At 73.9% G+C, this 57,109-nt stretch carries 48 protein-coding genes and 1 pseudogene; 27 read left to right on the top strand and 22 right to left on the bottom strand.

Features of this window, described 5'->3' with window-relative positions; all coding sequences use genetic code 11:
* Positions 1-119 precede the first annotated feature (119 nt).
* From IEZ12_RS13325 to IEZ12_RS13315, 3 genes are all read left to right on the top strand, one after another.
* Entirely contained in the window at positions 120-386 is a 267-nt protein-coding gene (locus IEZ12_RS13325) for a WhiB family transcriptional regulator (protein WP_189272229.1), read from the top strand.
* Positions 387-423: 37 nt separating this feature from the next.
* Positions 424-846 carry a universal stress protein gene (locus tag IEZ12_RS13320; RefSeq protein WP_189272228.1) on the top strand — a complete coding sequence of 141 codons (423 nt, stop codon included), beginning with the start codon at positions 424-426 and terminating at the stop codon, positions 844-846.
* A gap of 211 nt (positions 847-1,057) precedes the next feature.
* Positions 1,058-2,287 (top strand): MFS transporter, encoded by a 1,230-nt coding sequence (locus tag IEZ12_RS13315; RefSeq protein WP_189272227.1) that lies wholly within the window; start codon positions 1,058-1,060, stop codon positions 2,285-2,287.
* 11 nt (positions 2,288-2,298) lie between these two features.
* Here the strand turns inward: IEZ12_RS13315 and IEZ12_RS13310 are convergent, their stop codons facing one another.
* Positions 2,299-3,159 carry a LysR substrate-binding domain-containing protein gene (locus IEZ12_RS13310; RefSeq protein ID WP_189272226.1) on the bottom strand — a complete coding sequence of 287 codons (861 nt, stop codon included), beginning with the start codon at positions 3,157-3,159 and terminating at the stop codon, positions 2,299-2,301.
* A gap of 565 nt (positions 3,160-3,724) precedes the next feature.
* Between IEZ12_RS13310 and IEZ12_RS13305 the strand changes: the two genes are divergently transcribed.
* Together IEZ12_RS13305 and IEZ12_RS13300 are read left to right on the top strand one after the other, a co-directional pair.
* Positions 3,725-6,415: an SdrD B-like domain-containing protein gene (locus IEZ12_RS13305; RefSeq protein ID WP_189272225.1), complete on the top strand. Its 2,691-nt coding sequence runs from the start codon at positions 3,725-3,727 to the stop codon at positions 6,413-6,415.
* Positions 6,416-6,541: 126 nt separating this feature from the next.
* Positions 6,542-7,318, top strand: a complete 777-nt coding sequence (locus tag IEZ12_RS13300; RefSeq protein ID WP_189272224.1) for a hypothetical protein — start codon at positions 6,542-6,544, stop codon at positions 7,316-7,318.
* A 7-nt stretch (positions 7,319-7,325) separates the two neighbouring features.
* Here IEZ12_RS13300 and IEZ12_RS13295 read toward each other — a convergent pair whose 3' ends face one another.
* The gene (locus tag IEZ12_RS13295) at positions 7,326-8,660 is read right to left on the bottom strand and encodes a right-handed parallel beta-helix repeat-containing protein (RefSeq protein ID WP_229847495.1); all 1,335 of its coding nucleotides are present in this window, start codon (positions 8,658-8,660) and stop codon (positions 7,326-7,328) included.
* A 31-nt stretch (positions 8,661-8,691) separates the two neighbouring features.
* Here IEZ12_RS13295 and IEZ12_RS13290 point away from each other — a divergent pair, with 31 nt between their 5' ends.
* Complete coding sequence (locus tag IEZ12_RS13290; protein WP_229847494.1) at positions 8,692-9,843, top strand: Dyp-type peroxidase; 1,152 nt, start codon at positions 8,692-8,694, stop codon at positions 9,841-9,843.
* A 100-nt stretch (positions 9,844-9,943) separates the two neighbouring features.
* Positions 9,944-10,831, top strand: a complete 888-nt coding sequence (locus IEZ12_RS13285; protein ID WP_189272223.1) for a hypothetical protein — start codon at positions 9,944-9,946, stop codon at positions 10,829-10,831.
* A gap of 47 nt (positions 10,832-10,878) precedes the next feature.
* On the opposite strand, the gene IEZ12_RS13280 is transcribed toward IEZ12_RS13285, so the two are convergent.
* From IEZ12_RS13280 to IEZ12_RS13260, 5 genes are read right to left on the bottom strand one after another with little or no spacing between them, the layout of a single operon-like run.
* On the bottom strand, positions 10,879-11,958 hold the full coding sequence (locus IEZ12_RS13280) for an XdhC family protein (RefSeq protein WP_189272222.1): 1,080 nt from the start codon (positions 11,956-11,958) through the stop codon (positions 10,879-10,881).
* A gap of 22 nt (positions 11,959-11,980) precedes the next feature.
* Positions 11,981-13,411, bottom strand: a complete 1,431-nt coding sequence (locus IEZ12_RS13275; protein WP_189272221.1) for an NCS2 family permease — start codon at positions 13,409-13,411, stop codon at positions 11,981-11,983.
* A 15-nt stretch (positions 13,412-13,426) separates the two neighbouring features.
* Positions 13,427-15,781 (bottom strand): xanthine dehydrogenase subunit D, encoded by a 2,355-nt coding sequence (gene pucD, locus IEZ12_RS13270; protein ID WP_189272220.1) that lies wholly within the window; start codon positions 15,779-15,781, stop codon positions 13,427-13,429.
* Positions 15,778-16,263, bottom strand: coding sequence for a (2Fe-2S)-binding protein (locus IEZ12_RS13265; RefSeq protein ID WP_189272219.1), 486 nt, complete (start codon positions 16,261-16,263; stop codon positions 15,778-15,780). The genes pucD and IEZ12_RS13265 overlap by 4 nt, the downstream gene beginning before the upstream one ends.
* Positions 16,260-17,135 carry an FAD binding domain-containing protein gene (locus tag IEZ12_RS13260; protein WP_189272218.1) on the bottom strand — a complete coding sequence of 292 codons (876 nt, stop codon included), beginning with the start codon at positions 17,133-17,135 and terminating at the stop codon, positions 16,260-16,262. Before IEZ12_RS13260 ends, IEZ12_RS13265 begins: the two co-directional genes overlap by 4 nt.
* Positions 17,136-17,450: 315 nt before the next feature.
* Between IEZ12_RS13260 and IEZ12_RS13255 the strand changes: the two genes are divergently transcribed.
* Positions 17,451-19,004 (top strand): PucR family transcriptional regulator, encoded by a 1,554-nt coding sequence (locus IEZ12_RS13255; protein WP_189272217.1) that lies wholly within the window; start codon positions 17,451-17,453, stop codon positions 19,002-19,004.
* A gap of 7 nt (positions 19,005-19,011) precedes the next feature.
* On the opposite strand, the gene IEZ12_RS13250 is transcribed toward IEZ12_RS13255, so the two are convergent.
* From IEZ12_RS13250 to IEZ12_RS13240, 3 genes are all read right to left on the bottom strand, one after another.
* A complete protein-coding gene (locus IEZ12_RS13250) occupies positions 19,012-20,238 on the bottom strand; it encodes an acyltransferase family protein (RefSeq protein WP_189272216.1) in 1,227 nt (408 codons plus the stop codon).
* 2 nt (positions 20,239-20,240) lie between these two features.
* Positions 20,241-22,319, bottom strand: coding sequence for a bifunctional polysaccharide deacetylase/glycosyltransferase family 2 protein (locus tag IEZ12_RS13245; protein ID WP_189272302.1), 2,079 nt, complete (start codon positions 22,317-22,319; stop codon positions 20,241-20,243).
* Between the two features lie 130 nt (positions 22,320-22,449).
* On the bottom strand, positions 22,450-22,878 hold the full coding sequence (locus tag IEZ12_RS13240; protein ID WP_189272215.1) for a hypothetical protein: 429 nt from the start codon (positions 22,876-22,878) through the stop codon (positions 22,450-22,452).
* A gap of 386 nt (positions 22,879-23,264) precedes the next feature.
* Here IEZ12_RS13240 and IEZ12_RS13235 point away from each other — a divergent pair, with 386 nt between their 5' ends.
* A complete protein-coding gene (locus tag IEZ12_RS13235) occupies positions 23,265-24,179 on the top strand; it encodes a glycoside hydrolase family 16 protein (RefSeq protein ID WP_189272214.1) in 915 nt (304 codons plus the stop codon).
* A gap of 60 nt (positions 24,180-24,239) precedes the next feature.
* On the opposite strand, the gene IEZ12_RS13230 is transcribed toward IEZ12_RS13235, so the two are convergent.
* Complete coding sequence (locus IEZ12_RS13230) at positions 24,240-25,325, bottom strand: alpha/beta hydrolase (RefSeq protein ID WP_308431032.1); 1,086 nt, start codon at positions 25,323-25,325, stop codon at positions 24,240-24,242.
* A gap of 281 nt (positions 25,326-25,606) precedes the next feature.
* On the opposite strand from IEZ12_RS13230, the gene IEZ12_RS13225 reads away from it, so the two are divergent.
* From IEZ12_RS13225 to IEZ12_RS13195, 7 genes are all read left to right on the top strand, one after another.
* Entirely contained in the window at positions 25,607-26,743 is a 1,137-nt protein-coding gene (locus tag IEZ12_RS13225; protein WP_189272213.1) for an ROK family glucokinase, read from the top strand.
* Positions 26,744-27,164: 421 nt separating this feature from the next.
* Positions 27,165-28,958, top strand: a complete 1,794-nt coding sequence (gene ggt, locus IEZ12_RS13220; RefSeq protein WP_189272212.1) for a gamma-glutamyltransferase — start codon at positions 27,165-27,167, stop codon at positions 28,956-28,958.
* Between the two features lie 105 nt (positions 28,959-29,063).
* Positions 29,064-29,867: an exodeoxyribonuclease III gene (locus IEZ12_RS13215; protein ID WP_229847493.1), complete on the top strand. Its 804-nt coding sequence runs from the start codon at positions 29,064-29,066 to the stop codon at positions 29,865-29,867.
* Positions 29,868-30,104: 237 nt separating this feature from the next.
* Positions 30,105-30,632 carry a PadR family transcriptional regulator gene (locus IEZ12_RS13210; protein WP_043911223.1) on the top strand — a complete coding sequence of 176 codons (528 nt, stop codon included), beginning with the start codon at positions 30,105-30,107 and terminating at the stop codon, positions 30,630-30,632.
* The gene (locus IEZ12_RS13205) at positions 30,629-31,315 is read left to right on the top strand and encodes an ABC transporter ATP-binding protein (protein ID WP_189272210.1); all 687 of its coding nucleotides are present in this window, start codon (positions 30,629-30,631) and stop codon (positions 31,313-31,315) included. Before IEZ12_RS13210 ends, IEZ12_RS13205 begins: the two co-directional genes overlap by 4 nt.
* Positions 31,312-33,627: an ABC transporter permease gene (locus IEZ12_RS13200; RefSeq protein ID WP_189272209.1), complete on the top strand. Its 2,316-nt coding sequence runs from the start codon at positions 31,312-31,314 to the stop codon at positions 33,625-33,627. Before IEZ12_RS13205 ends, IEZ12_RS13200 begins: the two co-directional genes overlap by 4 nt.
* Before the next feature lie 609 nt (positions 33,628-34,236).
* On the top strand, positions 34,237-34,899 hold the full coding sequence (locus tag IEZ12_RS13195; protein WP_189272208.1) for a GVDTG sorting domain-containing protein: 663 nt from the start codon (positions 34,237-34,239) through the stop codon (positions 34,897-34,899).
* A gap of 130 nt (positions 34,900-35,029) precedes the next feature.
* Here IEZ12_RS13195 and IEZ12_RS13190 read toward each other — a convergent pair whose 3' ends face one another.
* On the bottom strand, positions 35,030-35,716 hold the full coding sequence (locus IEZ12_RS13190; protein WP_189272207.1) for a lysoplasmalogenase: 687 nt from the start codon (positions 35,714-35,716) through the stop codon (positions 35,030-35,032).
* The gene (locus IEZ12_RS13185; protein ID WP_189272206.1) at positions 35,713-36,588 is read right to left on the bottom strand and encodes a sterol desaturase family protein; all 876 of its coding nucleotides are present in this window, start codon (positions 36,586-36,588) and stop codon (positions 35,713-35,715) included. Before IEZ12_RS13185 ends, IEZ12_RS13190 begins: the two co-directional genes overlap by 4 nt.
* An 89-nt stretch (positions 36,589-36,677) precedes the next feature.
* On the opposite strand from IEZ12_RS13185, the gene IEZ12_RS13180 reads away from it, so the two are divergent.
* Complete coding sequence (locus IEZ12_RS13180) at positions 36,678-38,060, top strand: DUF2398 family protein (protein WP_189272205.1); 1,383 nt, start codon at positions 36,678-36,680, stop codon at positions 38,058-38,060.
* A gap of 428 nt (positions 38,061-38,488) precedes the next feature.
* Here IEZ12_RS13180 and IEZ12_RS13175 read toward each other — a convergent pair whose 3' ends face one another.
* The 6 genes from IEZ12_RS13175 to IEZ12_RS13150 all read right to left on the bottom strand — a co-directional run bounded on the left by IEZ12_RS13175 (position 38,489) and on the right by IEZ12_RS13150 (position 43,761).
* Entirely contained in the window at positions 38,489-38,701 is a 213-nt protein-coding gene (locus IEZ12_RS13175; RefSeq protein WP_189272204.1) for a cold-shock protein, read from the bottom strand.
* Positions 38,702-38,776: 75 nt separating this feature from the next.
* On the bottom strand, positions 38,777-38,953 hold the full coding sequence (locus IEZ12_RS13170; RefSeq protein ID WP_189272203.1) for a hypothetical protein: 177 nt from the start codon (positions 38,951-38,953) through the stop codon (positions 38,777-38,779).
* A gap of 32 nt (positions 38,954-38,985) precedes the next feature.
* Entirely contained in the window at positions 38,986-40,095 is a 1,110-nt protein-coding gene (locus IEZ12_RS13165; RefSeq protein ID WP_189272202.1) for a hypothetical protein, read from the bottom strand.
* Positions 40,096-40,414: 319 nt separating this feature from the next.
* Positions 40,415-42,070, bottom strand: coding sequence for a BCCT family transporter (locus tag IEZ12_RS13160; protein WP_189272201.1), 1,656 nt, complete (start codon positions 42,068-42,070; stop codon positions 40,415-40,417).
* Between the two features lie 73 nt (positions 42,071-42,143).
* Complete coding sequence (locus IEZ12_RS13155) at positions 42,144-42,773, bottom strand: TetR/AcrR family transcriptional regulator (protein ID WP_043912645.1); 630 nt, start codon at positions 42,771-42,773, stop codon at positions 42,144-42,146.
* 76 nt (positions 42,774-42,849) lie between these two features.
* On the bottom strand, positions 42,850-43,761 hold the full coding sequence (locus tag IEZ12_RS13150) for an acyl-CoA thioesterase (protein WP_373295469.1): 912 nt from the start codon (positions 43,759-43,761) through the stop codon (positions 42,850-42,852).
* Between the two features lie 105 nt (positions 43,762-43,866).
* Here IEZ12_RS13150 and IEZ12_RS13145 point away from each other — a divergent pair, with 105 nt between their 5' ends.
* The 4 genes from IEZ12_RS13145 (at position 43,867) to IEZ12_RS13130 (ending at position 49,383) form a co-directional block, all read left to right on the top strand.
* On the top strand, positions 43,867-45,180 hold the full coding sequence (locus IEZ12_RS13145; protein ID WP_189272199.1) for an SWIM zinc finger family protein: 1,314 nt from the start codon (positions 43,867-43,869) through the stop codon (positions 45,178-45,180).
* A 133-nt stretch (positions 45,181-45,313) separates the two neighbouring features.
* Entirely contained in the window at positions 45,314-47,977 is a 2,664-nt protein-coding gene (locus tag IEZ12_RS13140) for a DUF7824 domain-containing protein (protein ID WP_229847492.1), read from the top strand.
* 466 nt (positions 47,978-48,443) lie between these two features.
* Complete coding sequence (locus IEZ12_RS13135; RefSeq protein ID WP_189272198.1) at positions 48,444-48,977, top strand: TetR/AcrR family transcriptional regulator; 534 nt, start codon at positions 48,444-48,446, stop codon at positions 48,975-48,977.
* 52 nt (positions 48,978-49,029) lie between these two features.
* The gene (locus IEZ12_RS13130) at positions 49,030-49,383 is read left to right on the top strand and encodes a hypothetical protein (RefSeq protein ID WP_189272197.1); all 354 of its coding nucleotides are present in this window, start codon (positions 49,030-49,032) and stop codon (positions 49,381-49,383) included.
* Between the two features lie 7 nt (positions 49,384-49,390).
* Here IEZ12_RS13130 and IEZ12_RS13125 read toward each other — a convergent pair whose 3' ends face one another.
* The 3 genes from IEZ12_RS13125 to IEZ12_RS13115 all read right to left on the bottom strand — a co-directional run bounded on the left by IEZ12_RS13125 (position 49,391) and on the right by IEZ12_RS13115 (position 52,052).
* Positions 49,391-50,713 carry an MBL fold metallo-hydrolase gene (locus tag IEZ12_RS13125; protein ID WP_373295470.1) on the bottom strand — a complete coding sequence of 441 codons (1,323 nt, stop codon included), beginning with the start codon at positions 50,711-50,713 and terminating at the stop codon, positions 49,391-49,393.
* Between the two features lie 324 nt (positions 50,714-51,037).
* The gene (locus IEZ12_RS13120; protein WP_189272195.1) at positions 51,038-51,493 is read right to left on the bottom strand and encodes a MaoC family dehydratase; all 456 of its coding nucleotides are present in this window, start codon (positions 51,491-51,493) and stop codon (positions 51,038-51,040) included.
* A 139-nt stretch (positions 51,494-51,632) separates the two neighbouring features.
* A complete protein-coding gene (locus IEZ12_RS13115) occupies positions 51,633-52,052 on the bottom strand; it encodes a pyridoxamine 5'-phosphate oxidase family protein (RefSeq protein WP_100584841.1) in 420 nt (139 codons plus the stop codon).
* A gap of 167 nt (positions 52,053-52,219) precedes the next feature.
* On the opposite strand from IEZ12_RS13115, the gene IEZ12_RS13110 reads away from it, so the two are divergent.
* The 6 genes and pseudogenes from IEZ12_RS13110 to IEZ12_RS13085 form a co-directional block, all read left to right on the top strand.
* A complete protein-coding gene (locus IEZ12_RS13110; RefSeq protein WP_043911262.1) occupies positions 52,220-53,056 on the top strand; it encodes a hypothetical protein in 837 nt (278 codons plus the stop codon).
* 142 nt (positions 53,057-53,198) lie between these two features.
* A complete protein-coding gene (locus tag IEZ12_RS13105; RefSeq protein WP_189272194.1) occupies positions 53,199-53,828 on the top strand; it encodes a hypothetical protein in 630 nt (209 codons plus the stop codon).
* Positions 53,822-54,736: a hypothetical protein gene (locus tag IEZ12_RS13100; protein WP_189272193.1), complete on the top strand. Its 915-nt coding sequence runs from the start codon at positions 53,822-53,824 to the stop codon at positions 54,734-54,736. The genes IEZ12_RS13105 and IEZ12_RS13100 overlap by 7 nt, the downstream gene beginning before the upstream one ends.
* An 88-nt stretch (positions 54,737-54,824) precedes the next feature.
* Positions 54,825-55,457: an SAF domain-containing protein gene (locus IEZ12_RS13095; protein WP_100584838.1), complete on the top strand. Its 633-nt coding sequence runs from the start codon at positions 54,825-54,827 to the stop codon at positions 55,455-55,457.
* Entirely contained in the window at positions 55,457-56,866 is a 1,410-nt protein-coding gene (locus tag IEZ12_RS13090; protein WP_189272192.1) for a CpaE-like family protein, read from the top strand. Before IEZ12_RS13095 ends, IEZ12_RS13090 begins: the two co-directional genes overlap by 1 nt.
* Positions 56,856-57,109: pseudogene (locus tag IEZ12_RS13085) on the top strand (hypothetical protein); the annotation flags it as partial. The gene IEZ12_RS13090 and the pseudogene IEZ12_RS13085, both read left to right, overlap by 11 nt.

Here is a 57,109-nt window from a genome sequence, read left to right as displayed (position 1 = left end):
AGGGAGCGCACCGTGACTGGCGCGAACGCGGTCGGCCGGCGGCCGGTCCTGGAGTCCGAGGCGCAGGCCTCCGGGGGCGCGGCGGCGAACCCGCCGGCCCTGCGTCAGGGGTGAGCGCGATGAAGCCGCCGATCACCGAGCCGCTGCTGAACCAGTGGGGATGGCAGGCCCGCGCCGCCTGCCGGGGCATGGACTCCGCCGTGTTCTTCTCGCCGTGCGGCGAGCAGGGCGAGGCCCGCCGGATGCGCGAGCGGCGGGCCCGGTCGGTGTGCCGCGACTGCCCCGTCCGCCTGGCTTGCGCGTCCTTCGCCGTCCGGACCGGCCAGGACTTCGGGATCTGGGGAGGCCTCACGGAGGCCGACCGCCTGGCCGCCCGGAAGGGTTGAGGGCGGATCGATGTCGGTCCAACAAGAAGGAGTTCACGTGTTCACACGCATCGTCCTGGCCGTCGACGACAGCGACGCCCGGCTGCACGCCGTCTCGACGGTCGCCGAGCTCGCACGGCGCTTCGGTGCGACCGTCCACGTGCTGCACCTGGCGCCGAGCGTGGTGGTGGAGTACAGCGTGGTCGCGCTGGAGGACGACGACGCGGCGCGGCGGGTGCTGGACGAGTCGGTGCGGGCGCTGCGCGAGGCCGGGGTGGAGGCCGACGGCGAGCTGGTGGACGGGCTGCGCGGCCAGGTGCCGACGGTGATCGCCGACGCGGCCGCGCGGCTGGGGGCGGACCTGATCGTGCTCAGCCCGCACCATCGCGGCGCGGTCGCGTCCTGGTTCCGCCCGAGGGTCTCGGACGCCGTCGGCCACGCCTCGCGCGTTCCGGTCCTGCTGATCCCCGACGCCGGCTGAGAGCCGCCGGCCCGCCGAGAGCTGGCGGCCCGCCGAGAGTCGCTGGCCCTCCGAGGGCCGCCGGCCCGCCCGAACGATCATCGCGAACAAAGATGACAGTTGTCGTCGATCATCGCGATCGGGTGGGAAGCGCGGCCCGGCCCCCGGCGCTCACACAGGTGCACGCTGCGATCGCCGCAGCGGTAGGACACGACCACCCAGGAAGGCAGCCATGGCCACCTCGCCGAGCAGCAACAGCTCGACCACGTCCACCACCACCTCGACGGAGACGACGCAGAGCGGCGTGCCCGGCGGGCTCGTCGCGCTGCTCGCCGTCTCCACCGGCATGACGGTCGCCAACCTGTACTACGCGCAGCCGCTGCTGGCGAAGCTGGCCGAGGTGTTCCATGTCGGGACGACCACGGCGGGCGCGCTGGTGACGGTCACCCAGATCGGCTACGTGCTGGGCATGCTGTTCCTGGTGCCGCTCGGCGACCGGGTCGAGAAGCGGCGGCTGGTGGCCCTGCTGCTGGTCGTCACCACCGTTGCGATGGCGGTGGCCGGTACGGCGGGCAGCTTCGCGGTGCTGCTGGTCGCCTCGCTGGTCAGCGGGGCGACCTCGGTGGTGGCGCAGATACTCGTGCCGTTCGCGGCCAGCCTGGCCCCGGACCACGCCCGCGGCCGGATCGTCGGGCGGGTGATGGCCGGCCTGCTCGCCGGCACCCTGCTCTCCCGCACGCTGAGCAGCCTGGTGGCGGGCGCTGCCGGCTGGCGGGTGGTGTACCTCGGCTCGGCCGCCCTGACGGCGCTGCTCGCCGTCGCCCTGTACCGGGCGCTGCCGGCGCACGCGGCCACCACCGACCTGCCGTACCACCAGGTGCTGCGCTCCACCGTGCGGTTGGTGCGCACCCACCCGGCGCTGCTGAAGCGCGGGCTGTACCAGGCGGCCGTCTTCGGGTCGTTCAGCGCGTTCTGGACGACGGTCTCGTTCCAGCTCACCGGCCCGGCGTTCGGGTACTCGGAGGCGGGCGTCGGCGTCTTCGCGCTGGTCGGCGCCGCGGGCGCGCTGGTCGCCCCGCTGGCGGGCCGCTGGGCGGACCGCGGGTTCGGGCGGCCGCTGACCGGGGCGGCGCTGCTGGTGGCGTCCGGGAGCGCGGTGCTCGCGGGCCTCGGCGGGCACAGCATCGTGCTGCTGGCGCTCGCCGCGATCCTGCTCGACGTCGCCGTGCAGACCACGCTGATCCTCGGTCAGCACGTGGTCTACCAGCTCGACCCGGGCGCCCGGGCGCGGCTGAACAGCGTCTTCATCGCCACCTTCTTCCTCGGCGGCGCGCTCGGTTCGGAGTTCGGCACTGTCGCCTTCCACGCGGGCGGCTGGTGGGCGGTCGCCGGGTTCGCCGCGGTGCTGCCGCTGCTGCCGCTGGTGCACTGGGCGACGAACCGGAAGGGCGCCGCCGGCTGAGCGGGGGCGGATCAGCCGAGGTGGCGCAGCAGCGCCGCCACGGCGGGCGTCGGCTCCCCGGCGGGGCAGGCCACCGCGACGTCCCAGCGGGGCTGCCCGCGGGTGAAGCGGCGCAGGGCCAGGTCGGGGAAGTGGGCGGCGATCGACTCGGGCAGGACGCAGACGGCGAGGTCGTGGCGGACCAGTTCGGCGGCGGCGACGATGTCGTTGACCTCGAAGACCGCCGTCCGCTCGACACCGGCAGCCCGGAACGCCCGGTCGACCGCGGACCGGACCGCCCAGCCCGGGGCGAAGTCGACGAATGGCAGGCCGGCGAGTTCCTCGAAGCGCACCCGGCCGGGGTGGGCGAAGGCGCGGCCCGGCGCGGCGGCCAGCACCATCGGCTCGCAGGCCAGCGAACGCACCGTCAGACCGCGCTGCTGCTGCCGGTCGAACGCGACGATCGCCGCGTCCACGGTGCCGTCGCGCAGCCCGGCGCGGATGTCCACGGCCGCGGCCTGGTGCAGGCGGATCGTCAACCCCGGGTGCTCGGCCCGCAGTTCGGCGAGCACCCGGTCGAGGCCGAGCCAGACGCCCTGCATGGTGCCGATGGTCAGCACCCCGCGCAGCACCCCGCGCGCCTCGTCCGCCGCCGCCCGCGCCAGATCCGCCGCCCGCAGCGCGGCCCGGGCGGCCGGGACGAACGCCGTCCCGGCGGAGGTCAGGGTGACCCGGTGCGTGGTGCGCTCGAACAGCTGGACGCCGAGCTCCTTCTCCAGCGTCCGGACGGTGCCGGACACCGCCGACTGCACGACGTGCAGCCGCCGCGCCGCCGCGGTGAAACCGCCCTCCTCGGCCACCGCGACGACGACCTCCAGCTGCCGCAGTTCCATCCCGCTCCCCTCCGTTCCCGCAGGTCGGCCCGCCGGTCGGGGCCGCGTGCCGTCAAGGCTAGGCGGTGCCGCCGCACCGGACGCCGGGGCGGGTCACCCCGACAGGGCGTCGCGGAGTCGGCCCGGGGGTCAGGTGGAGATGTCGGGGCGCCTCGCCACCGGGCCGAGGAACTGTCAGGGGAATTGTCTCAAAGTCGACTTGGCGGCAATGGCATGCTTTGACGGCGGGGCGGTTCGGTCGTGATGATCTGCAGTCGTACTCACACACCGGCTCCGCGGAATGGGCGCGGGGATTTTCCGCCGCGCGCCGGGCGCGCGAGCTGCGGGGGAGCGGCGGGGAGCGGCGCGGGGGGAAGCGGCGTGCGGGCGCGCGGGCCGGGCCCCGGGGCGTGGGGAGCGCACGGAACTGATCGGTCGTGCTTCCCGATGAATCGTCAATTTGCTTGGTAAGTAAGCGGGACGTGTCTATTCCGCTTATTATTCGGCCAAACGAGGAGTGCGCGGGACCGAATCGGTGAACTTGCTGCGGGGGTTCGGCGTGCCTTCCTGACGACGAGAGCAGGGCATGACCCAGACAGAACAGGAAACCCGAGCGCCCGCGCCCCGCGCGGGCCGGCGGACGGCCGGGCGGGCCGCCGCCGTGGTGGCGGCCCTCGCCGCCACCGCCGCCGTCACCGCGCCCTCCGCCTCGCCGGTGACCGCCGAAGGTTCGGTGACGGTCCAGGTGGTGCGGACGGTCGACGAGAGCGGAACCTGGTCCGGACCGGCGCTGGAGCCGGGCATGGCCGGAGTGACGGTCACCCTGACCGGCGAGGACGGCGCCATCAGCACCGCGGTCACCGCCGCCGACGGCACCGTGACGTTGAAGCCCGCCAAGGCGACGGCGAGCGGCAAGTACCGCGTCGAGGTGGTCAATCCGAAGCCGGGCGTGCTGTTCCCGGCCTTCGCCTCCCGCGAGGGCCTGCCCGGCGCGCCGGACAAGCTCAGCAGCAACGAGGAGTTCGTCGACCTGTCGGCGGGCAAGCACGCGGCCCTGACCACCGGCTTCTGGAACCCGGCCGACTACTGCCAGCAGAACGCCCCGCTGGCCACCGCCTGCCAGCCGGCCTCCCTGGACCCGGCGAGCGGCCGCACCCTGCTGACCTTCCCGTACCGCTCCCGGGGCGTGAACCAGGACGTCACCAACATCGCCAACACCGGCGACACCGGCAACGTCTTCGGCATCGCCTGGAACCGCGACGACAAGCGGCTGTTCAGCTCCGCCCAGGCCAAGCGCGCCACCGTGTACGGCTCCGGCGGCCCGGGCGCGATCTACGTCACCGACCCGGCGACGAAGGCCACTTCGCTGTTCACCGTCGTCCCGAACGCCGGCAGCACCGCGCACGCCGGCAACGCCCAGGACGACGGGTTCGTCGCCCCGGTCGGCAAGGAGAGCCTCGGCGGGCTGAAGCTCTCCGAGGACGGCCGCGACCTGTACGTGGTCAACCTCCACGACCGGAAGCTGTACCGCTACGACGCCACGGCGAAGACGGTGGAGAAGCCCAAGGCCGTCTACCCGATCCCGACGCCGAACTGCCCGTCGGCGGACGACTGGCGGCCGTTCGGCCTCGGCATGCAGGACGGCGTCGGCTACGTCGGCGGCGTCTGCTCCGGCCAGTCGACGCAGAAGATCGGCGACCTGCGGGCGATCGTGCTGCCGTTCGACCCGGCCACCGGGAAGTTCGACACCGCCGTCCTCGACCAGCCGATCGACTACCACGGCACGCCGGCCGGGAACGCCTGCGGCGGCTACTTCTGGTACCCCTGGCAGGACACCGTGCCGATGGCGAACGGGCAGGTCTGCGGCCTCAACCCGGAGCCCGAACTCGGCGAGATCGGCTTCGAGACCGACGGCTCCATGCTGCTCTCGTTCCGCGACCGCTACGCCGACCAGGCCGCTGCCGCCCCGCCCGAGGGCCCGCTGCCGAACGGCTTCGTCTACGTGCTCGCCTCGGCCGACCTCAACAAGGCCTGCAAGTCCGGCGACTCCTACGTCATGGACGTCAACCTCGGCTGCGGGATCACCACCAAGGGCAAGGGCTTCTTCAACCTGAACCGCCCCGCCCCGGTCGGCCACCCGTACGCGTCGTTCGCGGGCATGGCGCTGTCCAAGGTCGAGAACTCCATCGCCACCTCCGGATACGACGTCTCCAACCACATCGTCACCGCCGGCACCATGTTCACCCTCCGCAACGGCGGGATCGACCCGGGCTTCGGCAACGAACTGTCCAACGGCACGTCCCGCTTCGGCAAGGGCGCGGCGATGGCCGACCTCGAAGTGCTCTGCGACAAGGCGCCGCTGCAGATCGGCAACCGGGTCTGGTACGACCCGGAGCGCTCCGGTCTGCAACTGCCGCAGCAGAAGCCGGTCGTGGGCGCGACGGTGAACCTGTACGACGCCGACGGCAAGAAGGTCGGTACGGCGAAGACCACCGCGCGCGGTGAGTACTACTTCGACAACACCAACGTCACCGGTGGTCTGAAGCCCAACACGGCGTACACCGTCAAGCTCGACAACCCGGCGGACTACGCCAAGGGCGGTCCGCTGTACCACTGGGTCCCGACCAAGGCGAACGTCGGCGACAACAAGGCGATCGACTCCGACGGCACCGTCCCGAAGGGCGGCACCTACGTCGAGCGCGCGCTGACCACCGGCGGCCCGGGTCAGAACGACCACACCTTCGACTTCGGCTTCAGCCAGCAGCAGGGTGCGCTGCGCCTGGTCAAGAACGACCAGGACGGCAAGCCGCTGCCCGGCGCCGTGTTCCAGCTGTGGCGCGAGACCAACAAGACCGACGGCCTCCAGACCGACGGCGACAAGGCCGACACCAAGGTCGGCGACCCGTGCACCACGGGCGACAACGGCGCCTGCGCCGGCGAGGTCGACAAGGGCACGTACTACTGGCAGGAGGTCACTCCGCCCAAGGGCTACCAGGTGCCGGAGCAGCCGGTCCTCGGACCGGTCATCCTCGACGACGAGCACCTGGAGGAGGGCATCAGCACCACCGCGGTCAACAAGCTGATCCCGCCGCCGCCCACCACCCCGGCCCCCACCCCGCCGGCGACGCCCACTCCGGCGCCGACGCAGCCGTCGGGCGGCCTGGCCTTCACCGGCATGGACGACACCGCGCTGACCTGGACCGTGGTCGGCGGAGCGGTCCTGCTGGTGGTCGGCACCGGAATCCTGATCATCGCCCGGAAGCGCCGCACCAACTGACGCCCGAGCACTGACGCTTGAGCACTGATGCCCGAGCACCGACGCACGACCGAGGGGCCCCGGGATACTCTCCCGGGGCCCTTCCCCGAGCACCGACCGTCCTGCACCGAGGAGCGACACACCCCGATGGCATCCGAGAAGAAGCGCCCGTCCCGCCGCAGCCTGATCGTCACCGCCGTGGCGGCGGCCGTGCTCGCGGGCGGCGGGGTGACGGCCTGGCAGCTGGTGGGCGGCGAGGAGGAGAGCCGTCCGCTGTCCACCGAGGAGGCGTCCCGACTGGCGCTGTCCCGGCTGAAGGTCTACCAGGCCAGCCCGCTGCGGGTGACGTTGAAGGCGCAGGAGGGCAACGGCATGGTGGTCGAGGTGCAGGGCGTGGTGGACTACCGCAGCAAGCACGCGGCGGGCAGCTACACCGTCAGCGGCAAGAACGGCACCATCGACCAGGGCCTGGTGGTGTGGGACACCGGCGGCCTGGGCCTGGCCAAGGCGCCCGCGGACGCGAGCGGCCCGGCCTGGGAACAGGCCGAGCACGTGCCGCGGGCCGGCTGGTCCTCGCGCAGCTACGGCACCGACCCGCTGGACGCCGGGCTCCAACTGCTGATCCAGCTGGGCGCGGACCGGCCCGACAACCCGCTGCTGCTGGTCCAGTCCGGGCCGCGCTGGCTCGGCCGGGACCGGATCGACGGCCGCGACTACGACCGGATCGCCGGCCCGCGCTCCCGCGACGCCGCCGACAAGGACACCGGCGCCACCTCCCCGATCACCTACTGGCTCGACGGCGACGGCGGCCTGCGCCGGGTCACCATGCGGATGGCCGGCCTCGGCACCCCGACCACCCTGGAGATCGGCGGTCAGGACGCCGGGGCCAAGCTTCCGGAAGCGCCCTGGGCGACAGCGGGCTGAGACGCCGTCAGACCGCGGCGGGCAGCGGGTAGCTGTCCGGGTCGACCTTGCCCGGCAGGTCCACGGCGGGGACGGCCGGGGCGTTCGGGTCGGCCATCGAAGGCTGCGCGGGCGGCACCGGCACGGCGTTGAACGCCATCCCTGGTGGGGCCTGCACCCCGGCGGCCCGGCCCGGCGGGACCTTGCCGCCGCCGCTCGCCCCGCACGCGGCCAGCTGCTCCAGGTCGGCGGGGCTCTGGGTGCCCGGGCTGTTGCCGGAGAAGCAGTTGCCCGGGTCGACGGCCGAACTGACCAGGTCCACACCGTTGCCGGTGGCCCGGTTCCCGGTCACCCGGTTGCCCGACGCGGGGTGCCCCGGTGGGTCGGTGACCACGACGCCCGCCGCCCGGTTGCCCTGGACGAGGTTGCGTTCGACCCGGTTGTCGGTGCCGCCGCCGATGCCGATCCCGATGCCGAAACCGCCGTCGGCCTGCTGCGGCGAGTCCGCCGAGTTGTTGTTCGCGACCACGTTGCCGGCGATCACCGCGGCGTGCTGCGGGGCCAGCGACTCCAGGTCGTTGGAGTTGACGGTCACGCCGACCCGGTTGTTCACCGCCCGGTTGCCCACCACGGTGAGGTTCTCCGAGGCGTTGGTGATCTCGATGCCGACCGCGTTGCGCTCCACCGTGTTGCCCCGCACCAGCGTGTTGCACGGCTTGCACTGACCGACGTAGATCCCCGAGTCGGCCATCCCGGACGCGTACGAGTCCTCGATGATCCCGTCCCGCGCGTCGAACGCGTAGATGCCGTACAGCGCGTTCCCGTACGACGTCACCTTGCTCGCCCGGAATCCCTGCACCGCCGGGAACCGGGTGGTGTCCAGCGGGTCGTACGCGGAGCCGCCCGCGCCGTGGCGCTGCAGCTTCTCGTCGGTGACGCCGGTGAACAGCACGCCGTTGGCCAGGAAGCCCCGCACGGTGAGGTTCTCGACCACGGTGCCCGCGCCGGTCGCGGTGATGCCGTTGATCAGCTTCAGGTCGCCGTCGAAGACCACCGTGTTGCGGTCCGAACCGCGCAGCACGATCCGGGGCTTGGTGATCCGCACGCTCTCCTTGTACACGCCGGGATGCACCAGGACGAGGTCGCCCGGGTTGGCGACGTCCACTGCCCGCTGCACCGTCGGGACGTCCTCGGGCACCTGGATCACCGTGCCCGGCGGGTGGCGGTCGGCGGACGTCGACGCCGACGAGGAACAGGCGGCGAGCGCCGGCAGCAGCAGGCCCAGCGCCACGAGGCCGGCCCGGAACCGGCGCGGACCGGTCCGACGGCGCATCAACGGGTGGAAATCATGGAGGAGTTGCATGAAACGTGTTCTATCGTCTCCAATAGCGGCCATGCACATCGAATCGGGGAACCCGCAGGACGCCGCCGCCACTGCCCGGCCCCGGATCGGCCGTCGGGCGCTGCTGTCGGCCGGCGCCGTGCTGGCCGCCGGGGCGGGCGCCGCGACCGCCACCGCCTTCGGCCGCAACCCCGGGCCCGTGCCGGCCGCCGCGCCGCCCGCCCCGATTCCGCACCACGGCGCGCGGCAGTCCGGCCTGACGTACCGCCAACTCCCCGCCACCAGGCTGCTGGCCCTCGACCTGCCCGCCTCCGCCGACCGCGAGGCGCTGCGCGGCCTGCTCGCCGGCCTCGACAAGGTGCTCGCCGCCGCGTCCGACGGCAGCCTCGCCGACCCGCGACTGGCCGCCGCCCCGATCTCCTCGCTGGTCGCGATCGGCCCCGCACTGGCCGCCCGGCTGAAGCTCGACGCGCCCGCCGAACTCGCCGAACTCCCGGCCTTCCCCGGTGACCGGCTCGACGAGAAGCGCGGCGGCGGCGACCTGCTGCTCCAGGTCTCGGCCGAACAGCCCTGGACCACCGGCGTCCTGACGGAGCATCTGCTGGCTTCGGCCAAGCCCACCGGGGCTACCCTGCGCTGGAGCCAGGCCGGCCTGCTGCCGCCCGTCCCCGACGGCGAGACCCCGCGCAACCTGTTCGGCTTCAAGGACGGCAGCGCCAACCCCGACCCTGCCGACCCCGGCCTCTGGCACTCCGACGGCACCATCCTGGTCTACCGCCGGATACGCATGGACAGCGCCGCCTTCACCGCGCTCCCGACCGACCGTCAGGAACTCGCGATGGGCCGCCGCCTCGCCTCCGGCGCCCCCCTCACCGGCACCGCCGAGCACGACGACCCCGACATCTACATCAAGCACCCCGACGGCTCCTACGTCATCCCCGCCGACGCGCACGTCCGCCTCAGCAGCCCCCGCCTCGACGGCGGCGCCCGGATGCTCCGCCGCGGCTACTCCTACGACGACGCCCCCGACGACCGCGGCCTCCTCTTCTGCGCCTTCATGCGCGACCCCGCCCTCTTCACCCGCGTCCAGAACCGCCTCGCCGGGAACGACGCCCTCAACCCCTTCCTCACCCACAACGCCTCCGCCGTCGCCTGGGTCCTCCCCGGCTCCCAGCCCGGCCGGCCGTTGGGTGCGACCCTCTGAGCTCCTCGGTACCCTGGGGCCGCCGATCCGGGAACGTGCGCAACTACCTTGACGGCAACGAGATCTGACGGACCGAGGATTTGCCTGGATGGGGATGGACATGTCCGACAACGCACGCCTCTCCGGGGAAGTCCTGCTGGACGTCGGGAGCCCCGAGGAGTACCGGGCGGTCGTCCTGCGGTTCCTCGGCGACGCGCTCGGTCGCGTCGAGGGCCTGCTGAAGGCGCGGGTCGAGGAACTGGCGGACGGGAGCGCCGGGCGGGTCCACGGCGACGCGCTCACCGGCCGGATCAAGCTGTCGGCCGCGTCGCTGGAGCTCGGCGGCATGTACCAGCACCGCCCCCACAGCCCCGAGAACCTCGCCTGGCTCGCCGACCGGGCGGCGGAGGGCCGGATCGTGTCCGCGCTGGCGGAGGTCGTCGGCCAGGGCGGCATCCACGTCGACGCGGTGTGCCATCTGCGCGCGTGGCGGGACGACGCCGACGACCGGTGGGCGGTCCTGCGGATGGAGACCCCGGACTCCGGCGCCCTGGTGGACAGCATCCGCGCGCTGGCCGAGCAGGTGGACCCGGTGTTCGGATCCATCGGCCACGGCGGGGACATGACCTGCACCGAACTGGAACACGCCCTCGGCCTCCGCGACCTCGGCGACACCTACGACGACGCCCGCCGGATCCTCCGGGGCTACGACTGGATCACCGTCGTACCACGGCAGTTGGCAGCCGAACACGGCGGCGCCGCAGCGTTCACCGGCTCGGCCCTCTCCACCGTCGACGAACTCCCGTCCGGCGCCCTGTGGCTGGCCGCCACCGAGGAGTTCGCCGACTACCGCGGCTCGGCGGTGTGGGCGATGTTCCAAGCGGTGGCCCCCATGCTCCCGACCGGCCTGCCGACCCGGCGGGAGTGGCTGGGCGTGCCATCGCAGGTGAGCCCGGTCGTCCTGGAGGACGCCGAGAAGTACGGCGCGACGCGGGCGTTCGATTCCTGATGGAGGAGAAGTGAAGCGCAGGCCCTGAGGGCCGATCGGCCGTCCCGTCAGGCCTGTTCGTGGTGGATCGGCCCCCTGGTGGTGGTGAGGGGCAGGCAGGTGCCGCCCCGGGTGTGGGCGACTAGTTCGGCGGCGATGGAGACGGCGGTCTCCTCGGGGGTGCGGGCGCCGAGGTCGAGGCCGATGGGGGAGTGGAGGCGGGACAGTTCGGCGGGGGTGAGGCCGGCTTCGCGGAGGTGGGTGAGGCGGTCGTGGTGGGTGCGGCGGGAGCCCAGGGCGCCGATGTAGGCGAGGGGGAGGCGGAGGGCCCGTTCGAGGAGGGGGAGGTCGAACTTGGCGTCGTGGGTGAGGACGCAGACGGCGGTGCGGGCGTCGAGCCGGGGGGCTTCGGCGTCGAGGTAGCGGTGGGGCCAGTCGACGACGATCTCGTCCGCGTCGGGGAATCGGCGGCGGGTGGCGAAGACCGGGCGGGCGTCGCAGACGGTGACGTGGTAGCCGAGGAACCTGCCGATGCGGGCGAGGGCGGCGGCGAAGTCCATGGCGCCGAAGATCAGCAGGCGCGGGGGCGGGACGTAGGACTCGACGAAGACGGTGGCGTCGCCGACCGGCAGGAGGCCGGTGCGGCCGGCGGCCAGCATGGCGCGGGTCTCGGCGACCACCGGGTGCGCGAGCGGGAGGGCGCCGTACGAGGCGTCGGGGGTGACGGTGAGGGTGCGGCCGAGCAGGGCCGGCGGTCCGTCGACGATCCGGGCCACCGCGACGGGGGCGCCGGAGGCGACCAGGCGGACGGCGGCGTCCAGGCCGGGGGAGGTGCCCGGGACAGCGGGGTGGACGAAGACGTCGAGGGAGCCGCCGCAGGTCGGGCCCACGGCGAAGGCGTCCTCGTCGCTGTAGCCGAAGTGTTCGAGGACGGGGGCGCCGGAGGCCAGGGCCTCCTGGCAGGACTCGTACACCGCGCTCTCCACGCAGCCCCCGGAGATCGAGCCGACGGCCTCGCCGTACGCGTCGACGGCGAGCGCCGCGCCCGGGCCGCGCGGGGCGCTGCCGGAGGCGCGGACCACGGTGGCGACGGCGAAGGGGCGTCCGGTGGTGTGCCAGTCGTGGAGTTGCGCGGCGATGTCCTGCACGAAAGGTGCTCCCTCCGGGTGGCTAGTGCACGCCGAGCCAGGACTTGATCGGGGCGAGGGCGAAGTAGACGACGAAGACGACCGTGAGGATCCACATCAGCACCCCGGGCTCGCGCCACTTGCCGGTGCCGGCCTGGACGACCGTCCAGGAGACGATGCCGGCCGCGACGCCCGCGGTGATGCTGTAGGTGAAGGGCATGACGACGCTGGTGAGGAAGGCGGGGACGGCGACCTCGCGGTCCGACCAGTCGATGAGCCGGGCCTGACTCATCATCAGCGAGCCGATCACCACCAGCGCGGCGGCGGCGACCTGGACCGGCACGATGGCGGCGAGCGGGGAGAAGAAGAGCATCAGGGAGAAGACGGCTCCGATGACGACGGAGGCCAGGCCGGTGCGGGCGCCGTCGCCGACGCCGGTCGCGGACTCCAGGAAGACGGTCTGCCCGGACGCCCCGGCCACGCCGCCGATCGCGCCGCCCGCACCGTCGATGAACAGCGCCTTCGACAGGCCCGGCATCCGGCCCTTGGAGTCGGCGAGGCCGGCCTCGGTGCCGACGCCGATGATGGTGGCCATCGCGTCGAAGAAGCCGGCCAGGACCAGGGTGAACACCGCGACGGAGGCGCTGATCGCGCCCATGCCCTGCGCACCGAACGCGCCGAACAGGTCGACGTGGCCGAAGAGGCCGAAGTCGGGTGCGGCGACCGGCGATCCCGGCCAGACCGGCGCGGAGCCGCCCCAGTCGTCGGCGGTCAGGCCGGCGGCCTTGTTGACGATCATCGCGGCCGCGGTGCCGACCGCGAGGCCGATCAGGATCGCGCCGCGCACGCCCCGGGCCAGCAGCACGAAGATCAGCAGCAGGGTGAGCGAGAAGAGCAGCACCGGCCAGCCCACGAGTTCGCCGAACGGGCCGAGGGAGAGCGGGGTCGGCCCGCCGGTGTGCACGAATCCGGCCTTGACGAAGCCGACGATGGAGATGAACAGGCCGATGCCGATGGTGATCGCGTGCTTCAGCGCCAGCGGAATGCCGTGCATGATCTTCTCGCGCAGGCCGGACACCACCAGCAGCACGATCAGCAGGCCGTAGATCACGCACAGGCCCATCGCCTGCGGCCAAGTGCTGTGCGGCACCACCAGCGCGGAGATCACGCCCGAGACGGACAGGCCGGCGGCGAGTGCGAGCGGCACCTTGCCGAACACGCCCATCACCAGGGTGGTGACGGCGGCGGCGAGCGCGGTGGCGGTGACCAGCTGGGCGTGGTCGAGGCGGTGCCCGGTGACGTCCGCGCCGCTCAGGATGATCGGGTTGAGCAGCAGGATGTAGGCCATCGCCATGAAGGTGGTGAGGCCGCCGCGGACTTCCGTGCCCACGGTGGACCCGCGCGCCGAGATCAGGAAGTACCGGTCCAGCGCGCCGCGCAAGGTGGGGCCGGGTTCCGCCGGGGTCTGTGCCATGTCGGTTCCAAGGGGTCAGGGCGTGTCGGTGAGGTGCTCCGGCCGGACCGGGATGCGGGTGAGCGCCTTCCCGGTGGCCTGCCGGATCGCCGCCACGATGGACGGCGTGGCGGAGACGGTCGGGGCCTCGCCGACGCCGCGCAGCCCGTACGGGGCGTGCGGGTCGGGGAGTTCGAGGAGTTCCACCGGGATCGGCGGGGTGTCGAGGATGGTCGGGATCAGGTAGTCGGTGAACGAGGCGTTGCGCACCTTGCCGTCCGTCAGCACGATCTCCTCCATCACCGCCAGGCCCAGCGCCTGCGTGCAGCCGCCGTGGATCTGGCCGACCACGGCGAGCGGGTTGAGCGCCCGGCCGACGTCCTGAACGGCCGTCAGTTCGACCACTCTGACCAGACCGAGCTCCACATCCACGTCCACCACGGCGCGGTTCGCGCAGAAGGAGTACTGGACGTGGCCGAAGCCCTGGCCGGTCTCCGGGTCCAGCGCGGCGGTCGGCCGGTGGCGGTGCACCCGGGTCTGCTCGACGGGCTCGTCGCCGAGCAGCTCGGCCAGCGGGGCGAGCACCCCGGCGGAGGCGGACACCACCTGACCGCCCGTCAGCGTCAGGTCGCGGTGCGTCCAGCCGTACCGGCGGCGGCCCCGGTCGAGCAGTACCTCGCGGACGGCCTCGGCGGCGAGCTTGACCGCGCCGCCCGTCATGTACGTCTGCCGGGACGCGGAGGTGGAGCCGGCCGAGCCGATCCCGGTGGTGGCGGGGTGGATGGTGACCCGCTCGACGCCGAGCTCGGTGCGGGCGATCTGGGCGTGCACGGTGATGCCGCCCTGGCCGACCTCGGCCGCCGCGGTGTGCACCAGGGCGACCGGCTCGCCGCCGATCACCTCCAGCCGGACCCGGGCGGTCGAGTAGTCGTCGAAGCCCTCGGAGAAGCCGACGTTCTTGATGCCCACCGAGTAGCCGACGCCCCGCACGATGCCCTCGCCGTGCGAGGTGTTGGACAGCGCGCCCGGCAGCGCGCGCTGGTCGGACGGGTCGAGCGGCGGCGGCAGCGGCCGGTCCTTGGCGCGCTGCAGCAGCTCGGCGACCGGCGCGGGCGCGTCGATCGGCTGCCCCGTCGGCATCAGGTCGCCCTGCGCGACGGCGTTCAGCTGCCGCAGCTCCACCGGGTCCATGCCGAGCGCGGCCGCCAGCCGGTCCATCTGCGACTCGTAGCCGAACGCGGCCTGCACGGCGCCGAAGCCGCGCATCGCCCCGCAGGGCGGGTTGTTGGAGTACAGCGCGAGGGCGTGCATCCGGACGTTCGGGATGACGTACGGGCCGTGGCCGAGCGAGGCGGCGTTGCCGGCCACGGCGGCCGAGGTGGAGGCGTACGCGCCGCCGTCCAGCACGATCCGGCAGTCCGCGAAGACCAGCTTCCCGTCCCGGGTGGCGCCGTGCTCGTAGCGCATCCGGGCCGGGTGGCGGTGCACGTGGCCGAAGAACGACTCGTCGCGGGAGTACACGATCTTGACGGGCCTTCGGGTGTGCAGCGCCAGCAGGCAGGCGTGGATCTGCATCGACAGGTCCTCGCGGCCGCCGAACGCGCCGCCCACCCCCGCCAGCGTCAGCCGGATCCTCTCCTCCGGCAGGGCCAGCACCGGGGCCATCTGCTGCCGGTCCGCGTGCAGCCACTGGGTGGCGATGTACAGGTCCACGCCGCCGTCCTCGGCGGGCACCGCGAGACCCGACTCGGGGCCGAGGAACGCCTGGTCCTGCATGCCGACCTCGTACTCGCCCGCCACGACCACGTCGGCCAGCGCCCGCACCTCGTCGGTGACGCCGCGGCCCGCCACCAGCCGCTGCTCGTGGCAGAGGTTGCCGTGCGCGCGGGCCTTGTACTCGTGCGGCTCGTGGACGTACCCGTGGGTCTCCGGATCCAGGCACTGCTGCTCGGTGGTGATCGGGGTGAGCACCTCGTAGTCGACGACGATCCGCTTCGCGGCCCGGCGGGCCGTCTCCGGATGGTCGGCGGCCACCAGGGCGACCGGCTCGCCCTGGTAGCGGACCTTGTCGACGGCCAGGGCCGGCTGGTCGGCGATCTCCAGGCCGTAGAACTTGGCGCCCGGGATGTCCTCGTGGGTGAGCACCGCGTGGACGCCGGGGACGGCGAGGGCCGCCGAGACGTCGACGGAGCGGATGTTCGCGCGCGGGTGCGGGGAGCGCAGCGCCGTGCCCCACAGCATGTCCTCGTGCCACAGGTCGGAGGAGTAGGCGAACTCGCCCTTCACCTTCAACGTGCCGTCGGGCCGCAGCGGGGACTGCCCGATGCCGTCCTTGGACGCCTGGTCGATCCGCTGCAGGTTCTTCTCGGCCTGGACCGGACGGGTCGTCATTCCCCGCCCCCCGCCCCTGCGATGCGGGCCGAGGCCAGCCGCACCGCGTCCATGATCTTCTCGTAGCCGGTGCAGCGGCACAGGTTGCCCGACAGCGCCTCGCGGATGTCGGCGTCGGACGGGCGCGGGCGCTGGGCGAGCAGGGCGTCGGTCTGCACCAGCAGGCCGGGCGTGCAGAAGCCGCACTGCACGGCGCCCGCGTCCAGGAACGCCTGCTGGACGGGGCCGAGCCCGCCGTCCGGGCCGGCCAGGCCCTCCACGGTGCGGACCTCGCGGCCCTGCACCTGACCGGCCGCCACCAGGCAGGCGCAGACCGGCACCCCGTCCAGGTAGACGGTGCAGGAGCCGCACTCGCCCTGCTCGCAGGCGTTCTTCGAACCCGGCAGGCCGACCCGCTCGCGCAGCACGTACAGCAGCGACTCGCCCTCCCACACGTCGTCGGCCTCGACCGGCCGGCCGTTCGCGGTGAACACCACCCTCATGCGGTCCTCCCCAGCTGCTCGCGGTAGTCGTTCCAGCACCAGGCCAGCGTGCGCCGGGCCAGCACCGCCAGGGCGTGCCGCCGGTACGCGGCGGTGCCCCGGACGTCGTCGATCGGATCGGCGGCGGCCGCCACCAGCTCGCCGAAACGCCGCACCACCCCGTCGGCCGGCGGGTCGCCGGACTCCCAGGCCAGCGCGTCCGCCAGGTACGCCTCGGCCAGGTCCGCCCGGCGCGGCGTCGGCGCGGCCGAGCCCAGGCCGGTGCCGACCGTGCGGTCCGCCGGGTGCAGTGCGAGGGCGAACGCGCACACCGCGATCACCATCGCGTTGCGGGTGCCGACCTTGGAGAACTGCTGCGGGCCGTCGGCGACCGGGATCCGCACCGCCCGGATCAGCTCGTCCGGGGCCAGGCAGTGGCGCTTCACCCCGAGGTAGAACTCGTCGATCGGGATCAGCCGCACCCCGCGCACCGAGTGCGCCTCCACCCGCACCCCGCGGCCCGCGGCCAGCAGCGCCGGATGCGCGTCGCCGGCCGGCGAGGCCGCGCCCAGGTTGCCGCCGACACTGCCCCGGTTGCGGATCTGCGGCGAGCCCACGGTCCGCGCCGCCAGCGCCAGCCCCGGCAGCGGAACGGACAGCTCGTCGATGATCCGGGCGTACGGCACGGCCGCGCCCAGCCGCACCGACGACCCGTCGGTGCTCCACTCCGTCAGTTCGCCGACCCGGTTCAGGTCGAGGATCGCGGACGGCCGGCGCAGGTCGAAGTTCAGCTCGACCATCACGTCGGTGCCGCCGGAGACCGGCAGCGCCCCGGGGTGCTCGGCCATCGCCACGAGCGCCTCGTCCCAGGTCGCGGGCCGAAGGAACTCCATGCGGTGCCTCCTCTCTTCGCCGGCGGACAGGGGCCCGGCGCCCCGGCCGGGGACGGCCCGGCCGACCGCCCGGCGGGCACCGCGGTGCAGCCCGGCGACGTGCAGGCCAGTGAACCGCCGTGGCCGGGGCCGCCGGCAGTCACCGATGGCACGAGGGCCGACGGTGCGCAGCCGCACTGTCCTGTACGTTCGTCCAATGTGGACGATCCACAGGCCCACCCGGGTCACCCTGGGCCGTCCTCGCCCCGGAATCACCCCCACGATTCACCCGCAGCACCCGCAGCACCCGCCGCACCGTCACGAAGGGCCCCGTCCATGCGCGTCCGCGACCTGCTCGCCCCCGGCGCACCCCGACTGCGCCTGCTCGCCGGCGAGGAGGAGCTCGACCGGCAGGTCACCGGAGTGATGACCACCGACCTCCAGGACCCGGGGCGGTTCCTGCACGGCGGCGAACTCGTCCTCACCGGCATGCTGTGGCGCACCGGCCCCGCCGACTCCGCGCGCTTCGTGCGCACCCTGGTGGCCGGCGGCGCCGCCGCGCTCGGCGCCGGCGAAGTGGAGGTCGGCCCCGTCCCCGACGACCTGGTCGCCGCCTGCCGACGCCACCGGCTGCCGCTGCTCGCCGTCCCCGACGACATCGCCTTCGGCGCCGTCACCGAGTACGTCGGCCGGCACGTCTCCGCCGGCCGCGCCGCCGACCTCGCCGCGCTGGTCGACCGGCACCGGCTGCTGGTGTCCGCCGGCGGCGCGGGCGGCCTGGACGCCGTCCTCGACCTGCTCGGCGGCGACCTCGACCTGGACTGCTGGGTGCTCACCCCCACCGGCCAGGTGGTCGCCGGCCCCGCCGACCGCCTCGCCCCCGAGGACCGCGACCGCCTCGCCCGCACCCACCTCGCCGCCCAGCAGCGCGGCCAGCACCCCCCGCACCGGGTCCGCCTCGCCGACGGCGCCTACTCGCTGCTGCCCGCCGCCGAGACCGCCACCGGCACCCCGCTCGCCGACTGGATCCTCGCCGTGGCCGGCGACCTCACCGAATGGCCCGCCAAGCGCCGCCAGCTCGCCGAGAACCTGGCCCGGCTGGTCGCCGCCGAACGCACCCGCCGCGACGACGGCCGCCGGCTGCGCCGCCGGATCGCCGACGAGCTCCTCGCCCTGCTCCGGCGCGACGCCGACCCCGCCGACCTCGCCCGCGTCCTGCACGGCGAGGGCCGGCCGCACTGGCTGGTGCTGTCCGCCGACGCCGCCGGCCTGCCCGACGGCGCGCTGCGCCCGGTCCTCGAAGAGGCGCTGCCGGCCACGGCCCTGGTCGCCGCGGACGGCCCGACCGGCGCCGTCGCTGTGCTGCCCGCCCCCGACACCGCCGTCCCCGACGCCGCCGCCGCTCCCACCGACGACGTGCGCGCGCTGCTGGCCCCGCTGGAGGCCGGACTCGACGCCGGGAGCCGGATCACCGTCGGCGTCGCCGCGCCCGTCGCCGAGTCGGGCGGCCTGCGCGGCGCCCTGGAGGAGGCCCGGCACGCCCGCCGGGTCGCCGACGCCCGGGCCGGCCGGATACGGGTCGCCGGCCCCGAGGACCTCGCCTCGCACGTGCTGCTGCTGGCCGCCGTCCCCGACGAGGTCCGGCGGGCGTTCCGGTCCCGGCTGCTGGACCCCGTCACCGCCTACGACCGGGAGCACCAGGCCGACCTGCTGCACACCCTGGCCGCGTTCCTGCGCGCCGACGGCTCCTGGACGCGCTGCGCCGCCCAGCTGCACGTGCACGTCAACACGCTGCGCTACCGGATCGGCCGGATCGAGGAGCTCACCGGCCGTGACCTGTCCCGGCTGGAGGACCGGGTCGACTTCTACCTGGCCCTCCAGCTGGGCTGACGGGCCGTCAGGCGGCGCTCCGGCGCCGGCCGCGGGGCCGGCGCGGGTACGGGAACAGCCGGGGCCGGCGCTTGGCCGCCACATCCTCGACCCAGCCGAAGACCAGCACCAGCAGGGCCAGCAGCGGGATGCCGACCAGCAGGGTGAACCACTGGCTGGTCAGCAGCCACTTCAGGTGCTGGAAGAAGAAGTCGACGCCCCACAGCCGGTCGATCAGTGGGACGGCCAGCACCAGCGCCGTCACGTGCCACAGGTAGACGCTGACGGCCCGCGAGTTCAGCAGGCTCACCAGGCCGTTCCAGCGCTCCAGCGGCGCGGGCCACTGCTCCCAGGACGGGCTGATGTGCAGGAGCATGGCGACGAAGCCGAGGGACCACACCGCCTGGGCGATCGGCCAGGCCTCGATGTCGGTCGGCTGGGTCGGGTCGACCGGCCGGGTCTGCAGGTACCAGAAGCCCGCCACCATGACCAGCGGCGCGATCGACGGCAGCACGTACTGCGGGATCTTCCGCAGCAGCCCCTCCTGGTGGGCCATGCCGAGGATCCAGCAGGAGCCGAACATGGCGAAGTCGTTGGCGGTCTCCCAGACCCGCGGATAGACGACGTCCTGGTCGACGAAGAACACGTTCATGACGATCACGATCGCCAGCGGGGTGCACAGCGTCAGCACCGGGAAGCGGCGCAGGGCCTTCAGCATCAGCGGCGACAGCAGCACGTACCAGAGGTACGCCCGCAGGTACCAGAGCGGCACCACCAGCTGGGTCGCCCAGCCGGACTCCAGGTGGCCGCCGAAGCCGTGCAGCCCGTCCGTCGCGTACGGCGGGGTGCTCAGCGGCAGCACCCAGAACGCCAGCTTCGCCCACCACCAGGTGGGGTGGCCGTCGGAGTGCGGGCCGCCGCCGTCGAGGACCTGGAGGGTGACCACGATCGCGCCGAACAGCCACATCGGCGGCAGCAGGCGGCGCAGCCGGCCGCGGATCACGCCGAGCGCGGGGCGGCTCAGCGAACGGGTCATCAGCGAGCCCGCCAGCGCGAACATCACGCCCATCGACGGGAACAGCAGCGGCAGCCAGAACCAGCCGAAGTTGTGGTACAGCACCACGCGGACCAGCGCCAGGGCGCGCAGCAGGTCGAGGTAGCGGTCGCGGCCGCCGGTGCGGGCGGGCGGCGGCGGGTCGGCGGGCAGCTCCCGGCGCAGCTGCTCGGGGATCCGCAGCCGAATGGTGTCGCTCATGGTCAGCCCTCCACCGGTGCGGCGGCGACCTCGCCGGTGCGCCGGAGCTTCTGCCAGCGCAGCCGGCCACCGGTGAACGCGGTGATCGTGGACTGCAGCAGGACGATGTACATCAGCTGCCGGTACACCACCTGCTGGATCGGCAGGCTGATCAGGTGCCAGGGCTTCTCCCGGTCGAGCCGGAAGGCGTACCAGGACAGCAGCGCCTGCAGCGCGATGAAGGCGCCCCAGCTGGCCAGCGTGATCGGGGCGTCCGTGAACAGCACGCCGTACAGCAGGAACAGGTCGACCAGCGGCGCCAGCAGCGGGGCGACCACGCCGAACAGCACCACCAGCGGCAGTCCGATCCGGCCGAACCGGCCGGCCGGGCCGCGGGCGATCACCGCGCGGCGGTGCTTCCACATCGCCTGCATGGAGCCGTAGCTCCAGCGGTAGCGCTGCGACCAGAGCTGCTGGAGGCTGGCCGGCGCCTCGGTCCAGGCGCGGGCGCGCTCGGCGTAGACGATCCGCCAGCCGTCGCTGAGCACCGCCATGGTGATGTCGGTGTCCTCGGCGAGGGTGTCGTCGCTCATCCCGCCGACCCGCCGCAGCGCCTCCTTGCGGAACGCGCCGACCGCGCCGGGGATGGTCGGGATGACGTTCAGCACGTCGTACATCCGGCGGTCCAGGTTGTGGCCGAGCACGTACTCGATGTGCTGCCAGGCGCCGATCAGGCTCTCCCGGTTGCCGACCTTGGCGTTGCCCGCGACCGCGCCGATCTTCGGATCGGCGAACGGCTGGACCAGCTCGCGCACTGTGGACGGCTCGAACACGGTGTCGCCGTCCATCATCACCACGATGTCGTACGAGGCCGCCGCGACACCGGCGTTGAGCGCGCTGGGCTTGCCGCCGTTGACCTTGCGGATCAGCCGGACGAACGGCAGGTCCATCTCCTCGACGATGTCCGCGGTGCCGTCCGTCGAGCCGTCGTCGATGACGATCACCTCGATCGGATAGTCACTGGCCGCCAACGAGTTCAGGGTGTTGGCGATGCACTCGCGCTCGTTGTACGCCGGGACCAGCACGGTGACCGGCCGGGTGACGGGCGGCCCCCAGGCGCCCTGCCGCTTGGAGCGGCGGGCGTGGATCGGGGCGAGCACGACCATCAGCGCGAATCGGCCGAAGTTCAGGAAGCCGACCAGGGCCATCAGGCCGACCAGCACCGGCAGGGTGTGCACGGCGACCTGGGTGGCCCAGATGAAGCCCTTGCCCGCCCACAGCTGGAAACCGTGCACCGGCACCGTCCCGGGGGAGGCGCCGAGCGCGTCGGAGATGGTGGTGAAGCGATAGCCCTCGCCCTGAAGCTTGACGATGATCTGCTCCAGCGCGGCGACCGTCTCGGCGCGGTCGCCGCCCGCGTCGTGCAGCAGGATCAGCTCGCCCGCGCCCGGCGTGGCGGGCATCGCCGCCTTGACGATCTCCTCGACGCCGGGACGCTTCCAGTCGTCGGTGTCGCGGTCGATGAACGCCGTCAGATAGCCGTGCCCGCCCACGTACTTGATGATCGGGTAGTTCCAGTCGTCCAGCGCCGCGGAGTTGGAGGAGTACGGCGGCCGGAACAGCGAGCTGTGCACACCCGCGACGCCGGCCAGCGCCAGCTGGGTCTGCGCCAGCTCCCAGCTGATCCGGGCGTGCGACTGGTACACCAGGTCGGGGTGGGTGAAGGTGTGCAGGCCGATCTCGTGGCCGCCCGCGACGATCTGCCGGATCAGCTCCGGGTTGCGGGTGGTCATCGCGCCGGTCACGAAGAAGTCCGCCCGGATGTCGTGCGCCTTCAGCACGTCCAGGACCTTCGGCGTCCACTCCGGCGAGGGGCCGTCGTCGAAGCTCAGCACCACCGTCTTGTCGGGGATCCGGTAGCTGACCGGGTTCGCCTGCTTGTCCCCGCGCGCGTCGATCACCGGGCCGCCGTTGAGCAGGTTCTCCGGGACGGTGTCCTTGTCGACGGAGACGGCGATCCGGGTGTCGTGGAACACCTCGTTGGTGGCCAGCCCGCGCAGCACCAGCAGCGCCAGCAGGCAGGCCAGCAGGGACAGCGGCATGACGAAGCGCAACGGCGGCGCGGCCAGTCGGCGCGGCCTCAGCAGGGACTGCCGGCGGCGCTGGTGGCGGGACAAATGGCGCTCCTGGAAAGGGTGGTGCGGATGGATCAGGGGTACGTGGCCGACCGGGTCAGGGGTGCTTGGTCGACTTCGCCGAATTCCCCGAAGGCGTCGCCCCGTGCGTCCCGGTGCTGGGCTTCGAGGTGCCGGCCGAATTGCCCGGCCGCGGCGACGTGGAGCGGGCCGGCGTCCCGGACGAGGACGCGGACGGGGACGCGGACGGCGAGGGGGACGGGGCGGCCGAAGGAGCCGTGGTCGGCGCGGGCTGCGCCGGGATCTCCATCGCCGGGGCGTCCGCCTGAACGCCGATCAGACTGCCGCCCATCGCGACCGCCAGCACCGCGCCCACCACCGACACCGGCCAGCCGAGCCCGCGCAGCAGCCTGCCGCGCAGCCCGGACTCGTCGACGAACACCGGTTCGGGCAGCGGCTCCTCGGCCTCCGGGCCGGGTGTGCCGGGCTGGAACAGGTGCTCCGATCCGCGCTCGGAGGAAGGCATGGCAGAGCGCACCGAGCGAGGCCTTTCAGGGCAGGGAGGGAAGGTGTGAAGACCGCGGGAGCGTAACTCGAACGCTAGTGCACCGTCCTGGGACGAATTGGGCCCGATGTCCAATTTCGACGCGTTCCGCGTCAGGGTTGTAATCGGATCGAGACCCCTACGGGTGCGTACCAGGTTTAGACCTGTGTACGGATCGTCGATCACGGCCCCGATCCGCCCCGGCCGGGCCGTCCCCGCGGCGAAGCCGGAGGTGAGCACGGTTAGGATGACCGCCTCCGACCGGTCGTCGATCACCGCGCAGCAGGCGTGTTCCAGCTGACACCGCTGCGCCCCAAGGAGTTTGTGTGCGCCAGCCCCGCCGCTTTCCGCGCCCTCGTGCGTGGAGCGTGATCACGCTGCCGACCCTGCTGTGCGCGCTCGCGGCGTGCACCGGCGACCCTGCCTCCGGTGGAGACTCCGGCGCGAAGGGCACGTCCGCCGCCAGTGCCTCGCCGACGCCCAGCGGACCGCCGGGAACGATGTTCGACACCTTCAAGTACAGCGGCCCCGACGACCCCGCCTTCGCCGCGCACGGCTGGCAGGTCCGCGACGGCGGCGGCGGCCCCGGCATCAAGGACACCTGGTCCGCGGCCGGCGCCTCGTTCCCCGCCGACCCGACGGCGCAGGGCGGCCGGGCGCTGCAGCTGCGCTCGTCCACCGACGGCACCAAGCAGGGCACCAAGCAGGTCGAGGTGCAGAGCACCCGCACCAACCTGTTCCACGGGACCTTCGCCGCCCGGATCCACTTCAGCGACAAGCCCTCGACCGGCCGCACCGGCGACCACGTCGTGCAGACCTACTTCCCGATCTCGCCCGCCGACGACTCGGCGAACTACAGCGAACTCGACTTCGAGTACCTGCCGAACGGCGGCTGGGGCGCGCCGGGCCCGAAGCTCGACACCACCAGCTGGTTCAAGGCCGACCCGCCGGACCGCGTCACCCGCGCGGCCAAGCAGCGGATGGAGGGCTGGCACACCATGGTGATCACCGCCATGGACGGGAAGGTCGTCTACTCCATGGACGGCAAGGAGCTGTTCACCAGCTCCGACAAGTACGTCGCGCGCGAGAAGATGGACATCCACTTCAGCAACTGGTTCATCGACCTGCTGCCCTCGATCACGGGCCAGCGCAGCTGGGACATGAAGGTCAACTGGTTCTACTACAAGGCCGACCAGGCGCTCTCCCCGGCCGACGTCCAGCAGGCGGTGGACGGCTTCTACGGCGCGGGCACCGACTACGTCAACACGCTGCCGAAGTCCTGACCCCGCGCCACGCGAAGGGCCCGGCCGCGAGTGCGGCCGGGCCCTCGTGCGTGCGGGGCGTCAGTGCTGGGCGGGGATGATCGTGGTCAGCCAGGTGAAGATGCTCGGGACCAGCTGCTTCCAGACGTCGCTGCTGTGCGGGCCGGTGGTCTCCTGCGTGGTCACCGTGGTCGGGGCCTTGGCCGCGGCCTTCAGCGCCTCGCCGCCCTCCAGGCCGTCGCCCTTGTTGCCGGTGACGTACAGCGCGACCTTCGGCGGGGTCTTGGCGTTCTTCAGGATGTACAGCGGGTTGGAGATCTCCTTCAGGTGCGGGTCCTTCGCGGTCAGCGACTGGCCCTCCGCACCCGGGTCGTTGTAGCCGGAGAGGCTGATGCCGGCCCGGTAGCGGTCCGGGTGCTCCAGCGCCAGCTTGGCCGCGCAGTGCCCGCCCGCGGAGTAGCCGGCCACCGCCCAGCGCTCGGCCGAGGTGTCGACCCGGAAGTTGTCCAGCACCATCTGCGGCACGTCCCGGGACAGCCAGGTGTCGGCGTTGACCTTGCCGGGCACGTCCGCGCAGCCGGTGTCGGTGGAGTCGCCCAGCAGGTTGGTGCGCGGCGAGACCAGGATGAACGGGGCGACCTGCCCGCTCTGCATCATCGGCTTCAGCTGCTCGGAGACCCGCAGCGTGCCGTACCAGGTCTTCGAGGAGCCCGGCCAGCCCGGCAGCAGCTCGACCACCGGGAAGGTCTTGTCCTTGTACGCCGGGTCGTTGTACTGCGGCGGCAGCCAGACCAGCACCTCGCCGTCGACGCCGGAGACCGCGCCCTTCAGGTCGGTGGTCTGCACGTCGTTCGGCACCTTCGGGTCACCGACCGGCTTGAACTGCTGGATCACCTTGGTGCGCTGCGGCTTGGAGTCGTTGCCCGGGGCGGCGCTGCCGCCGGCCTCGGCCTGCACGTTCGGCACCGCGCGGACGTGGTTGCCGGTGCCCAGCAGGTCGTCCCAGCTGCCGTAGATCAGGTTGGCGTTGTTCACCATGACGAAGACCATCATCACCGCGGTGATCTGACAGACCAGCAGCATCACGATCCGGGACAGCACCTGCACCGGCTGGGGCCCGCGGACCCGGCCCCACAGCAGCAGCGCCGCCGCGATGGAGATCGGCACCAGGATGATCGTCAGAATAAGGAAAGGGGTGCCTGTCAGCTGCATCGGGTCTCTCGAATCGGGTCGTCCGGCCGTCCGGGGCAGGGTCCCCCGGTTCGCACATCACACTTGTCAGACTGCGTCAAACACACGATCAGTTGCTGGCGACACCCGCAGAAACCTGAGAGGAACATCACGTTTTCGTGAGAATCCGCTGTGCGTTCGCGGCCTAGTCTGCCAGCTCGTTCGAACCCCTCTCGCACCAGCCCGAAGCTTTTACCGAAACCAGGAGCATTCATTCCGTGACCAGTGCCAACGGCCCCGCCCGCCCCGCCCTGCCCAGCCTGCTGGGCCTCGGCCCGCGCGCCGAACGCCGCCGCCGCACCCTGCCCGCCGGAGTGCTGCGACTGCCCACCATCGGCGTCGACATCGGCGGCACCAAGGTGGTCGCCGGCGTGGTCGACGGCGAAGGCCGGGTGCTGGACCGGCTGCGCACCGAGACCCCCGACAAGAGCAAGAGCCCCAAGGTGGTCGAGGACGTCATCGTCGACCTCGTCCTCCAGCTCGCCGACAAGCACGACGTCCACGCCGTCGGCGTCGGCGCGGCCGGCTGGGTCGACTCCGAACGCTCCACCGTGCTGTTCGCCCCCCACCTGAACTGGCGGAACGAACCCCTCCAGGAGGCGCTCAGCTCCCGGCTGCGCTTCCCCGTGGTGGTCGAGAACGACGCCAACGCCGCCGCCTGGGCCGAATGGCGGTTCGGCGCCGGCCGCGGCGAGGACCACATGGTGATGATTACCCTCGGCACCGGCATCGGCGGCGCGGTCGTCCGCGACGGCTACGTGGACCGCGGCAAGCACGGCCTGGCCGGCGAGTTCGGCCACATGCAGGTGGTCCCCGGCGGCCACCGCTGCCCGTGCGGCAACCGCGGCTGCTGGGAGCAGTACTCCTCCGGCAACGCGCTGGTCCGCGAGGCCCGCGAACTCGCCGCCGAGGAGTCCCCGGTGGTCCAGCCGCTGCTCGCCCGGGCCGGCGGCAGCCCGCTCGGCATCACCGGCCCGCTGGTCACCGAAGCCGCCCGCGACGGCGACGCCGTCGCCACCGAGCTGCTCTACGAGGTCGGCCGCTGGCTCGGCGTCGGCATCGCCAACCTGGCCGCCGCGCTCGACCCCGGCCGGTTCGTCGTCGGCGGCGGCGTCAGCGAGGCCGGCGACCTCCTGCTCGCCCCCGCCCAGGACGCCTTCCGCCGCACCCTCACCGGCCGCGGCTTCCGCCCCGAGGCCGAGATCGTCCACGCCGCCCTCGGCAACGAGGCCGGCCTGGTCGGCGCGGCGGACCTCGCCCGCCAGGTCGCCCGCCGGTTCCGCACGGTCAAGCGCCGGCGAGTGGAACGCGAGCCGCTGACGCGGGGTCTGCTGGGCGGCGGCACGAGCCGCTGACGCGGGGTCTGTCGGGGGCGGGTTTCTCCGTGGGTCGCCGGGTCGGGCCTGCCGGTGCCGGGCCGTGCTTCGCCGGCACGGGTCTGCGGTCTGCCGGCGCGACCTCCTGCTGACGCGGGGCCTGTTCCCGGGGGTAGGTGCGGTGCCTGTCGTGCTGGTGGGGTGATCCGCTGACGCGGGGCTTGCCGGGGTCGGGTTTCTCCGTGAGTTGCCGGGTCGGGCCTGCTGGTGTCGGGCCGTGCTCCGCCGGCGTGACGGCACGCTGACGCGGAGGGCCCCGGCGGTGAAGGCGGTTCGTGTCGGTGCGGTCTGATGTTGCGACAGGATCGTTTCGGCGTGCGGCAGTTGGCCGAACGTGCCGTTGTCGAGTGCGTGGCGGGTGTGGGAGAACGGGAGACCGATGCCGTCCCAGGGAGGCCGTATGAGACCCCTCGTCCGTCTCGTCCCCGCATTCGCACTTGTCACCGGACTGCTGTGCACTGCCGCTCCCGCGCAGGCCGATCAGGCTGTCGTCGCCGGGAAACAGCCCGAGGCGGTGGGCTGGGGCGGAGCGGTGAGCAGTGTGGACGCCGACGCCACCGCCGCCGGGTTGGAGGTGCTGCGGCGCGGCGGCAACGCCGTGGACGCCGCGGTCGCCACCGCGGCCGCGCTCGGGGTGACCGAACCGTACTCGGCGGGTATCGGCGGCGGCGGGTACTTCGTGTACTACGACGCCCGGACCGGGAAGGTCACCACCCTCGACGGGCGGGAGACGGCCTCCCGGACGGCCGACAGCTCGCTGTTCCTGGAGAACGGGCAGCCGCTGGCGTTCAACGACGCCGTCACCAGCGGCCTGTCCGTCGGCGTGCCCGGCACGGCCGCCACCTGGGAGCAGGCGCTGCGCCGCTGGGGCAGCCGTGATCTGGCCGAGGTGCTGAAACCGGCCGAGCGGATCGCCGACCGCGGGTTCACCGTCGACCAGACCTTCCAGGACCAGACCGCCCTCAACCAGGCCCGGTTCCAGGACTTCCCGGCCAGCCGGGCGCTGTTCCTGCCGAACGGCAAGCTGCCGGTCGTCGGCTCCACCCTGCGCAACCCCGATCTCGCTGCCACCTACCGGGAGTTGGGCCGGACCGACACCGCCGCGCTGTACCGCGGCCCGATCGGCGCCGACATCGTCCGGGCCCTCCAGCACCCGCCCGTCGACCCGGCGTCCGGGCGCAACGCCCGCCCCGGGAAGGTCGACGCCGCGGACCTGGCGGCCTACCGGGTCCGGCAGCAGGACCCGACGCACGTCACCTACCGCGGCCTGGACGTGTACGGCATCGCCCCGTCCTCCTCCGGCGGGACGACCGTCGGCGAGGCGCTGAACATCCTCGGCACCAGCAGCCGCGCCGACCTCGCCGACCCCGTCCAGTACGACCACCGCTTCCTGGAGGCCAGCCGGATCTCCTTCGCCGACCGCAACCGCTGGGTCGGCGACCCGCGTGCCGTCCAGGTGCCGACCCGTCAGCTCCTCGACCCGGCCTACGGCGCGGCACGGGCCTGCCTGATCGACCCGAAGCACGCGCTGACCAGCCCGCTCGCCCCCGGCGACCCCTACCACCCGGCGGCCTGCGCCGGCAGCGGACAGCCGGTCGCCGAACCGTACGAGGGTCTGAGCACCACCCACCTGACGGTCGCCGACCGGTGGGGCAACGTGGTCGCCTACACGCTGACGATCGAGCAGACCGGCGGCAGCGGCATCGCCGTGCCCGGCCGGGGCTTCCTGCTCAACAACGAGCTGACCGACTTCAACTTCGCGCCGCTCACCCCGGGCGTCCCCGACCCCAACCTGCCCGGCCCGGCCAAGCGCCCGCGCTCCTCGCTCTCCCCGACCATCGTGCTGAAGGACGGCAAGCCGTACCTGGCGGCCGGCTCGCCCGGCGGCGCCTCCATCATCACCACCGTGCTGCAGGTGCTGACCGGGCGGATCGACCGCGGCCTGACGCTGGAACAGGCCATCGCCGCGCCCCGCGCCAGCCAGCGCAACACCGTCGCCACCCAGGCCGAACCGGCCTTCCTCGCCTCGCCCGAGGCGGCGAAGCTCCAGGCCATGGGCCACGTGTTCGCCAGCACCCCGGAGATCGGCGCCGCCACCGGCATCGAGCGACTCCCCGACGGCCGCTGGCTGGCCGCCGCCGAACCCGTCCGCCGCGGCGGGGGAGCGGCCGGCGTGGTGCATCCGTCCCGCTGAGCCGTCGCCTGCCGGGCGCTGTCGGCGCCGGGCGGTATGTTCGGACGGGGTGCCCGGCCCGGTGCCGCGCGCCCCGTCCGTCCGTACCGCCGAGGGAAGGCCGCCGTGACCGTCCGCATCGCCACCTGGAACATCAACTCCGTGACCGCCCGGCTGCCCAAGCTGCTGGAGTGGCTGGAGTCCGCCAAGCCGGACGTGCTCTGCCTGCAGGAACTCAAGTGCACCACCGAGGCGTTCCCCGCCGAGGCGATCGGCGAGCTCGGCTACCAGAGCGCCGCGCACGGGACCGGCCGGTGGAACGGCGTCGCCGTGCTGTCCCGGATCGGCCTGGACGACGTGGTCCGCGACCTGCCCGGCCAGCCCGGGTACCTCGCCGAGGACGCGATGCTCCCCGTGATCGAGCCGCGCGCGGTCGCCGCGACCTGCGGCCCCGTCCGGGTCTGGTCGGTGTACGTGCCCAACGGCCGCGAGGTCGACCACGCCCACTACCGCTACAAGCTGGAGTGGCTGGCCGCGCTGCGCGACGCCGTCCGCGAGGACACCGCCGGCGACCGCCCGTTCGCCGTCCTCGGCGACTACAACATCGCCCCCGCGGACGAGGACGTCTACGACATCGCCGCCTTCGAGGGCCTCACCCACGTCACCGCCCCCGAGCGCGCCGCACTGACGGCCCTCCAGGAGATCGGCCTGCAGGACGTGGTGCCCCGCCCGCTCAAGTACGACCACCCCTACACCTACTGGGACTACCGCCAGCTGGCCTTCCCGAAGAACCGCGGCATGCGGATCGACCTCACCTACGCCAACAAGCCGTTCGCGGACGCGGTGTCGGACAGCTACGTCGACCGAGAGGCCCGCAAGGGCAAGGGGACGTCGGACCACGCGCCCGTGGTGGTCGACCTGGACCTCTGACCGGCCGTCAGGAGGCCGGCTGCCCGGTCGGCGCGGGTGGTCGAAGGTGTCCGGTGGAGCGTCAGTCCGCCTGAATGTCGTGGCGGCTGACGCTCCGTCCGACGCTGCCTCGGTGAAGTCCACTGCGTCGCCTCTCGACCGTGAAACCCCAGGTCAAAGCCGGAATGCGTAGAACTCTGCGCCAGTATTCTCTGAGTGTATAGACGTGGAGTACACCCCCGGCGTACTCTCTCGATCATGAGCGTTCCACTCACCCTGCTCGGGCTCCTCGAACGCGAGCCCAGCCACGGCTACGACCTCAAACGGGACTACGACGCGTTCTTCGGGCGCGGAAAGCCGCTGCCCTTCGGCCAGGTGTACGCGACCCTCGGGCGGCTCGCCCGGGACGGGAAGGTCGTCGTCGGCGAGCCCGAGGCCGGCGACGGGCCCGACCGCAAGCGCTACGTGATCACCGAGACCGGCGCCACCGAGTTCGAGGACTGGCTGCGCGAACCCGTCGCCGCCGAACCCCACCTGCAGACCGTGCTGTTCAGCAAGGTCGTGCTCGCCCTGATGCTCGGCCGCGACGCCGAGCTGTACCTCGACACCCAGCGCGCCGCCCACCTGAAGCGGATGCGCGAACTCACCGAGATCAAGCGCTCCGGCGGCCTGGTCGACGCGCTCCTCGCCGACCACGGCCTGTTCCACCTGGAGTCCGACCTGCGCTGGATCGACCTGACCGCCGCCCGACTCGACGCCCTTGCCGCAGAGGTGGCCAAGCGATGACCGACCCCCTGATCCACGCCCACGACGTCACCCTCGCCTTCGGCGAGACCCCCGCCCTGCGCGGCGCCGAACTCGCCGTCGAGGCCGGCGAGGTCCTCGCCGTCATGGGCCCCAGCGGCTCCGGCAAATCCACCCTGCTGCACTGCCTGGCCGGCATCCTCACCCCCGACAGCGGCGAGATCCGGTTCGACGGCCGCCGGATCGACAACCTCGGCGAACAGGAACGCAGCGCCCTGCGCCGCGACAGCTTCGGCTTCGTGTTCCAATTCGGCCAACTGGTACCGGAGTTGACGGCCGAGGAGAACGTCGCCCTGCCGCTGCTGCTCGGCGGCCGGCGCCGGGCCGCCGCGCTCCAGCAGGCCCGCAGCTGGTTCCCGAAGCTCGGCCTGGACGGCCTGGAGGCCCGCCGCTCCGGCGAACTGTCGGGCGGGCAGGCCCAACGCGTCGCCCTCGCCCGCGGACTGGTCGCCGAACCCCGCGTCCTGTTCGCCGACGAACCCACCGGCGCACTCGACTCCCTGACGGGCGAACAGGTGATGGACCTGCTGGTCGGCTGCGCCCGCGAACAGGGCACCACCGTCGTCCTGGTCACCCACGAGGCCCGGATCGCCGCCTACGCCGACCGCGAGGCGATCGTCCGCGACGGCCGCGCCACCTCGATGAGCGGACGGCTGACCTCATGATCGGGCTCGGACTGCGACTGGCCGTCAGCGGCGGACGCGAGGCGCTGGTCCGCCTCGCCATCACCGCCGGCGCGGTCGCCATCGGCGTGGGACTGCTGTTCACCACGCTCGCCGCGATCAACGGCGTCCACGCCCAGAACGCGCGCAACGCGTGGCTCAACACGCCGTTCGTCAACGGGCTCCCCGCCGATCGGGAGGCTGCGGGGAGTTCCGACGGCGGCCAGGGGGCGAGCGCGTCCGGCGGTCGGGCGGCGAGTGCGACCGGGGTCGATCCGATGTGGTGGATGACGCGGCGGGACACCGTGCAGGGCAAGGAGATCGGGCGGATCGACGTCGCGCCCACCGGGCCGCGGGCGGCGCTCGCACCCGGCGTGCCGCGGATGCCCGGGCCCGGCGAGTACTACCTGTCGCCCGCCCTGGCCCGGCTGGTCGACGAGATGCCGCCCGCGCAGCTGGGGGACCGCTTCCCCGGGCACCGGATCGGAATCCTCGGGGACGCCGCGCTGCCCGCGCCGGACAGCCTGCTGGCGCTGGTCGGCCGCACCCCGCAGGAGCTCTCGGGGCAGCTCGGCGCCACGACGGTGGACCAGGTCGCCACCATCGCGCCCGAGAAGTGCGCGAAGTGCGTGGTCGGCATCAAGGCCAACGGCGTGGACCTGATCCTCACGGTGGTGACCGGCGCGCTGGTCTTCCCGGTGCTGATCCTGATCGGCACCGCCACCCGGCTGAACGCGGCCCGCCGCGAGCAGCGGTTCGCCGCGATGCGGCTGGTCGGCGCGACACCCCGTCAGGTGTCCACGGTGTCGGCGGTGGAGGCGACGGTCGCCGCCGCGCTCGGAGTGCTGCTGGGCTTCCTGCCGTACCTGGCGCTGCGCGGCCCCGTCACGAACGCGAAGCTGACCGGAGCGCCGTTCTTCGCCTCGGACATCGCCCTGACGCCCGTGCAGATCGCCGCCGTCGCCGTGGGCGTCCCGCTGGCCGCCGCCGTCGCCGCCCGGATCGCGCTGCGCCGGGTGCAGATCTCCCCGCTCGGGGTGAGCCGCCGGGTGACTCCCAAGCCGCCCAGGACGTGGCGAGTGGTGCCGCTGGTGGCCGGGCTGGTCGAGCTGTCCGCGTTCCTGGTCTGGCACCCGGAGTCGGTGCCCGGGCAGGTCAGGGCGTACCTGTCCTCGTTCCTGCTGATCGCGCTCGGCCTGGTGCTGTCCGGCCCCTGGCTGACCATGAAGGGCGCGGGGCTGATCGCCCGGCGCACCCAGCGCCCGGCGACGCTGATCGCGGTGCGCCGACTGGTCGACAACCCGACCGCCGGGTTCCGCGCGGTGAGCGGACTGGTGCTGGCCCTGCTGGTGATGACCGCGACGATCGGCGTCATCACCACGATCAGCGAGGAGCGCAACCACCCCCACGGCGGCCCGCAGTTCAACAACATGCTGGTCAACGACCTCACCGGCGGATACGACCAGGGCGGCGAACGGTTCGTCAGCCAGGGCCCGCCCGCCTCACCCGAACTGCTCCAGCGCCTGCGCGCCGTCCCCGGCGTGCGAACCGTGCTGCTGGCCCACCCCAGTGACCGGCAGTTGGAGGTGCAGACCTCGGACGGACCCGCCACCACCCGGGAAGTCGTGGCCTGCCGCGACCTGGAGCCCCTCAAGCTGTACGGCCACTGCGCGCCCGGCGCGCAGAGCGCCTACGTCCCGGTCACCTGGTACGGCTGGCGCGACGAGAGCGCCACCGAATGGCCCGCCGCCCCGTTCACCCCCGACCAGCTGGACGCCACGGGAGTGCTGAACGTGGTGGTGGACACCGACGGCTCACCCGCCGCCGTCGAGCAGATCCGGACCATGGTGGACACCGCCTACCCGGCCGAGCGCCAGATGATGACCCTCGGCGAGGCGTGGAACCTGGCCGGAGCCGAACTGCGCGGCTTCCAGCAACTCGCCGACGCGGTGATCCTGGCGACCTTCCCGATCGCCGGATGCAGCCTGGCAGTGAGCGTCGCCGGCGGCCTCAGCGAGCGCAAACGCCCGTTCAGCCTGCTGCGCCTGACCGGCGTACCACTCGGCACCCTGCGCCGGGTGGTGGCCATGGAATCGATGGTGCCGCTGCTGGTGATGGCCGCCGTGGCGATCGGCGTCGGCCTGCTCGCGGCCGACCTGTTCCTGCGCTCCCAGCTGCAGTACACGCTGCACGCCCTCGGCGCCGGCTACTACCTCGTGGTGATCGGCGGCCTGAGCGCCGCACTGGCCATCATCGGCGCGACGATGCCACTGCTGCGGCGGATCACCGGACCGGAGACGGCCCGCAACGAGTAGCCCGGGTCGGCCGACGGCGGAATCCGGTGGCACCGCGTCCCACGAACGAGGCGTCTCCGCAGGTCACCGGGGTCCGACCGTCCCGTCGGGAAGATGGGACGGCGGAGGCTTGAGGGGCCGTGGCCCGGTTCCGGAGCATGGATCCCGGCGGGAGCCGCACCGTGCGGCGACCCGTCGACGACCAAGGAGGTGGTGAAAGTGTCGTTGGTCAGGTTGTCGTCGTACAGCTCCTGCTGCCGGAGGCAGTTGTAGCCGCCCGCCCAGGCGCGGACCTTGCCGTCGGGCACCCGGACGCCGCCCTGTCAGGGCGCGTGGACGTTGTACCAGTAGTCGCAGGTCTCGCCCCGATGTTGGTCTCGCACGCCTGGACGGCCTGGGCGGTGGTCCCGGGGGCGGCGATCCCGATGGGCCCACGGCGAGTGGGACGCCGGTGCTGATCACGTACGACTGACCGGTCGCCACGGGTTCCGGGACAGGGCGACGCTCCGGACCCGAACGGCCCTTGAGGTGTCGCCGGGCCCCGGGCCCTGGCCTAGCGTGGTCGGCGACCAAGGGTAGTGGAGCGGTCACGCACCGCTGCCCCTCGGCTCGACTCCCTGGAGGTACGGCATGCGCCGAACGCGCACCGCCGGCGTCGCTCTGCTCGGCACCACCGTCCTGCTCGGCCTGGCCGGCGCCACCGCCGGCCCCGCGTCCGCGAAGGGCAGCCAGCCCGCCTGGGTCAGCCCGGCGCAGGCGCAGCCCGGCCAGTCCGTCTCGGTCAGCGTGAACTGCGCCGGCAACGAGACGAAGACGCTGACCGCGAGTTCGCTCGCCTTCGCCGGCGGCTCGACCACGCTCAGCGTCGGCCCCGACGGCAAGTACTCGGGCACCGCGACCGTCATCTCCGAGCACGAGATGGCCGATGCGGCCGCCAAGCGCTCCACCGCCAACGACCCGTCCTGGGGCATCGACGGCAAGTGCCCGAACGGCGACAAGTTCGTCGGCGCGGTCGCCATCGCGGCAGCCGGGGCCGGCAGCGGCAGCACGGGCAGCGGCAGCACGGGCAACAGCAGCACGGGCAGCGGCAGCACGGGAAGCGGCAGCGGCGCCGCGGACGGCGACTGGGAGGGCGCCGCGCGGCTCCCGCACGGCGGGGTGGAGACCGGCGTCGGCGGCTCGGTCGGCATGGACGCCGGGCGGCTGGCCGCCGGGGCCGGGCTGGTGACGGCCGGAGTGGCCGGGTTCTGGCTGCTGCGCCGGCGCGGATCGGCTGCCGGCGAGGAGCGCTGAGCGGTCGTCCGGTACGCGCCCACCGTACCCGGCGGGCCCCGCGTCCCCCGCGGCCCGCAGCACGGAACGCCCGAGGGCGGCCCCCACCGCACGGTGGGAGCCGCCCTCGAAGTGTGTCCGGGCGGGCCGGTCAGGTGGCCGGGACCGCGGCGGCCGCGGGAGCGGCGTCGGTGCGCTGCAGGGTGCCGATGGTCAGCAGGTACTGGCCGACGATGTAGGTGAGCATGATCAGGAAGCTGTGCATGGGCAGCAGCTTCCAGTGCGCCAGGTCGGTGGCGATCAGGGTGTCGGACAGCAGGAACAGCGCGCCGCCCACGCCCGCCCGCCAGTCGATCCGGGAGGACGTCACCGCGGTGGAGGCCAGCAGCAGGCTGTAGGCGGCCATCGGGATCCGCATGGCGGCGTCCAGGTCGGGCAGCAGCAGCGTGATCAGCGTCGCCCAGGCCACCGCGTAGCAGGCCGCGACCATCGCCGTGCGGCGGCGGTCGGCGAGCGCGCCGAGCTTCACGAACATCGTCACGTAGCAGGCGTGGCCGACCGCGAACGAGCCCATGCCGGCCAGGAACCCGACGGTGCCGCCGACCTGCAGCAGGATGTCGCCGCCCGCGCCGAACAGCAGCGCCGGGATCAGCAGCCTCGGCGTGGCGGGCCGCGCCGACGCCCACACCCAGGCGGCCAGCAGCGGCATCAGCAGCGGCTTGGTGGAGTACCGCAGGACCGGCACGTGGACGGCGATCGCCGTCAGGTGCGCCACCGAGACGACGGCGAAGGCGATCAGCAGGGCCCGCGCGGTGCGCGGGTCGCGGGCGGGGCTCATGCGGGGGCACTCTCCGGTGAGGCGGCGGGGGAATCGGTGCGCGGCGCGGGCTGCCAGCCCGGGCCCTTCACCAGGTGGCGCAGCCGATCGCCCCAGGTGGTGGCACGGGCCACGTCCCGGGCGATCGCCGCGTACTCGTGAGTGGCGACTTTCAACGGATTGTAGGTCGAGATGTTCTTGGTCAGTCCGTACACCGGTTGCTCGGCCTCGGCCGCGAAGGAGCCGAACCAGCGGTCGAAGACGATCAGGATGCCGCCGAAGTTGCGGTCCAGGTAGCCGCCCTGCGAGGCGTGGTGCACCCGGTGGTGCGACGGGGTGTTGAAGAGGTACTCGACCGGCCGGGGCAGCCTGCCGATCCGCTCGGTGTGGATCCAGAACTGGTACACCAGGTTCACCGAGCCGCAGAACGCCACCGCCGCCGGGTGCACGCCGGCCACGATCATCGGCAGGTAGAAGATCCAGCTCGTGGCGGACGTCCACGGCTGACGCAGCGCCGTCGACAGGTTGTAGTGCCGGCTGGAGTGGTGCACCACGTGGCAGGCCCACAGCACCCGGATCACGTGGTGGCCGCGGTGCGACCAGTAGTAGAAGAAGTCGTAGGCGAGCAGCATCAGCGGCACCGTCCACCACAGCACCGGGATCCGAAGCGGCGTCAACTCGTACAGGAACGAGTAGATCGCCACGATCGGGATCTTCCACCCGGCGTCGAACAGCAGCGAACCCAGGCCCATCGACAGGCTCGCCGCGGTGTCCTTCGCGGCGTAGCCCTGCTCGTCGTCGTCCGGGTGGAAGCGGTAGGAGACGATCTCCAGGACGGTGAGCAGCACAAAGGCCGGTATCGACCAGAGCACGACATCGGGTAGGTCAGGCATGCCCGGAACCATAAGGGACGTGGGCGACCGGCGGAAGAGGTAGTTACCGACGCGTAGTGTGCAGTGCGGCGTCTAGGCTTGGGGGCGACATGGAGCGGCAGGAAGCAGCCGCCGGCGCCCTGGCGGCCACCGGCGGTACGGGGAACGGACGCACGGGCGGGGCCACGCGGCTCGCGACCCCCGACCGGACGTACCCGCAGATCGCCGGTACCGGAAGCGAATTCGCCGATTCCGTGCGGCGGTTGGCGGAGCGGTTCGCCGCCGCCGACCGGGCCGAGGCGGATCTGCTGGCCTCAGCCGTGCTCGGCGCGCACGGCGCCCGGCACCTCGGCGGCGCACCCCAGCAGGCCGAACCCGCCGCCGGGACCAGCTGGTGGCACGGGCCGAGCGTCCACCACACCACCTCGCCGCTGTTCCGGCCGCTCGGCTACCGCCGGATCCGGCGCGAGGCCCCCGCGCTGCCCGCCCCCCGCGCCACCGGCGGCGGCCGGCACCGCAAACCCGAACGCCCCACCACCGAACTGCGCATCGCCGCCCGGCTGCTGCTCGCCCACCCGCTGGTCACCGCCGACGGCCCGCACGGCGCGTCGCTCCCGCTGATCCGCCGTCACGCCGCCACCCTCGCCGAACGCTTCCACACCCTGCTCGGCTACCGGCTCACCCTCGGCCCCGCCCACGCCCGCCTGCACAAGGCCGCGCTGCCCGGCCGCGGCCTGCCCGGCCTCGACCCCGCCGGGTATGCGGCGCTCGTCCGGGCGCTGGCCGCGATCGCCCGCGGCGAGCGGCCCACGGCGGACGTCGACGCGGTGCAGGCGCTGCTCGACCAGTGGCAGCCGCCCGCCGAACTCGCCGCCGAGCTGCTCACCGCACCCCCGCTGCCACCCGCCGGACCCGAACTGACGGTCCGCCGGCTGCTCGCCGAGACACCCGTCGTCCTGTTCGACGACCTCGCCCCCGCCGAACGCGACCACCTGCGCGAGGCCGTCCCCGCGGAGACGGAACGATTCGCCGACGTGCTCGGCCTGACCGCCGAGATCCGCGCCGAAGGCATCGCCCTGCTCGACCCCGCCGACGAACTCACCGACCTCGCCCTCCCCGGCACCGGCACTCTCGCCCAGGCCGCCCTGCTGCTCGCCGAACGCCTGGTGGAGGACCTCCGCCCGGTCGACACCGAGAGCGCCCCGCCCGCCGTGCTGATCCCCGACGCCCTCATCGACGGCACCCTCGGCGACATCACCGACGACTACGGCATGAGCGCCGGCTGGGACGCGGGCTACCTCGCCGACCTCGCCGCGTTCCGCCGCGACGCGCTCGACCTGCTCCACCGGATGGGCCTCGCCGCCCCCGCCGGCCGCAACTGGCTGCTCCGCGCCCCCGCCGCCCGCTACGCCCCGCGCGCCGAACTCCAGCCCGCCCCGGGCTCCGGCCGCCACTCGCGCCCCGCGAAGGGCCGCGACCGGCAGGCGGTGTGAGGGCAGCCCTAGGATTTCGGGGCATGACGAGCGAGGGATGGGGCGCCCTGTACGGGCCGGCGGTCATGGCGGTGCTCGGCTGGGGGCTGACCGGACTGGTCGAGGCGGGGGGCGACCGGGGTTTCTCGCGGGGCCGGCGGCAGTGCGGGGTTCCCGACGGGTACCTGCCCCACTTCATCGCCTGCGGTGCGGCGGCGTTCTCGACGGCCGGGCTGGGCCGGACGGTGATCCGCACCGACGACTGGCGGCCCTCGCTGGGCGCCTCGGCGGGCGGGCCGGTCGCGCCGGCGATCACGCTGGCCAACGGCCGGAGCGGCCCGCACCTCGCGCTCGCCGCGCAGGAGGCGGCCGTCGTGATCGGGCTGCCGGTGACGCTGCGTCAGGTCGGCCGGGCCGGGGCGCGGCGGGCGGGGAAGGCGGCGGGGCCGTCAAGGGGTGAGCGGGCGGACGTGTTCGGCGACCGGGCGGAACTCCTGGACGGTGGTGTCGTACTGGACGCGTTGGCCCTGGTGGAGGAAGCGGCTGTCGTCGGGGGCGAGGACGGAGTCGTAGTAGACGGCGACCTCGGGGCCGCCCGCGTCCGGGGTGATGTAGCCGTAGGCGTGGTGGATGTCGAACCACCGCACGGTGCCGGTCTCCATGGCGGGACTCCCTTCTGGCCGGTCACCCTCAGTATCGGCCGCGGCCCCGGGACCCACCACTCGTTCGGCCGAGCGTCAGCGCTGCGCGGCGCTCACGGCATGGCCCTGGCGGACGGTCTCCACGGTGACGGCGACGCCGAAGGAACCCAGGACGACGGAGGCCGCGACGGCGGCGCAGGCGAGCATCCGGCGGTGGCGCTTCGGCAACGGGAAGCGCAGGGCCGGGGCGGACGCGATGGTGCGGGCGTTCATGGCAGCGAGCGTGACAGGGCGGCGTTACGCGGTCACCAAACGCGGGTGAAATCCGGAAGGGATCTCGGCGTCGGAACCTCCACGACCCGATCGCCGCAGGTCGGCAGGGGAGTCGCCGGTGTGCGCAGCAGGCCCGGCAGGAACGAGGCCAGCACCTGCTGGGCCGCGCCGTAGAAGAAGATCGGCAGCAGCACGGCCGGGTGGCCGCCGAACTGGGCGCCCGCCAGCGCGGCCGCCGCGCTGGTGTTGTTCAGACCCGAGGCGAGGGTCAGCGTGGTGCGGGCCGCCGGCGGGGCGGGGGAGCGGCGGGTGGCCAGCCAGCCCGCCAGGAACGGGCCGGCGCAGACCAGCGCGCCGCACCCGGCGGCGACCGCGACAAGCCGGGGCTCGGGCCGCAGCACGATCTCCCGGGCCACACCCGCCGCGTTCAGGTACGTCAGCGCGAGGGCGTTCAGCAGACCCGCCAGCCGCAGCCGGGGCAGCAGTGCGGCGCGCAGCCGACCGCTCAGCAGACCCCGGGTGGCGCGGCGGGCCAGCAGCCCGGCCAGGCAGGGCAGCGCCACCCACAGCGCCATGAACCGGCAGGTGGTGTCGGAGTGGGCGAGGGCGTCCAGCACCCGGCGCAGGCCGCCGCTCTCCGGCTCCTCGGCGAGCGCCAGGCCGAGCGGGGTGGTGAGCGGGCTGAGCAGCGTGGTGACGAGGACCAGGCCGAGGCCGAGCGGCGCGTCCCCGCCCACCCGGGCGCCCCAGGTCTGGGCGGCGCCGGCGACCGGCATCGCGGCCGTCAGCGCCAGCCCGACCACCAGCCAACGGGCCTCCCGGACGTCCGGCCAGCACCCGGCGGCGGCCCGCTCCGCGCCGAGCAGCACCACCGCCCGCAGCACCAGCGCCACCCCCAGCCCCGCCAGCAGCAGCCCGGGCCGCAGCAGCGCCCGGCCGACGTCCGCGGCCCGGGTCTCGAACCCGCCGATGAACATCGCCGCCACCAGCATCAGCATCGGCACCGTCACCCCCGCCGCCCGGCAGTGCCGGATCTCCCCCGCCGCGGCGGGCAGCAGCGCGCCCAGCAGGCAGGCTGCCACGGTGGCGGCGGCGAGACGGCGGCGCAGGGCGCGGTCGAGGGCGGTGCAGAACGGGCGCATGGGGGGCGGGGCTTTCGAGGGGTGTTCGGCGGGACGTGCGGCGGAAGGGCAGCGGGCGTGGCGGCGGGTGGACCCGGGCGGCAGGTCCGGGTGGCGGACGCCCGGGCTGACGGGTGCGCGGAGAGGGGGATCGGCGGGCGCGGGCGGATGACGGCCGCCCGGCCCGCCGCTCGGCGTGGAGTCCGACCCGGATCAGCCTGCCACCGTCCCGCGACGGCTTTGACCATTACGAACTCTTGGTAAAGCCGGGCGAGTTGCCGCTCGCCCGGACGCCGCACGGGCCGCCGGGAAAGCCGCCGCGGGCCGCGGCGGGGCCGGTTCACTCCTGCGGGCGAGACCGCCCGGGGTATTCCTCGCCGACGGCGGTGCCGACGGCGTCGCGCAGCCCGTGCGCGGCGTGCATCCGCGACGGCCCCGCCGCCGGGTCGCTGCGCAGCTCGCGGATCAGGGACAGGCAGAGCGCCAGCATCACCAGCACGAACGGCAGCGCCACCAGGATGGTGGCGTTCTGCAGCGCCGTCAGCCCGCCCGCCAGCAGCAGCGCCGCCGCGACCGCCGCCATCAGCGCGCCCCACACCACCACCAGCCAGGTGCGCGGGTGCAGCGCGCCCCCCGAGGAGAGCGAACCCAGCACCAGCGAGGCCGAGTCCGCCGAGGTGATGAAGTACAGCATCACCAGCAGCACGGCGATCACACTGGTCAACGAGCCCAGCGGCAGCGACTTGAGCATCTCGAACAGCCCGGCGTCCGCGCCCTGCGGAATGGTCGCGACGAGGTCGGCCGCACCGGTGGACTGCAACCGGATCGCCGTGGCGCCCATCACCACGAACCACACCGAGGTCGCCCCGCTCGGCACCAGCAGCACCCCGATCAGGAACTGGCGGACCGTCCGGCCGCGGGAGATCCGGGCGATGAAGGTGCCGACGAACGGCGCCCAGGACAGCCACCACGCCCAGTAGAAGATCGTCCAGGAGCCCAGCCAGTCCTCGTCGGTGAACGCCCCGGTCTGGGTGGCGAGCACCGCCAGGTCGGACAGGTAGCCGCCGACGGTGGAGGGCAGCGCGTCCAGCACGAACACCGTCGGGCCGACCACGAACACGAACGCCATCAGCGCGGCCGCCAGCACCACGCTGGTGGTGGACAGCCACTTCACGCCGCGGTGCACACCCGACATCGCCGACAGCACGAACGCCCCGCCGAGCGCCGCGATCACCACCAGCTCGACGCCCTGGGTGGCCCGGACGTCCGTCACGTACCCGAGGCCGCCGGCCACCTGGATCGCGCCCAGGCCCAGGCTGGTCGCCGAACCGAACACCGTCGCGAACACCGCCAGCAGGTCGATCACCCGGCCCGCCCAGCCGTGCGCCCGGCGCTCGCCGAGCAGCGGCACGAATGCCTCCGACATCCGGTTGCCCCGGCCCTTGCGGAACGTGGTGTACGCCAGCGCCAGGCCGCCCACCGCATAGATCGCCCACGGGTGCAGCGTCCAGTGGAACAGCGAGAACTCCAGCGCCCGCTGCGCCGCCGCAGGCGTCTGCGGCGCGATGTCGGAGCCCGGCTGCGGCTGCGCGTACAGCTGCAGGGGCTCGCCGACGCCGTAGAACAGCAGGCCGATGCCCATGCCGGCGCTGAACATCATCGCCACCCAGGCCAGCGTGGAGAACTCCGGCTGCTCGCCGTCCCGGCCCAGCGGCACCCGGCCGAAGCGGCTCAGCGCGATCACCACCGCCAGCACCAGGAACACGTCCGCGGCCACCACGAACAGCCAGCCGAAGGAGTGCAGCACCCAGGACAGCGCGGTGCCGGACGTCCGGCTCAGCGAGTCCTGCGCGAACACCCCCCAGGCGACCACCCCCAGCACCGCGACGGCGCCGACGCCGAACACCACCCGGTCCAACGGGAAGGCGTCCGGCGCGGACGGCCGAGGATCTGTCGAAGGCTCGGAGGGACCGAAGGGCTCGGAAGGCGTGGGCATATGAGGCACTATGTCCACAAACGCCCGCCCGCCGGTAGGCGGCACGCCGAGGGCCCGCGCAGCCGGCCCGGCGTCAGGCGGTCGGCACCGGCGGCGGCTCGTACGGGCCCAGCACCAGCCGGACCATCTCCTCCAGCCGGGTCCGGGCGTCGTCCAGGGTGGACCGGCCGGTCACCCAGGCCGTCAACTCGCCCTGCCAGGCGTGCCCCACCATGTGCCGCACCAACTCCCCGGAACCCGGCGGGACCTCCGGCAGCACCGCGCCCAGCGCCGCCCGGTCCGCCCGGGCCAGCCCCTGCAGGGCCTCGCTGGCGAACGGATCCGTGGACGTCGCCACCGCCACCCGCAGCCGGGCCAGCTCGGGCTGCCGCTGGTACGCCCGCATCCCCCGGCGAACGAACCGCACCGCCCGCTCGGTCGGCGAGGCGCTGCGCCCCGCCCCCACCTCGCCCACCAGGTCGGCGAGCAGCAGTCGATGCCAGTCCGCCATCGCCGCGGCCAGCAGATGGTCCTTGGAGGAGAAGTACCGGTAGGCGGTCCCGAGAGCCACCCCCGAACGCTCCGACACCTGCTTCATCTGGAGCCGCTCCACGCCGATCTCGGTCACCAGAGCCAGGGCGGCGGACAGGAGGGAGCCGCGGCGTTCGAGCTGACGGGGGGACATCGCCTCCACCGGACGAGGTGACAGGTCAACCTTGGTCACCCGAACCATGATACGGGGCGGCCCCTCGCCGCGGTATGACGCGACAGGTCACCGGTCAGTGACGGTCGCTCCCGGCTCAGGCCGACTTCGGCGCCCCCGGGACCCTGGGCCGCAGCTCGCGCAGCAGGGTCTCCTGCACGGCCGACGCCACCAGCGCCCCGTCCCGGTCGTAGAACTCGCCCATCGCCAGCCCCCGGCCGTCCGACGCCGACGGGCTGCGCTGCGCGAACAGCAGCCACTCGTCGGCGCGGAACGGGCGGTGGAACCACATCGCGTGGTCCAGCGAGGCCAGCGCCACCCGCGACTCCGCCACCCGGTGCACCCGGTGCGGCTGCAGGTGCAGCGCCGTGGTGGACGCCAACGTCAGGTCCGAGAGGTAGGTGAGCGCGCACACCTGCAGCAGCGGATCGTCGGCCGGCAGCCCGGCGGCCGTCCGCAGCCAGACGAACTGCTGCGGCATCCCCGGCAGTTCCGGCGGCAGGCCGGGCGCGCCCGCCGGGACGAACCGCATCCGCAGGGCACGGAAGATCGCCGACTGCTCGTACTCCTCGGGCGCGTCGCGCTGCCAGGCCAGGTACGGGTCCGGCAGCTCCTCCGGGCCGGGCACCGGCGGCATGGTGCGTTGACGGTCGCCCGCGGACTCCGGGCGCTTGAACGACGCCGACATGGTGAAGATCGCCTCACCGCGCTGGAGAGCCGTCACCCGCCGGGTCGCGTACGAGTTCCCGTCCCGGGCCCGGTCCACCTGGTAGACGATCGGACGGCGCGGATCGCCCGGCCGCAGGAAGTACCCGTGCAGGCTGTGCACCCGCCGGGCCGGCTCCACCGTCCGCCCCGCCGACGTCAGCGCCTGCGCCGCCACCTGGCCGCCGAACGCGCGCAGCGGCGCACCGGCGTGACAGTGCCCCCGGAACAGGTTCTCGTCCAGCTCCTCGATGCCGAGCAGGTCGGTGAAGGAGGGGGCGTCGGTCGGGGAGCTCGGAGTCACGCGGCACATGCTAGAACACGTTGCAGTGTTGAGCGGATGTGGAACGGATCACGTCGCGCTGTCCGGGGCGATCGCCTGTCGGGGGTGATCGTTAGCGTTCCGTCCATGACCACGGCCGTCCACACCCTGCGCTACCCGAGGCTCTCCGCGCTGCGCCCGCACCGGCTGGAACTCGCCACCCAGCACGGACCGTTCTTCGACGGCACGCTGCGCCACCCCGGGCCGGCCGCCGCCGCGCTGCTGGCCGTCGCCGACGTGGCCGCCGCCCGCTACCACCGTCCGCTCGCCGCCGGCTCGCTCGACCCCGTGGTCACCGCCGACGGCGACCGGCTGCGCTTCGAATCCTTCTCCGGCTGCGGCGGCGTGCACGCCCGCCTCGACCTGCTCCCCGACGGCCTCGACGGCGCCGCCACCGGCCACGGCACCACGAACATCGACATCGGCGCCCCGCTGCGCGAAGCCCTGCGGCTGCGCGCCCCGTCCGAGCGGCTCAGCCTCGCCGTCGGCGCGGACGAGGTCGAAGTCGGCATCGGCGCGGACACCTTGATCGAACGGAAGGTGCCGCTGCCGACGCGCTGGCTCAAGGGCTTCGCCGAGACCCAGGTCCGCACCGCCCGGTTCGACCTGCGCGCCGAACTGCCCGCCGCCGAAGCCGTCCGCTTCCTGCGCACCCTGCCCACCGGCGGCCGCAGCACCGTCCGCTGGGTGCTGCCCACCGGCCGCGGACTGCGCCCCACCTCCCGGCCCGGCCCCGGCGCCGTCTGCCTGCCCGGCCCCGAACGGCTCGCCGCCCTGCGTCCGCTGCTGCGGCACGTCGTCGCCCTGCGGATCTACGGCCCACCCGGCACGCCCACCGGCCCCACCGCCTCCGCCTGGGAACTCGCCCTGCCCGGCGGCCGGATCACCCTCACCCTGTCGCCCGACGCCTCCCGCGGCTTCTCCGGCGAAGGCGGCCTGCTCGACCTGCTGGCCGTGCCGACCGCCGCCGGCGACGCCGAGATGCTGGAGGCGCTGTTCGACGAAGAGCCCCGGATCGACCTCTCCGCAGACCTCGGCCTGCCCCCCGACCGGGTCCGGGCCGCCCTCGCCCACCTCGCCACCGCGGGCCGGATCGGCTACGACCTCGCCGACGCCGCCCACTTCCACCGCCAACTCCCGTACACCGCCGATCGGGTGGCGGACGCCAACCCCCGCCTGCGACGCGCCCGCGACCTGCTCGCCGCCGGGGCCGTCGGCCCGCGCACCGACGACATCCGCGTGGTCACCGTCGGCGACCACGCCCACCACGCCCACCACGTCCGCCTCGACGCCGACGGCCCCGCCGGCTGCACCTGCCGCTGGTGGGCCCGGCACCGGGGCGACCGGGGGCCGTGCAGCCATGTGTTGGCGGTGCGGATGGCGACGGAGGGGACGCGATGAGGCGGGGCGGAGTGCTGCGACCGGAGGTGCTGCGGGCCGCGCGGGGACGTCCGGGTGATGGGCCGCCGTCGCGGCGATCGGGGGCGTGAAGCGAGGTGGCGGCGGAGCGGACGACGATCGAGGAGGACCAGCGGTGAAGCAGCCCGAGACGGACCTGGTGGCGGCGATCCGCCGTGCCGACTTCGACGAAGTCGCCCGACTGGTGGGTGGGTTGACGCCGCAGCAGCGGCGGGCCGAGGTGCCCGGACTGAAGGCGCTGCGGCGTGAACTGCGCGACAGCATCCACTCCCGGGCCGGGGCCGGGACGGCCCTGCTGGTCGCCGGGGCGGTCTGCCACACCGCGCCGTCCGGTGCGGCCGAGTGGATCGGCTCCGGTGACTTCCAGGGCGTCGAGCGGTGGCACCGGCCGCCGCTGGGCGGCCTGCTGGACGGTCAGGACACCGGCTGGCAGCGGGAGGTGGCCCTGCGGCTGGCCCGCCGCCCCGGTGACCGCGAGAACTGGGGGCCGTCCACCGCCTACCGGATCGCCGAACACCTGCTGCGCGCGAGCGACACCCCGCCGCCGACCGACCCCGGGTTCGTCGTCGAGTGGATGACCGACCGCGGCGACCCGCGGCCCCGGCACGGGGAGCCGCGACTGCCGCCCGGCATCGACCTGTACGCGCGGCTCGTGCAGGACGGCTTCACCCCCGTCCTCGCCCCGCTGGTCTTCGACGCCGACACCGCCGGGCTGCTCTCCGGGCCGTGGGTCGCCAAGGAGGACGCCCAGCGCTGGCCCGGCGTCCTCGCCCGGCTCGCCGACGAACAGGTCGTCGACCGCGGCGAGTTGGTCGCCCGCGGCTTCGCCCGGCTGGTGCGCGGCGGCGGGGCCGGGGAGCTGCGCAGCTACCTCGCGGTGGTCCGCGCACTCGCCCCGTCGGATGACGAACTCGCCGCGAACCTGCGGGCGTTGACCGCCCTGCTGGACGCCGCCTCGCCGCTCGCCGGGTACGCGCAGGACTGCTTGATCGCCCTCGACCGGGCCGGGCGGCTCGACGACGCGACGGTGGCCGAATCCGCCGAGGTGCTGCTCGCCCGGCCGGAGAAGAAGCTCGTGCGGGCCCAACTGGCCTGGCTGGACCGGGTGGCGGCGCGAGCACCGGAACTCGCGCTGCGGGCCGTCGCGCAGGGCTACGGGCACCCGGACCGGCAACTCCAGGGCCAGGCGCTGAAAGTGACCGGCCGCCATGTCGCGGGCGTGCGCGGCCGGTTGCTGGTCGAGCTGCGGGCGGCCGCCCTCTCGCTGGACCCCGCGCACGCCGAGACAGCGGCTCAACTGCTCGGTATTCACGTCGAGTCGGAGGAGGCGGCGGCGGAACGGGACCGGCTGCCCGAGCCGCCCCGACCGGTGGCGATGCCCGCACCGCTCGGCAGCCCCGCGGAGGTCGCCGAGGAGCTCGCCGCCGCGCTGGCCGGCGACGGCGATAGCGTCGCCTTCGAACGCGTCCTGGACGGGCTGGTCCGGCACGCCTGGCAGGACCGGGAGGCGCTCGCCGCCGCACTCGCCCCCGTCCTCGTGGCCGACGAGTGGCGGACGCTCGGCGTACTCGCCGGAGCCGTCACCGGCGCACTGCCCAAGCAGCGGGCCTGGCGGTCCCTGACGACGCCCAAGGCCAGCCCGTTCCGGACCTGGGAACTGCGCGGCGGCGTGGGCGGGTTGATCGCCGCCCGACTGGAGGAGACCGCCTGGCGGCTGACCGGCGACCCCGTCCCCCTGCTGCTCTCCACCCCCACCCGCCGGAACGGCGCGCTCGACCCCGGCGAGCTGGTGGCGCGCCTTCGCCGGTACGAGGAACTCGGTCTCGAACCCGGCCCGGTCGACCTCGCCCAGGCCCTGCTGCGCACCGTCCCTGACGGCACCTCGGACGCCGGGGCGGGCGGCCTCGCCTCCCCGGCGGGCGCGCGGCTGGCCGCCTGGCTGCGGGCCGGCGGGCTGCCCCGGCAGGCCGCCACGCCGATCCCCGCCGGGACGGCGCGGCCCGGGGTGCGGATGACCGAGTACCGCCGCTTCTGCGAACAACCCGGCCTCGGCGACGGCGAGTTGTCGATGCTCGGGGTGCCCGGATCCGGCGCGCCCGGCGTGCGGCCCGAGGGCGGAGTGCCGGATCCGGTCCGGGCGCTGCTCGGCCCCACCGAGCGGTTCCACCGGTGCTCCGAGGTCGAGCACTCCATGCCGGACGCCCGCTGGCTCGCCGTCCTGCCGCACCACCGCGAGGAACTCGCCGTCCGCCTCATCGGCCAACTCGCCGACTCCGCCGGTTCGTCGCCGGTCCGCGGCTACCCCCAACTGCTCCCGCTGCTCGCGGAGGCGGGCGGCCCGGCCGGCTTCGCCGTCCACCAGGCCCTCGCCTACGGCCTCGGCGCGGCCTTCCCCGAGGACCGCACCGCCGCCGTCGACGCCGTGCTGCTGCTGGCCGCGCAGTCCGCGCTCGACGCGACGCTGCTCGGCCACGAGACCGGCGAACTGCTGCGCGTGGGCGCGGTCAAACCGAACCGCCTCGCCGCCACCTGCACCGAACTCGCCGACGCGGGCGCGCCGAGGCTCGCCTGGACGGTGCTGGCCGGCGTCCTGCCCGCACTGCTCGACGGCCGCCCGCCGGCGGGCGCGGCAGGGCTGCTGACGGCGGCGGTGGAGTGCGCGCGCCGGGCAGGGGCGAGATGGGGGATTCCGGCAGTGACGGCCGCCGCGACAAGTGGCGGGCGCAGCAAGCTGGCTGCGGAGGCGAGAGTCCTGGCCGGACTGCTGGAGCGGGCCTGACGGCGCGGGCCTGACGGCGCGGGCCGTCAGGCGGCCGGCGTCTCCCGGACCGAGACGTGCTGGGCGCTGTTCCCGGTGAGGGCGCGCGGGTCCGGCCGTCCCAGCGGTGGCGGAGCCACAGGTCGGCGGGTCGGGCCATGAGGTGCGGGCCCACCCGGTGGCGGGGCTCTCCGCGCCGCCCGGCCTGGCGCGCAGGCGCTTCACCATCGCCCGTCCGCCGCCCGCGAGTTCCGCGAGTTCCGCGAGGACGTCGACGGTCCGCCCGACGGTCTCCTGCTGCAACTCGGACGCCGAGGACCTGTCGTACTGCTCTGCTGCGCGTTCTCCGAAGTGCCCGTCTTCGTCGACCACGGCCCGACCGGATCGTCCGGCGCCCGAACCCGGCGTCCGAACCGGCGTCCGCGCCGCGTGAGTTCTGGAACGCTCGTTCTTGACCGATCGTTCTCGAATGTCTAGGGTCGTGGGCATGGGAAGACCACGCGCCTTTGACGAGGCCGAGGCGATCCGGAGGGCCGCGGTGCTGTTCGCCGAACGCGGCTACGACGGCACCTCGGTCGACGACCTGGTGCAGGGCCTCGGTGTGCACCGCGGCAGCCTGTACAAGGTGTTCGGCAGCAAGCGGGGGCTGTATCTCGCCGCGCTCCGGCACCACTTGGAGGACGAGGTGCTGCCCACCGTGGCGGCGCTGACCGTCACCAGCGGCCCGGCGGAGGCGCTCGCGCAGGCGGCGGGCGGGTTCGACGGCGGGGCCGCGGCCGGGCTGCTGCTGTCCGCCGCGGTTCACCAGGCTCCGACCGACCCGGACGTCGCGGCGCTGGTGGAGGAGGCCCTGCGGGCGTTGGAACGGGCGCTCGCGGCCGTGCTCGGCGAGCCGGCCGACAGCCCGCTGATCGGGGCGCTCGGGGCGAGCGTGCTCGGACTGCGGCTGCGGGACCGGGCGTTCGGGCCCGCGGCGTCCGCCCCGGCGGTCCATGCGCTGGCCGTCAGGCTGGCCGACTGACCGGCCGTCAACTCACTGTTTCGCACACACCGTACGAGGAGGGTTCACCGAGATGGCTCGACTGTCTGTCGACAACGGGACGCTGATCGTGGAGATCGAGGGTCTGGACAAGCTCTGGGCGATCAAGAGCCGAATAGAGATCCCGCTGGCCAACGTCCGTGGCGCGACCGCGGATCCGGGCGTCGCGTCGGAGCCGAAGGGCATCAAGGTCGGCGGCACCCAGTGGCCGGGTCTGATCACGGCGGGCCGCTTCCGCCGGCACGGCGAGCTGGTGTTCTGGGACGTGAAGAACCCGGCGAAGGCCGTGGTGATCGAGCTCGCGGACGAGCAGTACGCCCGGGTGATCGTCGAGGTGGAGGACCCGCGGGCCGCAGTGGCCCTGGTCGAGGGCGCACTGCGGCACTGAGCGGGCGTCAGGCCGGCCGGACGGGCCCGCCGTCCTGGCCGGAGTGGCCGGGGGAGTGCTCGGCCGCGGCGGCCTCCGGCTCGGCGGTCCGGGCGGCGCTCGCGGCCGGCTTGGCCGCGGCCAGCGGCGCGTCCGGACGCGGGGCGGCGGCGGTGAGGCCGGCCGGGGTGTCCGGGACGGGGGAGGGGGCCTCGGGGACGAGGACGTCGGCGCCGGCCGGGGTGGTGGCGACGGCGCGCCACCAGGGTGCGGCGGGCGGCGGGTCGGCTGGTTCGAAGGGCTTGCCGGGGCGCGGGACGGCCAGCGTGACGCCGGCGGCCTGCGCGGCGGCGACCGTCCGTTCGGCGGGCTCCTCCCACGGGTGGGGGGCGAGGTCGAAGGTGCCCCAGTGCATCGGGAGCATGACCTTGCCGCCGAGGTCGCGGTGCGCCTGCACGGCTTCCTCGGGCGTCAGGTGGACCTCCGGCCAGTGCTCGGAGTACGCGCCGACCTGCATCATGGTGGCGTCGAACGGCCCGAAGCGGTGGCCGATGTCGGCGAAGCCCGGGAACCAGCCGGTGTCGCCGCTGTGGAACAGGCGGTGGCGCTTGCTCTCCACCACCCAGGACGACCAGAGGAACTTGCCGCTGGGGCGCGGCCCGCGCGAGCAGTAGTGGCGGGCGGGGGTGGCCGTCAGCCGCAGGCCGTCCAGTTCGGCGGACTCCCACCAGTCGAGGTCGACGATCCGGTACGGCTCGACGCCCCAGTGCTCCAGGTGCGCGCCGACGCCCAGCGGGACCGCGAACACCGCGTCGCCCGCCGCCAGCGTGCGGATGGTGTCCATGTCCAGGTGGTCGTAGTGGTCGTGGGAGATCACCACCACGTCCACCGGCCCGAGTTCGGCCAGCGGCAGCGGCACCGGGTGCAGCCGCTTCGGGCCGATCCAGTCGAACGGCGAGACCCGCTCGCTCCACACCGGGTCGAACAGCACCCGCACGCCGTCCAGTTCGGCCAGCACCGTGGCGTGGCCGAGCCAGGTCAGGCGCAGCCCGGACTCGGGCGGGGCGGACAGCTCGGCCGGCAGCAGCCGGTGCACCGGCACCGCGGCGGCGGGGCTGCGGCGTCCGCCGTCCGCCGCCAGCCTGGTGCGCATCAGTGCCAGTGGGGTGTGCCCGTACGTCAGCGGGCGGGTGGGCACCGGGTTGCGGAAGGAGCCGTCCACGAAGTGCGGCGAACCGGAGACCCTGTGCAGGCGCTTGCCGCGCGGGTCGGCGCCGAACGCGTCGGTGCGCACCCGGTGCCAGCTCTCCCGCGGCAGGGTCCGGTAGGAGCGCTTCACGTCGCGCAGCAGGAGCCCGGCCTCGGCAGCCAGCTCACCGGCGCGGAACAGCCAGGAGACGGGACGGGACAAGGCACCTCCACGGTAGAACACCCGAACGGCGGCGTGCCGGGGCGGCGGAACGCGGTTGCGCCCCGCACGGGTCCACGGCAGGCCGGACGGCGCCGCCCGGGCAGCCGGAAACCCCGGCGCGGACGACGCATCTCGAACCTGGACATTACCTTTCCAAACGACCAAAACCCACCGAACGGGCCGTCGGCGCGCCGTTCGGCCCAACGAGAACGGACCGCCCCGGGTTGCGGGACGGTCCGTGCGGGAAGCGTGAAAAGGCGCAGATCAGGCCCGGTAGAAGCGGGTGATCGTCTCGGCGACGCAGTGCGGCTTGGCGCTCGCCTCGCTGGAGATGGTGAACCGGACCACCGCCTGCACCCCGCCCGGCACCTCGTCGGCCGACACCAGCACCGCCGTCGCCCGGACCGCCGAGCCCACCGGCAGCGGGGCAGGGAAGCGGACCTTGTCCGAGCCGTAGTTGAGGGCCATCGCGATGTTCTCCACCGCGTAGCACTCCTTCGCCAGCACCGGCAGCAGCGACAGCGTCAGGTAACCGTGCGCGATCGTCCCGCCGAACGGCGAGTCCTTGGCCCGCTCCGGGTCGACGTGGATCCACTGGTGGTCGCCGGTCGCCTGCGCGAACAGGTTCACCCGCTCCTGGTCGACGGTGTGCCACTCGCTGGTGCCCAGTTCGGCGCCGACGGCGGCGGTCAGATCGGCGAGCGAGGCGAAGGTCGTCACGGTGCGCTCCACAGGTGCGACGGGGCAGGGACGGCCCGTCCGGGCCGCCCCGCAGAGTATGCCTACTCGCCGGTCACCTGTCAGTGGGGGCCGGGGCCGGCCGTGCCGCGGGCGAGCGACCGGGTCGGCCCCGGCGGGATCACAGCGCGGGGTCGGGCATCAGCCGGCGGCCGGAGACCAGCTCCGGGGTGATCGCCACGTACTCCGGGCCCGGCTCCGGGATCCACGGGCGCAGGCCGTCCGACTCCAGCGCCGCGCGCTCCTCGGCGTCCCGCACCACCTCGGCGCGCCCGTGCACCAGCACGCTCCAGCCGCAGCGGCCCGCCGGGTCGAAATCGTCCACCTGGAACGCCGCCACCGTCCCGTCCAGCGCCCTGGCCACCCTGGTCCCGGTGCGCAGCGCCAGGATCAGCCGCCCGTCCTCGGCCAGTCGAAAAGCCACCGGCAGCACCGCCGGAAGCGCGTGCTCGGTGTACACCACGCGCCCCAACGGCACGGCGCCGAGCAGGCGCAGGCACTCGGCCTCGCTCAGGGTCTCCACCCGGTCGTCTCGGTCCATAAGGTCGATGGTGCCCCGCCCGCACCGCCCACGAACAGGGCCCATGGTCCCTGAGCTGGGGCTCATCGGGCCGAATTCGGCGCGCGCCGACACCGCTCGGCGATACCTTGGCATTCGGCCGCAGCACTCACTGGTGGCCGGAATGCGCAGGCGAGGGGGCGGTACAGGTGAGCGGTGGCATCGAACTGGTGGTGATCGGCGCGGACGGCGGCCCCGAACGCGGCCACGGCGGCTCCGCCCGCGCCGCCGACGGCGCCCGCACCCTCGCCGCCGCCCTGCCCGGCCGCACCTTCGACGCCGGCACCCGCGGCAGCAACGTCAGCATGCCGCCCGCCGACGCCGACGCCAACACGCTGCTCACCGCGCTGCGCCAGGCCTCCGCGCGGCCGGCCCGCTGGCTGGTGGTCTGCCTGCTCGGTCAGCTGATCGCCGACCCGCGCGGGCGCCGGGTCGCCCTGGTCACCGCCGGGTCCACGCCCGACAACGCCTACCGGCGCGGCCTCGCCTGGGACTGGATCACCAGCGCCATGGTGCACGGCGAGCAGGAGGAGACCCTGCTGATCGTCGACGCGGTCGCCGACCGCGACACCTGGGCGGCGCTGCTGCGCGAGGACGGCGCGGGCGAACTGCTCGGCCACTCCCGGGTGCCGCTGTGGGGCCGGATCGGCCGCTGGAGCGCCGGGCGGCGCGGACGCGACGGTGTGCTCCCCGGCGCGGAGGGCTCGTTCAGCTGGGCGCTCGGCCGGGTGCTGGAGCACGGCGTGCCCGGTGCGCCCGCGGCCGTCGGCCCGCTCGACCTCCAGCCCGCCGTCGAGGGCCAACTCGGCTGGGGCGAACCGGCGTCGGCCGGCGAGGCCAGACTGCTGGTGCCCCGTGACGGAGGGAGACTCCTGATGCGCAACCGCGCCGCCGTGCGCGGAGCGCTTGCCGGACTGCCGCTTTCCGATGAACTTTTGGCGGTTCTGTGGCGAGAAAGTGCCCCAACGGATCCGCCTTCCGCGTAAGGTCAGGAGGCCCCGGGTGTTGCCGTGCCGGGGCGGGTTGGCGAAGAATCGACCTCCGAGCGACCCGGAATCACCACAGGGGACGGCAGACGAGATCCGCGGTCCGGACCCGCCACAGGTTCGGCCGCGACAAGGTGGGGCTATGCGGCAGCGCGGAATTCTGGTGCGCCCTCGGGTAGTTGGGATCAGCGGGCTGCTTCTGCCATTCCTGCTGGCGGCCCTGACGGCGTGCGGAACCACCGAGAAAGGCTCCGCCGACCGCCTCGGCACCCCCGCCTCCGGCCTTCCCCGGGCCACCGCCGCCCCCACCGCGAGCAGCGACCCGAATCGCAGCCCCGTCCCCGACCAGGGCGACCAGGGGCTGGAGGCGCACGCCGCGGTGACGGCCTATCAGGCCTGGTGGGACGTCCGCACCGAGGCGTTCAAGCGATCGAATTCGGACGGAACGGCGCTCGGCCAGTACGCCACCGGAAACGCGCTCAGCGAGGCCCTGCTCTCGCTCACCCAACTGCACGATGCGAAACTCGTGATGACCGGAGCGCCGAAGACCTCACCCCTCGTCAAAACCCTCGACCTGCAGGCCAGTCCGCCCACCGCGACGATCGAGGACTGCCTCGACGTCAGCGGCTGGCACCAGGTGGACGCCGCCACCCAGCAGATCAAGGATCCGCAACAACGGCCGTCCCGCTACCCCGTGACCGCGGTCCTGAAGAGATACGGAAATCGCTGGCTGATCGCCGACTTCACCCGTGAGGTGACCAAGACATGCTGAACTCCGCCTGGCGCGCAGCGCTCTGTGCACTGACCGGAATCGGACTGACGGTCGCGTTCGTCCCCTCGGCGAGCGCCGACGTGACGCCGTGCGCCGACGACATCATCTGCACGGGCATCCACGAACCCGGCAGCGGCGGAACCCCCGGCGGCGGGTCGACCGGCGGCGGCGGAGACTCCGGCTCCGACACCTGCAGCTGGAACGGCCGGCCCGTGCCGTGCTGGCGCGACGACCTGGGCTGGTTCTCCAGCGGCTGCTACTACCGCCTGGCGAAGCCCCAGCCGCTGGAGACCGAGGACGTCTGGGACGGGAAGACCGGCAAGGACGGCGCGATCTACGACCGGGCCTGCCTCGGCAACGAGGCGCCCGGCTCGGTCTTCCTCGCCCAGCCGCCCGGCGGGATGAAGCCCCCGACACCCCGGCAGCTCGCCTTCGACGCCCTCGACCAGATCAAGGTCGCCCGGCCCGTGCTGCACGCCGCCCCGCAGACCGACGCCGTGGTCGGCTCCCCGGTGTGGTTCTGGTTCGACGCCACCCCGCAGAGCGCCGGCCCGATCAGCCACGCCGTCCCCGGACCCGGCTACACCGTGACCACCACCGTGACGCTCAAGCAGGTCGTCTGGTCCGTCGACGACGGCCCCGCCGGCGGCCGCTCCCAGGAGTTCACCTGCTCGGACCCCGGCACCCCGTTCGCCGTCGGGCAGACGCCCAGCTGCAGCCACATCTTCGCCAGGAGCTCGGCCGCCATGGCCGACCACGCCTACACCGTGCGGGTCGCCCTGCTGTGGCGGGTCACCGCGAAGACCTCCGCCAACACCGACATCGACATGGCGGACTTCACCTGGCGCAGCGAGTTCCCCGGACTGACGCTGCGGATCCCGGTCAACGAGGTCCAGGTGCTGAACTGACCGGCCCGGCGGCCGGACCATCGGCCGCCGCCCCAGCATGGACGTTCCATCACGAGTGAGAGGCCGCGAAGCGGTGGAGAATCGAAGCATGCCGACCCCGCCGCGCCGCCTCGGGGCGCGCCGGCGCAGGCCCGCCGTGCTGGCGATGGCGGCCGCGCTGATCGCCGCCGGCGGACTGGGCGGCGCGGTGCTGTACAACAGCAGCGGCCAGCGGATCGCCGTCCTGGCCCTGGCCCGCGACGTGCCGATGGGCCAGGTGATAAGCAACGACGACCTGGTGGTCGCACACATCGCCGGCGACCCCGCCCTGCACCCGCTGGACGCCCGCGACCTCGAACACACCGTCGGGCTGCGCGCCACCACCGACCTCAAGCGCGGCGCCCTGCTGGTCAAGTCCGACCTGACCAGCGACCCCGCCACCCAGCCCGGCCAGCAGATCGTCGGCCTCGCCGCCAAACGCTCCCAACTCCCCGCCACCCGGCTCCAGCCCGGCCTCCAGGTGCTGATCGTCTACACCCCCGACAGCACCAAGCCCGACGGCAACACCCGCACCCCCGACACCATGACCGCCACCGTCGCCGTCGTCGGCCGCGCCGACACCGACGGCACCACCGTCATCGACGTCGCCATCGGCCCCGGCGACGGCCCGCGGCTGGCCTCCTGGGTGGCCGGCGGCAAGTTCCAGGTGATCCTCGCACCCCGAAACGCCGGGGGCTCCTGATGACCGTGGTGGCCGTGCTCGGCGGGCCGGGGGCGCCCGGGGCCACCAGCAGCGCCCTCGCCCTGCTGCTGTCCTGGCCGCTGCGCCCGGGCCGCCGGGTGCTGCTCGTCGAGTGCGACCCCGACGGTGGCGCGATCCTGGCCGGCGCCCTGGAGGGCCGCGTCGACGCCGTGTACGGACTGCGCAACCTGGCCGTCGCCGACCGGCGCGGACTGCTCGCCCAGGCCCTGTGGGAACAGCTGCTGGACGTCTCCCCGCAGGGAAACGGCGAGCGCCTGCTGCTGCCCGGACTCACCGACCCCGCCCAGGCCCCCGGCCTCGCCTACACCTGGGAACCCCTGGTGGAGGCGCTGCGCGCGCTCGACCCCGAGGGCTACGACGTGATCCTCGACCTCGGCCGCTCCGGCGCGAACGGCCCGATGGCGGTCCTCGCCCGGCGCTCCGACGTGGTCGCCGCGACCGTCCGCACCACGCTGCGCGGACTGTCCGCGGTCCGGCCCCGGCTGGCCGCGCTGCGCGAGGACCTCGACACCAACGGCACCGGCGCGGACAGCCTCGGGCTGCTGCTGGTCGCCGAAGGCCCCTACCCCGACCACGAGGTGTCCCGGCAGTTCCAGCTGCCCGTCCTCGGCACCCTCACGCACGCGCCGCGCACCGCGCGCGTGCTGTCCGACGGCGGCGACACCACCGACCGCCGGTTCATCCGCTCCGAGCTGATGCGCACCGCCCGGACCGCCGCCGACCGGATCCAGCACCACGCCGAGGGTCGCCGCCGACGCCTCGGCCCGCAGACCCAGCAGCCGACGCAGCCGCAGCAGATCCAGCAGGCGCCGCGGACCCAGCCCGCCCAGCTCCCGCCGCAGCCGCCCCAGCAGGCTCAGCCGCAGCTCCAACAGCCGTACCAGGCACCGGCCCCGCGGCCGTCGATGCCCCAGCAGGCCGTACCCTCGCAGCAGATGACGCACCAACAGATGACGCACCCGCAGGCGCCGCAGCCCGGGGCACCGTTCGCGCAGCCGCCGTTCGGGCAGCCGCCGTTCGCGGCCGGACCGGTGGGCGGCCGCCCGGAGCGGCCGTACCCGCCGCAGCCGCAGCACCAGCAGCCGTACCCGCCCCAGGCGTACCCGCAGCAGCACCAGCAGCCCGGCCGGCCGCAGCCGTACCCGCCGCACCAGCAGCCCGTCCAGCCCTCGCCCGTCCCGCCGCCGCTCGTCCAACCGCCGCGTCCGCAGCCGGGCGGGCAGTTCACCGGCGAGTGGCCGATCCGGGTGGAGAGCCAGCCGCAGATCTCGTACGCCGCGCCGTACATCGCACCGCCGGTGGTGCCGCAGCCGCCCGCGCCCGCGCCGTTCCCCGGACAGGACGACGGGCCCGAGGACGGCCCGGGGGAGGTGCACCGTGCGCGCTAACCCGTACCAGGGGCCGCCGCCGTACCCGGGCGGCCCGCAGCAGCCTGTCAACGGTCAGGTGGTGTACGGCGGTTCGCCGGACGCCGCCGGGCTGCCGTGGGCCAAGCCGGCCGTCCCCGCGCCGATGCCCGCCGCGCCCGTGCCGCCGGCCGGGCCGGTGGCAGCCGTGCCCTCCGCCGTGCCCGCGCTCGCCGCGGCCGGCGCGGTGCCGGCCGTGGACCCGCAGGTCGCCCGGGAGCTGAA

Source organism: Kitasatospora griseola, from assembly GCF_014648555.1.
GTDB lineage: Bacteria > Actinomycetota > Actinomycetes > Streptomycetales > Streptomycetaceae > Kitasatospora > Kitasatospora griseola.
Note: the sequence above shows the minus strand (reverse complement) of the source record. Positions and strands in the feature narration are given on the sequence as shown.

What these genes read in the sequence shown, in the direction of transcription:
- IEZ12_RS13145 (WP_189272199.1), top strand. Translation starts at nt 43,867, where the DNA reads ATGACCACGGCCGTCCACACCCTGCGCTACCCGAGGCTCTCCGCGCTG.
- IEZ12_RS13260 (WP_189272218.1), bottom strand. Translation starts at nt 17,135, where the DNA reads ATGGAGTTCCTTCGGCCCGCGACCTGGGACGAGGCGCTCGTGGCGATG.
- IEZ12_RS13325 (WP_189272229.1), top strand. Translation starts at nt 120, where the DNA reads ATGAAGCCGCCGATCACCGAGCCGCTGCTGAACCAGTGGGGATGGCAG.
- IEZ12_RS13250 (WP_189272216.1), bottom strand. Translation starts at nt 20,238, where the DNA reads ATGAGCGACACCATTCGGCTGCGGATCCCCGAGCAGCTGCGCCGGGAG.
- IEZ12_RS13275 (WP_189272221.1), bottom strand. Translation starts at nt 13,411, where the DNA reads ATGGCACAGACCCCGGCGGAACCCGGCCCCACCTTGCGCGGCGCGCTG.
- pucD (WP_189272220.1), bottom strand. Translation starts at nt 15,781, where the DNA reads ATGACGACCCGTCCGGTCCAGGCCGAGAAGAACCTGCAGCGGATCGAC.
- IEZ12_RS13300 (WP_189272224.1), top strand. Translation starts at nt 6,542, where the DNA reads ATGGCATCCGAGAAGAAGCGCCCGTCCCGCCGCAGCCTGATCGTCACC.
- IEZ12_RS13135 (WP_189272198.1), top strand. Translation starts at nt 48,444, where the DNA reads ATGGGAAGACCACGCGCCTTTGACGAGGCCGAGGCGATCCGGAGGGCC.
- IEZ12_RS13255 (WP_189272217.1), top strand. Translation starts at nt 17,451, where the DNA reads ATGCGCGTCCGCGACCTGCTCGCCCCCGGCGCACCCCGACTGCGCCTG.
- IEZ12_RS13310 (WP_189272226.1), bottom strand. Translation starts at nt 3,159, where the DNA reads ATGGAACTGCGGCAGCTGGAGGTCGTCGTCGCGGTGGCCGAGGAGGGC.
- IEZ12_RS13130 (WP_189272197.1), top strand. Translation starts at nt 49,030, where the DNA reads ATGGCTCGACTGTCTGTCGACAACGGGACGCTGATCGTGGAGATCGAG.
- IEZ12_RS13100 (WP_189272193.1), top strand. Translation starts at nt 53,822, where the DNA reads ATGCTGAACTCCGCCTGGCGCGCAGCGCTCTGTGCACTGACCGGAATC.
- IEZ12_RS13170 (WP_189272203.1), bottom strand. Translation starts at nt 38,953, where the DNA reads ATGAACGCCCGCACCATCGCGTCCGCCCCGGCCCTGCGCTTCCCGTTG.
- IEZ12_RS13245 (WP_189272302.1), bottom strand. Translation starts at nt 22,319, where the DNA reads ATGCCGCTGTCCCTGCTGGCCTGCCTGCTGGCGCTGCTGGTGCTGCGC.
- IEZ12_RS13190 (WP_189272207.1), bottom strand. Translation starts at nt 35,716, where the DNA reads ATGAGCCCCGCCCGCGACCCGCGCACCGCGCGGGCCCTGCTGATCGCC.
- IEZ12_RS13090 (WP_189272192.1), top strand. Translation starts at nt 55,457, where the DNA reads ATGACCGTGGTGGCCGTGCTCGGCGGGCCGGGGGCGCCCGGGGCCACC.
- IEZ12_RS13285 (WP_189272223.1), top strand. Translation starts at nt 9,944, where the DNA reads ATGTCCGACAACGCACGCCTCTCCGGGGAAGTCCTGCTGGACGTCGGG.
- IEZ12_RS13305 (WP_189272225.1), top strand. Translation starts at nt 3,725, where the DNA reads ATGACCCAGACAGAACAGGAAACCCGAGCGCCCGCGCCCCGCGCGGGC.
- IEZ12_RS13185 (WP_189272206.1), bottom strand. Translation starts at nt 36,588, where the DNA reads ATGCCTGACCTACCCGATGTCGTGCTCTGGTCGATACCGGCCTTTGTG.
- IEZ12_RS13240 (WP_189272215.1), bottom strand. Translation starts at nt 22,878, where the DNA reads ATGCCTTCCTCCGAGCGCGGATCGGAGCACCTGTTCCAGCCCGGCACA.
- IEZ12_RS13205 (WP_189272210.1), top strand. Translation starts at nt 30,629, where the DNA reads ATGACCGACCCCCTGATCCACGCCCACGACGTCACCCTCGCCTTCGGC.
- IEZ12_RS13290 (WP_229847494.1), top strand. Translation starts at nt 8,692, where the DNA reads ATGCACATCGAATCGGGGAACCCGCAGGACGCCGCCGCCACTGCCCGG.
- IEZ12_RS13315 (WP_189272227.1), top strand. Translation starts at nt 1,058, where the DNA reads ATGGCCACCTCGCCGAGCAGCAACAGCTCGACCACGTCCACCACCACC.
- IEZ12_RS13115 (WP_100584841.1), bottom strand. Translation starts at nt 52,052, where the DNA reads ATGGACCGAGACGACCGGGTGGAGACCCTGAGCGAGGCCGAGTGCCTG.
- IEZ12_RS13265 (WP_189272219.1), bottom strand. Translation starts at nt 16,263, where the DNA reads ATGAGGGTGGTGTTCACCGCGAACGGCCGGCCGGTCGAGGCCGACGAC.
- IEZ12_RS13210 (WP_043911223.1), top strand. Translation starts at nt 30,105, where the DNA reads ATGAGCGTTCCACTCACCCTGCTCGGGCTCCTCGAACGCGAGCCCAGC.
- IEZ12_RS13295 (WP_229847495.1), bottom strand. Translation starts at nt 8,660, where the DNA reads ATGCAACTCCTCCATGATTTCCACCCGTTGATGCGCCGTCGGACCGGT.
- IEZ12_RS13200 (WP_189272209.1), top strand. Translation starts at nt 31,312, where the DNA reads ATGATCGGGCTCGGACTGCGACTGGCCGTCAGCGGCGGACGCGAGGCG.
- ggt (WP_189272212.1), top strand. Translation starts at nt 27,165, where the DNA reads ATGAGACCCCTCGTCCGTCTCGTCCCCGCATTCGCACTTGTCACCGGA.
- IEZ12_RS13175 (WP_189272204.1), bottom strand. Translation starts at nt 38,701, where the DNA reads ATGGAGACCGGCACCGTGCGGTGGTTCGACATCCACCACGCCTACGGC.
- IEZ12_RS13160 (WP_189272201.1), bottom strand. Translation starts at nt 42,070, where the DNA reads ATGCCCACGCCTTCCGAGCCCTTCGGTCCCTCCGAGCCTTCGACAGAT.
- IEZ12_RS13180 (WP_189272205.1), top strand. Translation starts at nt 36,678, where the DNA reads ATGGAGCGGCAGGAAGCAGCCGCCGGCGCCCTGGCGGCCACCGGCGGT.
- IEZ12_RS13095 (WP_100584838.1), top strand. Translation starts at nt 54,825, where the DNA reads ATGCCGACCCCGCCGCGCCGCCTCGGGGCGCGCCGGCGCAGGCCCGCC.
- IEZ12_RS13105 (WP_189272194.1), top strand. Translation starts at nt 53,199, where the DNA reads ATGCGGCAGCGCGGAATTCTGGTGCGCCCTCGGGTAGTTGGGATCAGC.
- IEZ12_RS13195 (WP_189272208.1), top strand. Translation starts at nt 34,237, where the DNA reads ATGCGCCGAACGCGCACCGCCGGCGTCGCTCTGCTCGGCACCACCGTC.
- IEZ12_RS13165 (WP_189272202.1), bottom strand. Translation starts at nt 40,095, where the DNA reads ATGCGCCCGTTCTGCACCGCCCTCGACCGCGCCCTGCGCCGCCGTCTC.